The sequence below is a fragment of the Paenibacillus sp. PAMC 26794 genome (genome assembly GCF_000316035.1).
GTDB lineage: Bacteria > Bacillota > Bacilli > Paenibacillales > Paenibacillaceae > Paenibacillus.
Map to the genome: position 1 here is coordinate 173,014 of NZ_ANHX01000011.1, position 57,423 is coordinate 230,436.

The 57,423-nt window shown below is 42.0% G+C and carries 71 protein-coding genes (2 of these 71 cut by a window edge); 67 read left to right on the forward strand and 4 right to left on the reverse strand.

What is annotated here, in order from left to right:
- The 7 genes from D829_RS0105850 to glnA form a co-directional block, all read left to right on the forward strand.
- Window positions 1–1,463 carry the 3' portion of a PBP1A family penicillin-binding protein gene (locus D829_RS0105850; protein ID WP_017687919.1) on the forward strand. It extends 1,198 nt beyond the left edge of the window, so the window shows 1,463 of its 2,661 coding nt (coding positions 1,199–2,661); the start codon falls outside the window, past its left edge; its stop codon occupies window positions 1,461–1,463.
- 302 nt (window positions 1,464–1,765) lie between these two features.
- On the forward strand, window positions 1,766–2,329 hold the full coding sequence (locus D829_RS0105855; protein WP_017687920.1) for a DUF402 domain-containing protein: 564 nt from the start codon (window positions 1,766–1,768) through the stop codon (window positions 2,327–2,329).
- Window positions 2,330–2,439: 110 nt separating this feature from the next.
- The gene (locus tag D829_RS0105860) at window positions 2,440–3,411 is read left to right on the forward strand and encodes an AAA family ATPase (protein WP_017687921.1); all 972 of its coding nucleotides are present in this window, start codon (window positions 2,440–2,442) and stop codon (window positions 3,409–3,411) included.
- Between the two features lie 124 nt (window positions 3,412–3,535).
- Window positions 3,536–4,822: a GTPase HflX gene (gene hflX / locus D829_RS0105865; protein WP_017687922.1), complete on the forward strand. Its 1,287-nt coding sequence runs from the start codon at window positions 3,536–3,538 to the stop codon at window positions 4,820–4,822.
- A gap of 83 nt (window positions 4,823–4,905) precedes the next feature.
- Complete coding sequence (locus tag D829_RS0105870) at window positions 4,906–6,159, forward strand: methionine gamma-lyase family protein (RefSeq protein ID WP_017687923.1); 1,254 nt, start codon at window positions 4,906–4,908, stop codon at window positions 6,157–6,159.
- An 82-nt stretch (window positions 6,160–6,241) separates the two neighbouring features.
- Window positions 6,242–6,655, forward strand: a complete 414-nt coding sequence (locus D829_RS0105875; protein WP_017687924.1) for a MerR family transcriptional regulator — start codon at window positions 6,242–6,244, stop codon at window positions 6,653–6,655.
- Window positions 6,656–6,784: 129 nt separating this feature from the next.
- The gene (glnA, locus tag D829_RS0105880; protein ID WP_017687925.1) at window positions 6,785–8,113 is read left to right on the forward strand and encodes a type I glutamate--ammonia ligase; all 1,329 of its coding nucleotides are present in this window, start codon (window positions 6,785–6,787) and stop codon (window positions 8,111–8,113) included.
- A gap of 118 nt (window positions 8,114–8,231) precedes the next feature.
- Here the strand turns inward: glnA and D829_RS0105885 are convergent, their stop codons facing one another.
- The gene (locus tag D829_RS0105885; RefSeq protein ID WP_017687926.1) at window positions 8,232–9,407 is read right to left on the reverse strand and encodes a tyrosine-type recombinase/integrase; all 1,176 of its coding nucleotides are present in this window, start codon (window positions 9,405–9,407) and stop codon (window positions 8,232–8,234) included.
- A 137-nt stretch (window positions 9,408–9,544) separates the two neighbouring features.
- Complete coding sequence (locus tag D829_RS32815; protein WP_017687927.1) at window positions 9,545–10,279, reverse strand: helix-turn-helix domain-containing protein; 735 nt, start codon at window positions 10,277–10,279, stop codon at window positions 9,545–9,547.
- Between the two features lie 202 nt (window positions 10,280–10,481).
- Here D829_RS32815 and D829_RS0105895 point away from each other — a divergent pair, with 202 nt between their 5' ends.
- The 11 genes from D829_RS0105895 to D829_RS0105955 all read left to right on the forward strand — a co-directional run bounded on the left by D829_RS0105895 (window position 10,482) and on the right by D829_RS0105955 (window position 18,322).
- Window positions 10,482–10,715 carry a helix-turn-helix transcriptional regulator gene (locus D829_RS0105895; protein WP_017687928.1) on the forward strand — a complete coding sequence of 78 codons (234 nt, stop codon included), beginning with the start codon at window positions 10,482–10,484 and terminating at the stop codon, window positions 10,713–10,715.
- 11 nt (window positions 10,716–10,726) lie between these two features.
- Window positions 10,727–11,038: a hypothetical protein gene (locus tag D829_RS30490; RefSeq protein ID WP_017687929.1), complete on the forward strand. Its 312-nt coding sequence runs from the start codon at window positions 10,727–10,729 to the stop codon at window positions 11,036–11,038.
- A gap of 22 nt (window positions 11,039–11,060) precedes the next feature.
- On the forward strand, window positions 11,061–12,197 hold the full coding sequence (locus D829_RS0105905; protein WP_017687930.1) for a ParB N-terminal domain-containing protein: 1,137 nt from the start codon (window positions 11,061–11,063) through the stop codon (window positions 12,195–12,197).
- Complete coding sequence (locus D829_RS0105910) at window positions 12,181–12,606, forward strand: ORF6C domain-containing protein (RefSeq protein WP_017687931.1); 426 nt, start codon at window positions 12,181–12,183, stop codon at window positions 12,604–12,606. The genes D829_RS0105905 and D829_RS0105910 overlap by 17 nt, the downstream gene beginning before the upstream one ends.
- 578 nt (window positions 12,607–13,184) lie before the next feature.
- Complete coding sequence (locus D829_RS0105925) at window positions 13,185–13,883, forward strand: hypothetical protein (RefSeq protein WP_017687934.1); 699 nt, start codon at window positions 13,185–13,187, stop codon at window positions 13,881–13,883.
- 14 nt (window positions 13,884–13,897) lie between these two features.
- On the forward strand, window positions 13,898–14,305 hold the full coding sequence (locus D829_RS0105930) for a hypothetical protein (protein WP_241230735.1): 408 nt from the start codon (window positions 13,898–13,900) through the stop codon (window positions 14,303–14,305).
- A gap of 27 nt (window positions 14,306–14,332) precedes the next feature.
- Window positions 14,333–15,358 carry a replication protein gene (locus D829_RS0105935; RefSeq protein ID WP_017687936.1) on the forward strand — a complete coding sequence of 342 codons (1,026 nt, stop codon included), beginning with the start codon at window positions 14,333–14,335 and terminating at the stop codon, window positions 15,356–15,358.
- Window positions 15,359–15,362: 4 nt separating this feature from the next.
- A complete protein-coding gene (gene dnaI, locus D829_RS0105940; protein ID WP_017687937.1) occupies window positions 15,363–16,298 on the forward strand; it encodes a primosomal protein DnaI in 936 nt (311 codons plus the stop codon).
- Between the two features lie 128 nt (window positions 16,299–16,426).
- The gene (gene dnaN / locus D829_RS0105945; protein ID WP_017687938.1) at window positions 16,427–17,557 is read left to right on the forward strand and encodes a DNA polymerase III subunit beta; all 1,131 of its coding nucleotides are present in this window, start codon (window positions 16,427–16,429) and stop codon (window positions 17,555–17,557) included.
- Window positions 17,557–18,069: a DUF1064 domain-containing protein gene (locus D829_RS0105950; RefSeq protein ID WP_017687939.1), complete on the forward strand. Its 513-nt coding sequence runs from the start codon at window positions 17,557–17,559 to the stop codon at window positions 18,067–18,069. Before dnaN ends, D829_RS0105950 begins: the two co-directional genes overlap by 1 nt.
- Window positions 18,029–18,322 (forward strand): hypothetical protein, encoded by a 294-nt coding sequence (locus tag D829_RS0105955; RefSeq protein WP_017687940.1) that lies wholly within the window; start codon window positions 18,029–18,031, stop codon window positions 18,320–18,322. The genes D829_RS0105950 and D829_RS0105955 overlap by 41 nt, the downstream gene beginning before the upstream one ends.
- 27 nt (window positions 18,323–18,349) lie before the next feature.
- On the opposite strand, the gene D829_RS0105960 is transcribed toward D829_RS0105955, so the two are convergent.
- Window positions 18,350–18,562, reverse strand: a complete 213-nt coding sequence (locus D829_RS0105960; RefSeq protein ID WP_017687941.1) for a helix-turn-helix transcriptional regulator — start codon at window positions 18,560–18,562, stop codon at window positions 18,350–18,352.
- A 145-nt stretch (window positions 18,563–18,707) separates the two neighbouring features.
- Here D829_RS0105960 and D829_RS33635 point away from each other — a divergent pair, with 145 nt between their 5' ends.
- The 20 genes from D829_RS33635 (at window position 18,708) to D829_RS0106070 (ending at window position 27,185) form a co-directional block, all read left to right on the forward strand.
- Window positions 18,708–18,869, forward strand: a complete 162-nt coding sequence (locus D829_RS33635) for a hypothetical protein (protein ID WP_193748451.1) — start codon at window positions 18,708–18,710, stop codon at window positions 18,867–18,869.
- Window positions 18,870–18,982: 113 nt separating this feature from the next.
- Window positions 18,983–19,162, forward strand: coding sequence for a hypothetical protein (locus tag D829_RS0105965; protein ID WP_017687942.1), 180 nt, complete (start codon window positions 18,983–18,985; stop codon window positions 19,160–19,162).
- Between the two features lie 13 nt (window positions 19,163–19,175).
- On the forward strand, window positions 19,176–19,358 hold the full coding sequence (locus D829_RS0105970; RefSeq protein WP_017687943.1) for a hypothetical protein: 183 nt from the start codon (window positions 19,176–19,178) through the stop codon (window positions 19,356–19,358).
- A 61-nt stretch (window positions 19,359–19,419) separates the two neighbouring features.
- On the forward strand, window positions 19,420–20,085 hold the full coding sequence (locus D829_RS0105975; RefSeq protein ID WP_017687944.1) for an HNH endonuclease signature motif containing protein: 666 nt from the start codon (window positions 19,420–19,422) through the stop codon (window positions 20,083–20,085).
- Between the two features lie 88 nt (window positions 20,086–20,173).
- On the forward strand, window positions 20,174–21,592 hold the full coding sequence (locus tag D829_RS0105980; RefSeq protein WP_017687945.1) for a DNA cytosine methyltransferase: 1,419 nt from the start codon (window positions 20,174–20,176) through the stop codon (window positions 21,590–21,592).
- Window positions 21,593–21,621: 29 nt separating this feature from the next.
- Window positions 21,622–22,422 (forward strand): DNA adenine methylase, encoded by an 801-nt coding sequence (locus D829_RS0105985; RefSeq protein ID WP_017687946.1) that lies wholly within the window; start codon window positions 21,622–21,624, stop codon window positions 22,420–22,422.
- Between the two features lie 126 nt (window positions 22,423–22,548).
- Window positions 22,549–22,728 (forward strand): hypothetical protein, encoded by a 180-nt coding sequence (locus D829_RS0105990; protein WP_017687947.1) that lies wholly within the window; start codon window positions 22,549–22,551, stop codon window positions 22,726–22,728.
- 184 nt (window positions 22,729–22,912) lie between these two features.
- The gene (locus tag D829_RS0106000; protein ID WP_017687949.1) at window positions 22,913–23,233 is read left to right on the forward strand and encodes a hypothetical protein; all 321 of its coding nucleotides are present in this window, start codon (window positions 22,913–22,915) and stop codon (window positions 23,231–23,233) included.
- Window positions 23,202–23,426, forward strand: a complete 225-nt coding sequence (locus tag D829_RS0106005; RefSeq protein ID WP_152416952.1) for a hypothetical protein — start codon at window positions 23,202–23,204, stop codon at window positions 23,424–23,426. Before D829_RS0106000 ends, D829_RS0106005 begins: the two co-directional genes overlap by 32 nt.
- 12 nt (window positions 23,427–23,438) lie before the next feature.
- Window positions 23,439–23,618 carry a hypothetical protein gene (locus tag D829_RS0106010; protein ID WP_017687951.1) on the forward strand — a complete coding sequence of 60 codons (180 nt, stop codon included), beginning with the start codon at window positions 23,439–23,441 and terminating at the stop codon, window positions 23,616–23,618.
- Complete coding sequence (locus D829_RS0106015; protein WP_017687952.1) at window positions 23,615–23,851, forward strand: hypothetical protein; 237 nt, start codon at window positions 23,615–23,617, stop codon at window positions 23,849–23,851. The genes D829_RS0106010 and D829_RS0106015 overlap by 4 nt, the downstream gene beginning before the upstream one ends.
- Window positions 23,848–24,096 (forward strand): hypothetical protein, encoded by a 249-nt coding sequence (locus D829_RS0106020; protein ID WP_017687953.1) that lies wholly within the window; start codon window positions 23,848–23,850, stop codon window positions 24,094–24,096. Before D829_RS0106015 ends, D829_RS0106020 begins: the two co-directional genes overlap by 4 nt.
- Before the next feature lie 174 nt (window positions 24,097–24,270).
- On the forward strand, window positions 24,271–24,660 hold the full coding sequence (locus D829_RS0106030) for a hypothetical protein (RefSeq protein WP_017687955.1): 390 nt from the start codon (window positions 24,271–24,273) through the stop codon (window positions 24,658–24,660).
- A 46-nt stretch (window positions 24,661–24,706) separates the two neighbouring features.
- Window positions 24,707–24,877 carry a hypothetical protein gene (locus D829_RS33640; protein WP_017687956.1) on the forward strand — a complete coding sequence of 57 codons (171 nt, stop codon included), beginning with the start codon at window positions 24,707–24,709 and terminating at the stop codon, window positions 24,875–24,877.
- 92 nt (window positions 24,878–24,969) lie between these two features.
- Entirely contained in the window at window positions 24,970–25,248 is a 279-nt protein-coding gene (locus D829_RS0106040; RefSeq protein ID WP_017687957.1) for a hypothetical protein, read from the forward strand.
- A gap of 148 nt (window positions 25,249–25,396) precedes the next feature.
- A complete protein-coding gene (locus D829_RS0106050) occupies window positions 25,397–25,726 on the forward strand; it encodes a hypothetical protein (protein WP_017687959.1) in 330 nt (109 codons plus the stop codon).
- Window positions 25,713–26,093, forward strand: a complete 381-nt coding sequence (locus tag D829_RS0106055; RefSeq protein WP_017687960.1) for a YopX family protein — start codon at window positions 25,713–25,715, stop codon at window positions 26,091–26,093. Before D829_RS0106050 ends, D829_RS0106055 begins: the two co-directional genes overlap by 14 nt.
- Entirely contained in the window at window positions 26,090–26,329 is a 240-nt protein-coding gene (locus tag D829_RS0106060) for a hypothetical protein (RefSeq protein ID WP_017687961.1), read from the forward strand. The genes D829_RS0106055 and D829_RS0106060 overlap by 4 nt, the downstream gene beginning before the upstream one ends.
- Window positions 26,326–26,556, forward strand: a complete 231-nt coding sequence (locus D829_RS0106065) for a hypothetical protein (RefSeq protein WP_017687962.1) — start codon at window positions 26,326–26,328, stop codon at window positions 26,554–26,556. Before D829_RS0106060 ends, D829_RS0106065 begins: the two co-directional genes overlap by 4 nt.
- Complete coding sequence (locus D829_RS0106070; protein WP_017687963.1) at window positions 26,553–27,185, forward strand: hypothetical protein; 633 nt, start codon at window positions 26,553–26,555, stop codon at window positions 27,183–27,185. The genes D829_RS0106065 and D829_RS0106070 overlap by 4 nt, the downstream gene beginning before the upstream one ends.
- A 664-nt stretch (window positions 27,186–27,849) precedes the next feature.
- Here D829_RS0106070 and D829_RS0106080 read toward each other — a convergent pair.
- The gene (locus D829_RS0106080; RefSeq protein ID WP_017687965.1) at window positions 27,850–28,632 is read right to left on the reverse strand and encodes a hypothetical protein; all 783 of its coding nucleotides are present in this window, start codon (window positions 28,630–28,632) and stop codon (window positions 27,850–27,852) included.
- Between the two features lie 599 nt (window positions 28,633–29,231).
- Here D829_RS0106080 and D829_RS0106090 point away from each other — a divergent pair.
- The 29 genes from D829_RS0106090 to D829_RS32340 form a co-directional block, all read left to right on the forward strand.
- Window positions 29,232–29,792, forward strand: a complete 561-nt coding sequence (locus D829_RS0106090) for a tyrosine-type recombinase/integrase (RefSeq protein ID WP_017687967.1) — start codon at window positions 29,232–29,234, stop codon at window positions 29,790–29,792.
- Window positions 29,793–30,054: 262 nt separating this feature from the next.
- Window positions 30,055–30,783 carry a phage terminase small subunit gene (terS, locus tag D829_RS0106095; protein WP_017687968.1) on the forward strand — a complete coding sequence of 243 codons (729 nt, stop codon included), beginning with the start codon at window positions 30,055–30,057 and terminating at the stop codon, window positions 30,781–30,783.
- Window positions 30,784–30,829: 46 nt separating this feature from the next.
- Entirely contained in the window at window positions 30,830–32,230 is a 1,401-nt protein-coding gene (locus tag D829_RS0106100; RefSeq protein WP_193748457.1) for a DEAD/DEAH box helicase family protein, read from the forward strand.
- 486 nt (window positions 32,231–32,716) lie between these two features.
- Window positions 32,717–34,033 carry a hypothetical protein gene (locus D829_RS0106105; protein WP_152416953.1) on the forward strand — a complete coding sequence of 439 codons (1,317 nt, stop codon included), beginning with the start codon at window positions 32,717–32,719 and terminating at the stop codon, window positions 34,031–34,033.
- A 1-nt stretch (window position 34,034) separates the two neighbouring features.
- On the forward strand, window positions 34,035–35,783 hold the full coding sequence (locus tag D829_RS0106110) for a hypothetical protein (RefSeq protein ID WP_017687971.1): 1,749 nt from the start codon (window positions 34,035–34,037) through the stop codon (window positions 35,781–35,783).
- A gap of 187 nt (window positions 35,784–35,970) precedes the next feature.
- Window positions 35,971–36,360, forward strand: coding sequence for a hypothetical protein (locus D829_RS0106115; protein WP_017687972.1), 390 nt, complete (start codon window positions 35,971–35,973; stop codon window positions 36,358–36,360).
- Window positions 36,361–36,619: 259 nt separating this feature from the next.
- Window positions 36,620–37,012 carry a hypothetical protein gene (locus D829_RS0106120; protein WP_026081028.1) on the forward strand — a complete coding sequence of 131 codons (393 nt, stop codon included), beginning with the start codon at window positions 36,620–36,622 and terminating at the stop codon, window positions 37,010–37,012.
- Between the two features lie 35 nt (window positions 37,013–37,047).
- Window positions 37,048–37,296, forward strand: a complete 249-nt coding sequence (locus tag D829_RS0106125) for a hypothetical protein (protein WP_017687974.1) — start codon at window positions 37,048–37,050, stop codon at window positions 37,294–37,296.
- A 114-nt stretch (window positions 37,297–37,410) separates the two neighbouring features.
- On the forward strand, window positions 37,411–38,127 hold the full coding sequence (locus tag D829_RS32335) for a hypothetical protein (protein ID WP_017687975.1): 717 nt from the start codon (window positions 37,411–37,413) through the stop codon (window positions 38,125–38,127).
- A 46-nt stretch (window positions 38,128–38,173) separates the two neighbouring features.
- Window positions 38,174–38,356, forward strand: a complete 183-nt coding sequence (locus D829_RS33980; protein WP_017687976.1) for a hypothetical protein — start codon at window positions 38,174–38,176, stop codon at window positions 38,354–38,356.
- Between the two features lie 538 nt (window positions 38,357–38,894).
- On the forward strand, window positions 38,895–39,554 hold the full coding sequence (locus D829_RS0106145; protein ID WP_017687978.1) for a hypothetical protein: 660 nt from the start codon (window positions 38,895–38,897) through the stop codon (window positions 39,552–39,554).
- A 791-nt stretch (window positions 39,555–40,345) separates the two neighbouring features.
- Entirely contained in the window at window positions 40,346–40,594 is a 249-nt protein-coding gene (locus tag D829_RS0106150) for a hypothetical protein (RefSeq protein WP_017687979.1), read from the forward strand.
- Window positions 40,595–40,855: 261 nt separating this feature from the next.
- On the forward strand, window positions 40,856–41,077 hold the full coding sequence (locus D829_RS0106155) for a hypothetical protein (RefSeq protein WP_017687980.1): 222 nt from the start codon (window positions 40,856–40,858) through the stop codon (window positions 41,075–41,077).
- Between the two features lie 75 nt (window positions 41,078–41,152).
- Entirely contained in the window at window positions 41,153–41,437 is a 285-nt protein-coding gene (locus tag D829_RS0106160; protein WP_017687981.1) for a hypothetical protein, read from the forward strand.
- Window positions 41,438–41,753: 316 nt separating this feature from the next.
- The gene (locus tag D829_RS0106165) at window positions 41,754–42,905 is read left to right on the forward strand and encodes an MBL fold metallo-hydrolase (RefSeq protein ID WP_017687982.1); all 1,152 of its coding nucleotides are present in this window, start codon (window positions 41,754–41,756) and stop codon (window positions 42,903–42,905) included.
- A 354-nt stretch (window positions 42,906–43,259) separates the two neighbouring features.
- Complete coding sequence (locus tag D829_RS30505; protein WP_017687983.1) at window positions 43,260–44,717, forward strand: hypothetical protein; 1,458 nt, start codon at window positions 43,260–43,262, stop codon at window positions 44,715–44,717.
- A gap of 38 nt (window positions 44,718–44,755) precedes the next feature.
- Window positions 44,756–46,069, forward strand: coding sequence for a hypothetical protein (locus D829_RS0106175; protein WP_017687984.1), 1,314 nt, complete (start codon window positions 44,756–44,758; stop codon window positions 46,067–46,069).
- Between the two features lies 1 nt (window position 46,070).
- A complete protein-coding gene (locus D829_RS0106180; protein WP_017687985.1) occupies window positions 46,071–46,439 on the forward strand; it encodes a head decoration protein in 369 nt (122 codons plus the stop codon).
- A 15-nt stretch (window positions 46,440–46,454) separates the two neighbouring features.
- Window positions 46,455–47,468: a major capsid protein gene (locus D829_RS0106185; protein WP_017687986.1), complete on the forward strand. Its 1,014-nt coding sequence runs from the start codon at window positions 46,455–46,457 to the stop codon at window positions 47,466–47,468.
- 14 nt (window positions 47,469–47,482) lie between these two features.
- The gene (locus D829_RS0106190; RefSeq protein WP_017687987.1) at window positions 47,483–47,893 is read left to right on the forward strand and encodes a hypothetical protein; all 411 of its coding nucleotides are present in this window, start codon (window positions 47,483–47,485) and stop codon (window positions 47,891–47,893) included.
- Window positions 47,880–48,323, forward strand: a complete 444-nt coding sequence (locus D829_RS0106195) for a hypothetical protein (RefSeq protein ID WP_026081029.1) — start codon at window positions 47,880–47,882, stop codon at window positions 48,321–48,323. The genes D829_RS0106190 and D829_RS0106195 overlap by 14 nt, the downstream gene beginning before the upstream one ends.
- Complete coding sequence (locus tag D829_RS0106200; protein WP_017687989.1) at window positions 48,316–48,891, forward strand: hypothetical protein; 576 nt, start codon at window positions 48,316–48,318, stop codon at window positions 48,889–48,891. The genes D829_RS0106195 and D829_RS0106200 overlap by 8 nt, the downstream gene beginning before the upstream one ends.
- The gene (locus D829_RS0106205) at window positions 48,888–49,466 is read left to right on the forward strand and encodes a hypothetical protein (RefSeq protein WP_017687990.1); all 579 of its coding nucleotides are present in this window, start codon (window positions 48,888–48,890) and stop codon (window positions 49,464–49,466) included. The genes D829_RS0106200 and D829_RS0106205 overlap by 4 nt, the downstream gene beginning before the upstream one ends.
- Window positions 49,463–49,897: a hypothetical protein gene (locus D829_RS0106210; RefSeq protein ID WP_017687991.1), complete on the forward strand. Its 435-nt coding sequence runs from the start codon at window positions 49,463–49,465 to the stop codon at window positions 49,895–49,897. Before D829_RS0106205 ends, D829_RS0106210 begins: the two co-directional genes overlap by 4 nt.
- A gap of 9 nt (window positions 49,898–49,906) precedes the next feature.
- Window positions 49,907–50,113, forward strand: coding sequence for a hypothetical protein (locus tag D829_RS0106215; RefSeq protein ID WP_017687992.1), 207 nt, complete (start codon window positions 49,907–49,909; stop codon window positions 50,111–50,113).
- A gap of 27 nt (window positions 50,114–50,140) precedes the next feature.
- Window positions 50,141–50,911 (forward strand): hypothetical protein, encoded by a 771-nt coding sequence (locus D829_RS0106220; protein WP_017687993.1) that lies wholly within the window; start codon window positions 50,141–50,143, stop codon window positions 50,909–50,911.
- 81 nt (window positions 50,912–50,992) lie between these two features.
- Window positions 50,993–51,373, forward strand: a complete 381-nt coding sequence (locus D829_RS0106225; protein ID WP_017687994.1) for a hypothetical protein — start codon at window positions 50,993–50,995, stop codon at window positions 51,371–51,373.
- Complete coding sequence (locus D829_RS30510) at window positions 51,348–51,656, forward strand: hypothetical protein (protein WP_017687995.1); 309 nt, start codon at window positions 51,348–51,350, stop codon at window positions 51,654–51,656. The genes D829_RS0106225 and D829_RS30510 overlap by 26 nt, the downstream gene beginning before the upstream one ends.
- 12 nt (window positions 51,657–51,668) lie before the next feature.
- Window positions 51,669–57,423: the 5' portion of an NlpC/P60 family protein gene (locus D829_RS32340; RefSeq protein ID WP_017687996.1), read on the forward strand. Its footprint extends 1,112 nt past the window's final position; 5,755 of the gene's 6,867 nt are visible here — the first part of the coding sequence; its start codon is at window positions 51,669–51,671; its stop codon lies beyond the right edge, outside the window.

A 57,423-nucleotide genomic window follows, 5' to 3' on the forward strand; every position in this document is an offset into this window, starting at 1 on the left:
ATGCACCTGCGCTTGAATCAGGAAATTACAGTGCCAATTCGTCGCTGAGTAATGCGAAGCAATGTTTTGGTAACTACTGTCCTGGTAACTTGCATGGATATTCTTCAACGATCAGTATGACGGAAGCCATTACGAAGTCGGAAAATATTCCTGCGGTTTGGCTGCTTGATAAAATAGGCGTTAACACAGGCATTAATTTTGCCAAGAGTGTAGGTATACAGCTGACAGATGAAGACAAAAACTTGGCAATTGCCCTCGGTGGTCTAAGTAAAGGTACAAATACACTGGAAATGGCGCAAGCCTATAGTGCATTTGCCAACCTCGGAGAATACCGTCAAGCCTATTCGATTAAGGAAATTAAGGATAGCGCAGGCAAAACCACGTACAAACACGATAACTCGGACACAACGCGTGTCATGAGTGAGCAAAATGCGTATCAGCTTACACAGATGCTGCAGAACGTTGTTAATGACGGTACGGGGCGTTCAGCACGTCTGGATCGTCCGGTAGCGGGTAAAACAGGAACAGTTCAAAGTGGTATCTCTGGCAACAGTGCCAACCGTGATGTATGGTTTGTTGGATACACCCCGGAATGGACTGCCGCAGTCTGGATGGGCTATGACAATCCGGATGGCAATCATATGCTTAAGAACAGCAGTAAGCTGTCAGCAGCTTTCTTTGCCAAAGTCATGGGAGATGCTTTAAAAGGCGTTCCAGTGAAGCAATTCAAAGCACCAGCTGGAGGGCAGGCACCTCCGCCAGTAGAAGAACCAGAAAAGCCGGCTCTGTCCGTTAGTGGGCTGAGTGGATCATACGATCCAAATGCACAAACTGTCTCCCTGAGTTGGACTGGAACGGGTGACGCGAGTACGCAATATCGGATTTATCGGAAAGAAACATCTGAAGCCCAGTTCACTCATCTCATTGATGCAATAGGAGCGACCAATGCACAAGATTTAAGTGCGTTGCCTGGTCTAACCTATGAGTACTATGTGACAGCTTACGACTTGGCATCAGGACTTGAGACGGATCCTTCCAACACTATTTCCTTGATGATTGAAGCGCAGGAAATACTGCCGGAGGAACCTGATCCTGGTATAGACCCTGGAACAGAGATAGATCCTGAGCAGCCAGGTACGGAGAATCCGGACAATGGTTCACCGGATAATGGCAATTCGAACGGTAATAACGGTAATGGAAATGAAAATGGCAACAACGGAAATGGTAATGGTAATAACGGAAACAATGGCAACGGCGGTAATAACGGCGGAAACGGTCAACCTGGGGAAGGAAATACGACCCCACCTGGTCAGGGAACAACAGATCCAGGCGGAAATGGTGAAGGTCCCGATGATGGGGCCGTAACAACGCCAGGCGAGGTTGTAACCCCGGACAGCGGAACAAGTGGGGATACTGGAGGGACAGATGCACCTGCAGATTCTCAAGCTGGAACCGCCGGCTAAGCCAACGAATCACTAAATAGCTACATTATAGCTACATTGAAAAAAAATTGCTTCCCGGGAAACCGGTGAAGCAGTTTTTTGTGTTATACAGAACCAACTGTAATGGAAGCTGATTTGATGAATAGGTGGGACAAAGCTTGATTTTGAGTGTAAACCTTAAATATGGTAAGCTGTAACTATTCGTAATATGTTGTGCAAGGGCGGGCCCAGAGCGCTGGAATCCATCATGCGGACGTTATTACATTGTTCACCAATAACATCAGAGCAGGTCACGGACCTGTAGTCGGCAAAGAGGGGTTCGTATGAAACGGAAATTCGGGGACCGCGCGAACTGGCGCCGGATTACGAACCGACAATTCACATGCCGGTTCGTTCAATCCAAAATTTTCACAGGTTATATTACGTTGTACACCATACAGGATTTGAAAGAACCTCTGTGGAAAACTTATGGAGGCAGTACCTTCTGTATCGCAGATAAAGGTTATTCTTGGCTGCAATACTATCCGAAGGGAGAACATTTTGTAGTTACGGCGATGTTTGACGATCAGAAACGGATTGTGGAATGGTATATTGATACATGTCGCAGTCAGGGGATAACCGATCAGGGTGTTCCTTGGTTTGATGACCTGTATCTGGATGTCGTTGTACTGAAAGATGGAGAAGTATTTTTGCTGGATGAAGATGAGCTTGAAGATGCATTGTCACGGAAGCATATTACGACAGGTGATTATGACTTGGCGAACAAGACGGCCAAGGAACTGCTGCATGCCATTGATGCACATGTATTCCCATACTTTCAGTTATCGCTGAAGCACAGGCAGAGTTTGTTTGAGAACGGAGAGTTTCGAAAAAACATTCAGATTTGAGACATGTACCTATCCGTAGAATTCTTCATGATCCTTCTAATATTGGAGCACCTGATAGAATACATTAATAATCAGGAGAGTTCAGCCCGATAAAATAGAGGTGATGGCGAATGAACGGACGGGTCATGGCTGCAGGAGAGCAACCAGGAGGCAGACCATCCAGACAAATTAATATTGTGTTGCGTAACCAGGAACCTCAGATGTTGGTCAAAGATGAAGCAGCGGCAGTACAGGCAGCCAAGAGTATAACCAAACATGCGCACTTCCAGGAGATACAGGGTGAATTGGAGCAACTGGTTGGACTTGAAAATATCAAAGACTTGGTATTTGAGATTTATGCTTTCCTACAGATTGCTCAGATGCGCACTGAAGCAGGCCTACTTAGTGGTGCGCACGTGTATCATATGATCTTCAAAGGCAATCCGGGGACTGGTAAGACCACAGTGGCGAGGATCGTTGCCAAACTCTTTCAGAAGATGGGTGTGTTGAGTAAAGGTCATCTTATTGAAGTAGAGCGTGCGGATCTGGTTGGAGAATATATCGGTCACACGGCACAGAAAACAAGAGATCTGGTTAAGAAGGCACTCGGTGGGATATTGTTCATTGATGAAGCTTACAGTTTGGCCCGCGGTGGAGAGAAGGATTTTGGGAAGGAAGCTATTGATACGCTTGTAAAATCAATGGAAGACAATAAAAACCAATTCATCCTTATATTAGCTGGTTATTCAGATGAGATTGATTTTTTTCTCCAGACGAACCCTGGATTACCTTCCCGCTTCCCCATTCAAGTGGAGTTTCCAGACTATAGCATTGATCAGTTGATTCAAATCTCTGAGATTATGGCCAAAGAGCGTGATTATATTCTAATGCCTCAGACCATACTCAAGCTAAAGCAACATTTGCTTCAGGAAAAAAATGATTCGCTGCATGCGTTCAGTAACGCCAGATACGTTCGTAATGCCATTGAGCGTTCGATCAGGCATCAGGCGGTTCGTTTGTTGGAACATTACTCGGAAGGCAGTCCAGGAAAACTGGAGCTGATGACAATCCGTACAGAGGATTTGAACTTTGAGCGAAAGTAAGCGATAATATAGTTTTTACACTAGCCGGCCGGGCCAACCGGTTCGGCTTAAGGCATGCCATGGCATATTCGTGGCAATGTATATCAACGGATTAATTTAGTAATTAGAGGGAGTGAACATATACATGACAAATGGCACGCATGATACAGATATGGTCAAAAAAGATCGCGCCGTCTTGGTGAGTCTTGTTACGGATGATGTAAAACGTACAGGTATCAACCCTGAGTACTCTTTAGAGGAACTGGTGAAACTTGCCGAGACAGCTGGAGTGGAAGTGCTAAGTGTACTTTCTCAGAACAGGGAAAAACGTGATACTAAATGGTTCATTGGTAAAGGTAAGGTGGAAGAACTCCGTGCAATCGCGGAGGAGCTCGGAGCAACTACGGCTATTTTTGATCAGGAATTGTCAGGTGCACAGGTTCGTAATCTGGAAGAAACCCTCGATCTCAAAATTATTGACCGTACCCAATTGATTTTGGACATCTTTGCACAACGTGCCAACACTAGAGAAGGTATTATTCAAGTGGAATTGGCTCAACATAGCTATTTGCTGCCACGGTTGTCGGGTCATGGCAAGAACCTGTCCAGACTCGGGGGCGGAATCGGAACAAGAGGCCCGGGTGAAAGCAAACTGGAGACAGACCGCCGTCACATCCGTGGTCGCATCGATGATCTGAAGCGTCATCTAGAAGAATTGACTCGTCATCGCAAGTTGCATCGTGAACGCCGTAAAAAGACAGGTATTGTTCAGGTGGCTCTTATTGGTTATACCAATGCTGGCAAATCAACCTTGCTCAAGCAGTTGACGGCTGCAGATGTGTATATTCAAGATCAGCTATTCGCTACATTGGATCCCACATCACGCACGATGGAACTTCCAAGTGGAAAAGAAATCGTCCTTACCGACACGGTTGGATTTATTCAAAATCTACCGCATGATCTGATTGCAGCATTCCGGGCAACGCTGGAGGAAGTGAATGAAGCAGACCTGATCCTGCATGTTGTGGATGCCTCATCAGCTATGCGTGAAGATCAGATGCGGACGGTTAATACAATTTTGCAAGAACTTGGTTCAGGGGACAAGCCGCAGTTAGTCCTGTATAACAAAAAAGATGCGTGCACACCAGAGCAGCTTGAGATGCTTCCATTGGATAAAGGCCATATTAAAGTAAGCGCATTAGACTCGGAGGATCTGCTTAAAATCCGTGAATTCATTCAGGCAGAGCTGACAGGTGATACGAAGCGCTTCCGTATTCCGGCAGAACGTGGTGATCTTACGTCGGTACTCTACAAAATTGGTGACGTAGTGGATACCAGCTTTGAAGAGAATGATGTAATTTATGAAGTTGAATTGCAAAAAGGTGAATATGAGAAATTTGGTTATATACTTGAAGAATTCATTGAATTGTAATATTCATGACATATTGATGGGATACGTTACACGATAATGGATATTCGACGTCAGATTCGTGCTATGAAGGAGAATGAAGTAAGATGGTAAGTTTTGATTCAGGAATATCTGAACTTCAACGTCAAGTGGAGCGTCAGATTGAAGGACAACTGCAACAGATTGATCGGATCACAGATCACAATCAATGGAAGGTGATTAATGCTTTCCAACAGCGAAAAGTAAGTGATTTTCACTTTGCAGGTTCAACAGGTTATGCCTATAACGATCGTGGGCGTGAAGTGCTTGATGAAGTATATGCTGATGTTTTCGGCGCGGAAGCCGCGTTGGTGCGTCCTCATTTTGCTTCAGGTACTCATACGATTAGTACAGCTCTCTTTGGAGTTTTGCGTCCAGGTGACGAATTATTGTACATCACGGGTAAGCCTTATGACACATTACATAAAGTTATTGGCAAACCCGGTGATGGCACAGGTTCATTACGCGATTTTGGCATCGGTTACCGTGAGACGGCCTTAACTGATGAAGGTGGAGTGGACTGGGCAGCAGTTGAGAAAAGCATCACACCGGCTACAAAAGTCATTGGGATTCAACGTTCACGTGGTTATGACTGGCGCTCGTCCTTCTGTGTTGCTGAGATTGCTGACATGGTTAAGCGTGTTAAAGCGCTGAAGGAAGATGTTATCGTATTCGTAGATAATTGTTACGGTGAATTCACGGAGGAACGTGAACCGACAGAAGTCGGAGTTGATCTGATGGCCGGGTCACTGATCAAGAATCCTGGTGGAGGCATTGCGGAAACCGGTGGATACATATGTGGGAAGGAACAGTACGTACAGCTGGCGGCTTATCGTCTGACAGCCCCTGGAATTGGGGGAGAGGTGGGAGCAATGCTGGGGACAACACGTGGCATCTACCAAGGACTTTACATGGCACCGACAATTGTAGGACAAGCTATCAAAGGAAGTACGTTTGCTGCTGCGATGTTTGCTGAATCCGGATTTGTAACCAAACCCGCCTGGAATGAAGCTCGCACAGATCTGATCCAGGCTGTTAAGTTTAGCTCTGCCGAGCATCTGATCGCCTTCGTGCAGGGGATTCAGCGTGCAGCAGCTGTGGATAGCCATGTGGTTCCTGAACCGTGGGATATGCCTGGTTATGAGCACCCTGTCATTATGGCGGCAGGTACGTTCATTCAGGGTGGAAGTCTGGAATTATCAGCCGACGCGCCTATTCGGGAGCCGTATATCGGGTATATGCAAGGCGGATTAACGTACTCTCATGTTAAATATGGCGTTTTGATGGCGTTACAGACTATGAAAGATCGTAAATTATTGTGAGTTTATCTAACACGTCATTGACACTTGGTAATAACTAAATGTACAATAGGGTGAAGAATAGATGACTGGAAGGTTGATGAACATGGGTGATGAAATCCGCAGAAATATGGCCTTATTCCCAATTGGTATTGTAATGAAACTTACGGATCTGTCTGCACGTCAGATTCGTTACTATGAGCAGCACAGCTTGATCGTTCCTGCGAGAACGTCAGGTAATCAACGGTTATTCTCTTTTAATGACGTAGAGAGATTGCTAGAGATCAAGGCTTTGATTGAAAAAGGAGTTAACATCGCGGGGATCAAACAAGTGATGAATCCTGTTTCAAAAGAATCCGAGGAAGCTACAGTTATCACGCCAGATACTGAAGTTAAACGCAGAGAGCTGTCCGATACGCAGTTGCACCGCTTGCTGAAGCAGCAGCTTGTATCAGGTAAGAGACCAGGACAAGTATCTCTCATTCAGGGAGAGCTTTCCCGATTCTTTAATAAAAATTAAATTCGCATAACTTGGCGAGTGAGGGGAAAACATGCACTTTTGGTGTGAGACTCCTTGACCCATGGAACTTTCTAATGTACAAATATAACAGGCAAGCCAAATACGCAGATAAGAAAGGGAGAGGTTATAGTGAGTTATACAAAAGAAGACATTCTCCGCATTTCGAAAGAAGAAAACGTACGATTCATTCGATTGCAATTTACTGATTTGCTTGGAGCTATCAAAAACGTTGAGATTCCTGTGAGTCAGTTGACTAAGGCTCTGGATAACAAAATGATGTTCGATGGATCTTCCATTGAAGGTTATGTACGTATTGAAGAGTCCGACATGTACCTCTATCCAGATCTAGATTCTTGGCTTATTTTCCCATGGGTTGCAGAGAACCGTGTTGCACGGCTGATTTGCGACGTATATCTTCCAGATGGTAATCCGTTCCCGGGAGATCCACGTGGCATCTTGAAACGAAACCTGAAGGAAGCCGAAGAAATGGGATTCACTTCCTTCAACGTTGGTCCTGAACCCGAGTTCTTCTTGTTCAAAACAGACGAAAAGGGAAACCCGACTACCGAACTGAATGACCAAGGTGGTTATTTCGACCTTGCGCCTACGGATCTTGGTGAAAACTGTCGTCGTGACATCGTTATCACACTTGAAGAAATGGGCTTTGAGATCGAAGCTTCCCACCATGAGGTAGCTCCAGGTCAGCATGAGATTGACTTCAAATATGCTGATGCTCTGAAAGCAGCTGACCAGATCCAAACGTTCAAACTCGTTGTTAAAACGATTGCACGTCAGCATGGTTTACATGCTACATTCATGCCGAAACCGCTGTTTGGTATGAACGGATCCGGTATGCACTGTAACCAATCCTTGTTCAAAGGCAATGAGAACGCATTCGTTGATGAGTCGGACGAGCTGGGTCTGAGCAAAACTGCTCGTCACTTCATGGCTGGAACTCTGAAGCACGCACGTGCGTTTGCAGCAATTACTAACCCAACTGTGAACTCATACAAACGTCTTGTACCAGGTTATGAAGCACCTTGTTATGTAGCATGGTCTGCTAGTAACCGTAGCCCAATGATTCGTATTCCAGCTTCCCGTGGTCTGAGTACACGTGTTGAGGTTCGTAACCCGGATCCGGCTGCTAACCCTTACCTGGCTTTGTCTGTTTTGTTGAAAGCAGGTCTGGACGGAATCAAACGTGAGCTTTCCTTACCAACTCCAATTGACCGTAACATCTACATCATGTCAGAAGAAGAGCGTGTGGAAGAAGGCATTCCAAGCTTGCCAGCTGACCTGAAAGAAGCATTGAATGAATTGATCCGTAGCGAAGTCATCTGTGATGCTCTCGGCGACCACGCCTTGGCTCACTTCTATGAGCTGAAAGAAATTGAGTGGGATATGTATAGAACACAAGTCCACCAATGGGAACGCGATCAATATATCACGTTGTACTAGGGATATCTAAACCTTGGTAGTGCTGGATTTTCAGCGTTCCAAGGTTTTTCTCTTTTTAGAGAAATATCGGTGGGATATTTGTTATGACCGCGGTTTTGACCGCGACTATTAAATCAATCTATTCTTCTGGATAGTCCATGTAAGAAGAGTATTTATCTATGCTTCTAACTTCTATCACTTCTGTAATATGTGCGTAAATATCAGACGTGACTTCAATAGAAGCGTGTCCTAATCTTTCCTGGACTTCTTTCATACTTGCCCCGGATTCTAACATCATAACAGCATGTGTGTGTCTGAGTCCGTGAACAGTGATATCTTTATCTATTCCAGCATTTTTACAGATCCTTTTGAGCGCTCGTTGTAACGTTGATTTTGCAAAAGGGCGACCATCACCTCGATTAAAAACCAATTTCAAGCTTGTTTCCTCGGTAATTCCAATTTGTTTCTCGAACTCCTTTTGTATGAGGATTTGCTCGTTTAATTCTTTAGCTAAACTTTCAGTTATCATAATGGATCTTTTTGAAGCCGCGGTTTTGGGAGGCGCAAATAATTTTTCTATATCAAACTGATTGTACACAATTGTTTTATTGATTGAAATTCGCCTTTCCGCCGTGTCTATATCATCTCTTTGAAGCGAAAGTGCTTCGCCTTTTCTTAATCCAGTTTCAATAAGAGTTTTGAAAAAATAGTAATACTTAGGATTATCTTTTAATGCCGCTGACAAAAAAACAAACACTTCCTGTTTAGTAAGAAAGTTAGCTGGGTCTGAAGTATTCAGTTTATTTAAATTCGGATCCGGGATAATTATTTTAGAACAAGGATTTTTCTTAATGATTTCAAGATCTAATGCTTTGTACATAGCACTCTGCATTGTAGTATGGATAATTTCAACTGTACGTTTGCTGAGATGTGTGATTAGCCCGTTAACGAAAGTTTGATATTGAGCGTTTGTGAGCTTCGAAACCTTAATAAAGCCTAGGTTTGGTACCAAGTATTTTTCCACTCCATATTTGTGTTGCTTGAAAGTGTTCTCTCTAACAGTATTCCTTTTGTAAATCTCTAGCCAATCCATAAGAAAATCCTTAATCAATATGTCCTTGCTTTGATTTGCGAGATTTCCGCTTTCAATTTGGATTTCTAATTCTTCTGCAGCCAATTTAGCTTCTGTTTTAGAGTTGAATCCTCTGCGTGTTGTATTTATCCTCTTCCCTGTTTTAGGGTCAACTCCTGTATCAATCTTGAACATCCAGAGTGTTCCTTTTTTCTTTGTTTTATATTTGATGTAAGATGCCATTTTACAATCTCCCCTCGAAATGATTGTTTTTTGCCAACCCTCCTTATAAGAATATACGTTCTATTTTTACATATAGGAAATAGCCTTACGGCTATGAAACCTAAAAGTGAGAAGATTTTAATCTTAGTGTTATGAAGTTATTTGTCTTGGTCAGTCAATGCTTCGGCATATCCCAAAATACGCTGTTTAAGTTCTTGAGAAATTGGTTTTCCGTTAAAACTAATTTCAGGTTGATTAAGAAATTCTTCTAAATCTTTAATGTCATTTTCATCTTCTTTGTAAAGTTCATGTTTTTTAGCTATTGAAGTTAACTCTTTTAACAAAATTTCTTTTTCCTCATAACTTAACTTTTCAAGTATGATTTCTGACAAAACCTCGAAATTACAAACTAAGTTAAAAGAACCTTCAGTAATTTCATTTAGAGTTAAAGGATCATCCTTAAATTCATTTACTCCTCTTTCGTATATTTCAAAAAAGGCTGTGGACTCCTCATTAATTTGAATATTTTTAAAAATCTCAATTGCATCTTCTTGTAGATATGAGAAAAATAATCCTTTCTCGTCAGTAAGCATGGCTGCTACATGCTTTATTTTCTCGTCAAGATCAGAATTCAAGTTAAAATGATCGATTCTTTTCAAGGGTTCATTATCATCTTCATTTATGTGACCTGCCATAATCATCAATTCATTAAAAGATATATCTAGAGCTAGTGATATCTTTTTCAAAGTATCTGGTTTTGGAGCGCCGCGTTTTCCAGTCTCGATTCTTGAGAGTTGAGCAATACTTATTCCTGATTTTTTTGAGACGTCTATCAAAGTGAATCCTTTTAAATCGCGGGCATTCTTAATCAATGTACCAAGTTCATTAGACACGACGATTCCACCTTTTTTCTTATTGGTAATTATAATACCATCTTTTTACCTCGGGGTAAACAGGAAATCTAGAATACAGAAGGTATCTGATGAAAAACAGCGTAATCAATGAGCCAGATGCAGAATTTGGCGAAATATAGCATTTTACCAAAATGAAAAATACTGATATTGTTTTACCCAGAGGGAAAAAGGTGGTGAAAAAATGGCTAATATGTTTGGGATATATCTAAAAAAACAACGTAAAAAAAAAGGGTTGAATTTGATCGAATTATCTGAATTATCGGGAGTAAGTTGCGCACAGATTTCAAGAATCGAAACAGGTAAGCGGGGGATGCCCAAACCCGATACATTAAAAAAATTCTCGGTTGCCTTAAATCTAAATTATGAGGATTTAATGATGAGAGCTGGGTATCTGGAAAAGGTGACCAACTGCTAAGGAGGAACGAGATGGAAACTAACATGACAATTCATATTCCTGACGTAGATAAGTATGTCCAAGAACTTGTGAAAAAAGCATATGAAATCGGAGTCGAAGAGGGGAGAGTCAAGTACGACTATCCTCTTGTACTCACTAAAAACGATCTGAAGGATATATTTCAAGTAGAAGCGTCAGCAGTAAATAAACTTGTGGAAAATACTTCTTTTCCTAAATTCAAATTAATTCGAGCGAGGTACCCGAGAGATCTAGTTTTCAATTGGATAAGTGAAAACTCCTCTAATCAAACAGTTGGATTCTCCAGAAGGAAGAATAACAATTAATCTGTAAAGGAGAATTAAAAAATTGCAAATTACTATTGAAAAAATAAAGGTTAATGACCGCATTCGAAAGGACTTTAGTGGCATTGAAGAACTGGCGCAAGACATTGAACGGAACGGACTTATCAATCCTATATTAATAACTCCTGATTTTCAATTAGTAGCTGGAGAACGCCGATTACGCGCTCACCAACACCTTGGTCGAAAAGAAGTGATGGTTAGGGTTATGGAAATTGAAGATTACGAGCACCAACTCCGGTTAGAAATTTCAGAGAACGAGCACCGGAAAGAATTTACCTTCTCGGAGCGTGTGGAATGGGCTAAACGCCTTGAGGAAGTCGAACGAATTAAGGCCAAAGAACGGATGGCAGGAGGCAAGGAAAATGTTCCTGAGCAGCCGACCGGACAAGTTCGAGATATCGTTGCAGAACAAGCAGGATTTGGTTCTGGTAAAACGTATGATAAAGCCAAATTTATCATGGAGAACGCCACTCCGGAAATCATTCAGCAACTCGACGCAGGAATCATTTCAACACATAAGGCTTTTACGGAAACAAAAGAACGTCTTGAAGCCGCAGTCCGAGAAGCAGAAACGCGGGCAGCTCAAGCTGAACAAGAGAAAGAAGAACTTCAACGGCGATACAAGGATGCGATCCCAGCCAATCAGGTGGATGAAGCAGTAGCGGCGGCAGTAGAACGCCGAGATGAAGAGACAGAAGTTCTTCTCGAACAGAAATCTCAAGAAGCTGCTAAGAAGATCAAAGAGCGTGATCAATACTGGAAGGACAAGCTTCAGGACGATGTTGAGGCTGAGCGTCTGAAGGTAGAAGAACTGAAAGCCGGTTATCAGCGGACGAAAGAAGAATTGGAGACTATAAAGCTCCAGCAGTCAGATGACTTCGATGAACAACAGGCGACCGCTCAAATGAAGAAACTTCGCTTCGAAGCTGATAGCAACACCATACAGGTCAGCATCCATGTGAAGCAGTTTCTCCAGAAGGTTGGGATTACATCGTTCATGCTAGGTGCAGTATCCGGCGCAAGTACGAGTGAGAAGAAACGACTATCAGAAGGTCTTGATATGCTCCAATCCTTCATAGACCAACTTCGTCCGGCAATTAATTCAAGAAAGGTGGTAGACAGACATGACATTGATTCCTAATCAGCCTGACTATCTGACAATCGTTGAAAGACAGTTGCAGCTTACAGAGGCACAGGGAGTTGCTATCCGAGGATTATGGGATGGCATGAAACAAATGCAAGATGACGTTGCTGAAAAGGTCGGAGAGGTTCAGATGATGGTGCAGGAGGTTCGAGACAGCGTAACGCTGACGGATGCGGAGTGCTACCAACTCCAGTCTCTTGTCCGCAAGAAGTCGAACTCGTTAACAAAGGACAGGTACAAAGAGTCTGACGAGAAATTCAAGGTCCTGGTTGGTCGTTATCGTAGGATGGTCTGGAGTAAACTGAAAGATCGGTTTGAGGTAGCGAAATACAGCCATGTACGGCGTATCGACTTTGATGATGCGGTTGAATTCATTAAGGAGTTTCGTCCAGAAGACTACATCTGATCTGATAGGAGTTGAAACCGATGGGATACAAATTTATGACTCTGGATGAATTGGCACTTATCTGGTCACACAAGCCATTGCAGCATGCCATAATCACTCGGAACATTGCTAAAAAGAAATGATGATACGTTCTCACGATTTGTTGCAAACCAGAGTATTGCGAAGACAAATTAGGGATTTATGTGATACTGCGATTGATGCATTAGCAATGGAACGCAGCATCAAACCCATCAAACAACAAATTAAGATGCTCCGTAACGATCTTGAGGAATTAGAACGCTCAATCGATAAGAACGCAGAATATGAAGGACTAATCTGGAAAGAACCATCAGGTTATAAGGTTGAAGGGACAGTGATTGGATTGTGTAAACACTGTGATAGAGATGTGTTCTCCGGCCAGAGATTTCCTGATCCAAAAGAAGAAGGACTCTTTTGTAACTACTATTGCAGAAGAGTCTACCGCAACAACAGTATCAAATGAGTCCTTAGGTTAATCGTGCTACCAACACGATCATTAAAAAAAGAATTCAACGGCAGTATACCATGCAATTCCAAATTTGAAAATAGGGGATGAAAATATGAATTTAAATAACCTGGTAAGTGACGCTATGGAGACAATCCAAAAGGATGGGTTTGTGGAAGGAGTTATTAAAAAGCAATTGGAGACTACTATCAAAAAAGTCGTTGAAGATTACTTTGGCTCCTATGGAGATTTCCGTAAAGAGTTGGAAAACCAAGTAAAAGAACAACTCGAAATTGATATGAGCAAACTTGGAATTGGCGGATACAATCTCATGGTTCTGAATGAAGTGAAGTCTCAATTGGAAACTGCACTGCATATTCAGGGCGTCCAAAAAATCAAAGAAAATATGGAAAGGATGCTCGTTGGTGTCAAGTCAGAATACAAGTTATCTGAATTAGTTGAGGCTATGAAAAAGGACGAAAACGAGGATCGCGATAAAGATGGCGAAAAAATAGGGTTCATTATTGAAGAGAGCGATTACGGTTACAAGCATATTTACTTTGATCCTGAAAGTGACGGGACAGAATCATGGCGCTCTAGCAGATCAAAATACAATTACAAGTATCAACTTCACTTAGATAAAGAGGGTCATGTCTATAATTCTAAAATTGATAGTCATGATTTATCTAAAAACAACGAGATCATGACATCATTTTATGACTTTGATAAATTAATGTTCCAAATTTTCGCGACAGGAGCGAAAGTTGTTGTCGATGAAGATGATGTAGATACCTATTACGGTGATGATTATTAAAGATTAATTTAGGAGTGACTGCATTGTCTCTACAAAAACAATATACATTAGGTGAGTTATACAGCCTAGCAGAACAGTGCAGTCACGATTATCCGGCTACACTGGCTCGGAAGATCGAGTTTTTGACCGAGGTACAGGTTATTTTGGGCCGTAGAGCTGCTGAAGCAGTGAGAGACTATAAACGTATCTACGCCCAGAGAAAGCGTGAGTATGCAGAAGCATACCTTGCTGCTGGCAAAGACAAAGCTCAGCGTGCGGAGCTGGCAATCATTGAGATTCGTCTTAAGGAAGCTGATGCTGAGGCAGACAAGGTTCGCTGGCATAACGCAGTGGAAAGTAATGATCAGGTTATCAATTCGTTGAAATATAGCTTGAAGGTTCTTCTGGCGGAATTCAACAATCCAGCCAGTGGAAAGAGATAGTAATCAGAATTTTCCGGGGTGAGGAGAGTGGCAAGTCCCCAGTTAAAGAATGGATTCATCGGGATTGCTAATGAAATATGGGATGAGATAATCAGCCGGAAGTTCACAGAAAGGCAACAAAAGATTCTCAAGCTGATTCTAAGGCTGTCGTATGGCTGCCAGAAGAAAGAGGCAGTTATCCCTCTCTTGAAGCATTTCGAACTATGTGGAGTACGCATACAGGACGCTAAAAAAGAGATCACTTACTTGGGACAATGTAAGGTAATTTATTGGGATGGCAAACAGGTCTATTCTCTCAACAAAAACTATGATGAATGGCGTGTCAGTCTTGTGAAAGAGTGGGATCGTGAAAAATTTTCAGAACTTATCTCTTTAAATATAGGCAGTAAAAAAGTTACGAAAAGTGTAACTCCAGAAAGTGAAGAACAAGATGAAAGTTACGAAAAGTGTAACTCCGAAGTTACGAAAAGTGTAACTGATGAGTTACGAAAAGTGGAAGTCGAAGAGAGTCCAATCCCTTGTGGGAGTAAGGCTGAAGGCACCTCTAAAGACATGTTTAAAGACATTATTAAAGTTGGTTGTTGTTTAACTGATCCCGATTCGGTATTTGAACCGTACACGGGAAACCCGGATTCTGTTCCTAAACCCGAAGCAGATACTGACTCTGATCGGGAGGTTTCCCAAACGGAATATCGTAATCAAGTGGCAGCTCGTTATCTCCAGAGAAGAGGCAAGGGACTGGAGATAACCTTAAACGATGAAGATGCGGTTAAACAATTCATAGCTGAGAGGATTCCGCTCCAAACAGTTATCGATGGTATTGACCAATCGTTTGACAATTTTAAACCCAAGAACAAATGGGATCAGATACGAAACCTGAGTTACTGCGCAACAGTTGTATATTCACTGCATGCCAAACGTGAGGTTTCAGACACAGCAGAAATTCAAATAACGACTCCCGTACCAAATGCGCCGATTGAACCGGTATCTAACGTGACCGCAGATGATTTAAAACAAATGCTGGCTGATCTAAGGTCGAAGCAAGGAGAGTGAGTACATGGGCAGCTTTCAGGAGGAACTCAAGGCACTAATTCCCCCAAGGTTTGCAGAAAGAAGGCAGGCAGCTATTCAGCAGATTGACAGGCATCCGGAAATCAAACGGCTCAGACAAGCCTATCCTGATCGATCGGGAGACCTTACAAGCCCTAGAAGATACAGGGATGTATCCGAACATTTGGCTCAATGTGATGCATGCGAGACGTGCCCCGGTCTAATAGGATGTCAGAACGTCCAGAAGGGTCATAGGAGCGTTGAAGAACCGAGCCCAGATAAACAGGACGAGTTGGTGTTCAGGCTTAAAAAATGCGAGCTGTTGAAGTCTTACGAGCGGCAACAGGGCATAGGAGAACGAATTAAGAGTCACTTCATTCCTGAGCATATTTTGAACGCCACCTTTGACGACATTGAACCTGATCCTCCGAGGATGGCAGCTATTGCGGGAGCAGTGAAGTTTTGTAGTGAATTTGTTCCCAAAGAAACGGTACAAGGATTGTATTTGTACGGCCCAATGGGAGTGGGCAAGAGCTGTTTTGCCGGAGCTATCGCACGGGAGTTAGCTAAATGTGAAGTGGATGTCCTCATGGTGTACGTACCTGACTTTATCGAAGAGGTTAAGGATGCCATTGGCTCCAAAGAGAGCGTAGCAAAGAAACTGGATGCTCTCAGAACGGTACCAGTGCTTATCATGGATGATATTGGGGCAGAGTCGATGAGTGGTTGGGTAAGGGATGAAGTTATTGGTCCGGTTCTCCAGAGACGTATGGAGCGGTTGCCGACCATCTACACATCCAATCTAACGATACAAGAGTTGTTCAAACATTTTGCCAATGCCAAGGGATCTCAGGATGAGAAGAAGGCAGCTCGGATCATTGAGCGGATCGAACCATTTGTAAAGTTGCTGCCAGTAGGTGGAAGAAATAGACGGAGGGGATAACCGAATGTGCAAAACATGTAACGGTCAAAAGGTAACGTACCAGTTCAATGGTGCAATGATGATGTTGGGTCCGTGTCCAGCATGCAATCCTAATGCTAAAAGTGCTGTGAAGGAGGGAATCCGACCTTATGAAAATAGTCGTGGATAGTGAGCTGCTGGCAGAAGCCTTGGAAGATGCAAGCAAGGCCATTGCAAGCAAGAACATTATGCCTATTCTGGATTGCTTCTTAATCGAGGCTGGTACAGAAGGTGTTAAGGTCACTGGAACGGATACACGTACAACGATACAGTCATACATTTTCAGTGAACACGTTCAAGTTGAATCGCCTGGTCAGATCGCACTCCCTAAGCTATCCCTTGAAGTAATCAAGAAACTAAATGGTGATGTGAGCATTGAGAAAAAAGGCAACAACGCGATTATCATTTCTAGGAAGAAGGAAATTGACATGGGTGTATTTGATCCAGAAGAGTTTCCGAGGGTGCCTGACATTGATGACAGCGAGTTATTTGAGACTACAGGCAGAGAACTTAAACGGCTATTCAGAAAAGCGACTTATGCTGCTGATCCAACAGGGAAGAATGCGGCAATCCTGGCCGGAGCACATGTATACATCAATGACGGAGTATTTGGCATTGAAGCGACAGACCGGCACAGACTTGCAAAAACGGAGCAGCACACAGAAGTAGGTAACTTGGGTGGAGCTGTCATTGAGGCCAAGGCATTGGGTGAGTTGCAGAAGATAATCTTGGATAAAGACAATCTTGAATTCGGATTCTCTAAATCTTCTACCGGGGCCGTGGTACATGTATTTGCGAGAACAGATCGTTTTACCTTTTACTCCCGAGTGTTGGAGGGGGCGTTCCCGGATGTGAGCCGGATGTCGATTGTGCCAGATGGTGTTACCGAGGTGATCGTAGATAAAGGAGAGATAATGAGTTGTCTTGACCTCGTATACACACTTGCCAAGGAAGAAAAGCATAACCAGATCGTCATCAGTATCACAGAGAATGAAGTGAGCATTCGCGGCAAAGGGAGAGAATCTGGAAAGGCAATTGAGAGTATAGTTCCAGTTTCGTTTAAAGGCGAAAATTTTGCCGTTGCCCTGAATTCCAAGTACTTCATAGATGCTATCAAAGCATTAGAAGGAGATAAGGTGACACTGGTTTTCCCTGGCAAGTTGAAGCCAATTTATATCTTGGATGAAAGTGACGAGAGATCACTCCACATTGTACTTCCTTATAGGACGGAAGAAGTGTAATGAACAAATACAATGCAACCAAAGTGATCGTCACTGAAGACGGGACATTGTTCTCGGAATGGATCGTTAAAAAGCACAGTCTGGATATAACCGGTATACGATTCGATAGCATAGCTGAGGGAGAGTATTATCAGCTCCTTCTCCAGCAAAAGAGGTTTGGGGAGATTAAAGCCTTCGAATGTCATCCTAAATTTGTTCTTCAAGAGAAACCGAAGGTCACTTACACTGCTGACTTCCTAGTAACAGAATTAGATAACAGTCAACGGGTGGTGGATATTAAAGGAGTGGAGACCTCCACATTCCGAGTCAAACTGAAACTATTCCAAGCTAAATATCCGACTTTACCAATAGATATACTTGTTAAAAAGCGAGGAGAATTCATTCCTCTTGCACAATACAAGAAGGAAAAATCAGCGCGTAAACGGGCGGCGAATGCACTTAAAAAACGAGTAGATGAAGGGAGAAATCAAAATGAAAATCAAACATACCGTAATCAAAAACGAGGACATTAATAAGCATCTTAACCAACAGGAGAAAGAAGACTTGCTGCGCTTGTTTCATAAAATTCAGTATGGTCGAGTTTCGGAGGGGAAAGTTGGGTTCAACATGTACCTGGTTGTAAATACAGACGAAACTTACGCTGAAGACGTTGTGCAGATCTTACAGGAAAACGGTCATTGGGGTCCAACACACGATCCAAATCAAATCGAGTTTCGGCAAGAGGGAGATACGATGGAGCTTCCAGAAGTTAAGAATCCCGTCTGAATGGAAATTAAAAAGGAGCACAGAGGTTTACTTATCCTCTTGCTCCTGCACTATAAACAAATCTTCCACACCTATACCTAATGCTCTTGCAATAGTGAACAAATGTGTAGATTCATGACGAGTATTTCTATCAAATCGACTTAAGGTTCCCTGAGGAATACCGGTCATTTCTGATAATTGTTGTTGAGTAATCCCCTTTTCTTTTAAAAGAGGCATTAAATTAGGTTTCACGTTAATCATAGCAGCCACCCTTTCAAAGAGATTATACGATAACGAATATTTATTAGCAAGATGGATTGACTGAATATTCGATATCGTATATGATTGAGTCAAGAACAAATATACGTAATACGATAACGAATATAATAATGGGGGCTGAATCACTTTGAGAAGAACTTACAAAGAAACACCATACTGGACCGATGGATATTGGGAATTTGAATACGACCTCACTTTACTTACCATCTGGATTAGAGAGTTGAAAGTTCGTCTGAGCGAACGGAAACAGGCCATTAGGCTCAGAGCGTTCACTGGATATGTCCAGTGAGGTTGGCACCACTCAGAGGTAAAGGAAATATTTCCTTACCTCATCTAAGAAACGCTTTACTGGAACGATCAACATTGTACTGGAACTTAATAGTCAATTGGGAGGTGTGCTATGTGACTGAAGCTGAGAAAGATGAATTCTCCGCAGCTTTATCTGAAAGGTATGCGCAGGTTAAACAATTAAGTTCTTCTAACAAAAAATTGATAAGCACTTGGGATGCAGTGATTAGTGACTTGCCTCTCGATATAAAATCAAAGTTTGAAGAAAAACAGAGTCAACTTTCGGCTTTGTAAAGGAGGTTTGGATATGAGTGCCCTAAACTTGAACAATTTCGATGAACAACCCACTGAAGTGCAACAAGCCGTTGCTTTTTATGTTGGATACACAGTAAACGGAGTACAGGCCACTTCTCAGGAAAGACAGGCTCATTACGCTGTTTTAGAGCGTGTTGGATTGTTGGAACCTATAAAATCCGTAGTGGGTATGTAGTGAATTAGGTTCAAAATATAAGCATAAGGACAGGGAAAGCGAAGGAAAGGTGGATGAAGAAATGGCCCATCAGACATTCTGGAAACCTGAGAAAAAAGTGAAAGAAAAGAAAATGAGCAGCTTCGGGCGGAGTAAGAAAGACAAAAAGCCTGTACCGGAATGGAAGAAGGACATTTTAGCCCATCACCAATCCAGACCAGGCTCGAAAGAGCGCGGCGATTTTCCAAAAGAAGTCATAGCTGAACTTATCGAAGAATCAAACGGAATTTGTGAATGCTGCAAGATCGCGGAAGGGACGACTACTCACCATGTATATCCGCGAGGAAGGAAAGGGCGCGGAGTTAAAACCAACGGGCTGCGGCTCTGCTGGCCCTGTCATGATCGGATACAAACGAATGAGGAATTACTCCAGTTTTGGATATCTGCCTTCCGCGATAAGTATGGGGATCGATTCTGGTTCGATGAACAGGATTGGGGCGAGTACAACCTGAAACAAGAGGTACAGCAGAAAGCAGATCAGGAGAAACAGAACCGCCAGCAAACTTTAAACCCGGTAAAAGAACTTATCTCTTCTGCGGCAGGACGTTCGTTGAAAGCGAAAGAGGTTCGGCTTATTGAAATGATGGATGATAAACAAATCGCAATATTCGAGACTTTGATTAACGATATCGTAAGAGTTGAAGAGAAGCATCAAGTTCCGTTTGGATACGGACACTTCGATGATTAATATGAAAATAATTCATATAACAACGAATGTATAACGTTATCTGGGGTTGTAGTTCCCCGGATAACAGAGGAAGGGAGACAAGACACACATGAAGGAAATCATAGTCGATAATTTCGCAGGCGGTGGCGGTGCCAGTACGGGAATTGAGTTGGCAACCGGTCGCAGCGTAGATATAGCAATCAATCACGATCCGGCAGCTATCGCGATGCACGAGGTCAATCACCCTGAGACGGTCCATTATCAAGAGGATGTGTGGGAAGTTGATCCACGCGAGGTGTGCGCCGGCAGGCCGGTTGCATTGAATTGGCTCAGTCCTTCATGCACTCATCACAGTAATGCTGCTGCTGGAAAGCCGAAGAACAAGCAACTCAGGGGCCAAGCATGGCTTGCTGTTAAATGGGCAGCTACTGTAAGGCCAAGGGTTCAAATATTGGAGAACGTCAAAGAGTTTCAATCATGGGGTCCATTGCTTGAAAACGGACAGCCTGATCCAAAACGGAAGGCACTTACCTATAACACTTTCGTCAATGCGATGAAGCGGCAAGGATACCAGGTTGAAACCAAATTATTAAAAGCATGTGATTACGGGGCGCCAACCAGCCGAGAGAGATTTTTCATGGTAATGCGATCAGATGGCAAGCGGATTATGTGGCCTGAACCGACCCATGGCGATCCAAAATCACCAGAAGTTAAAAGTGGTTTGCTGAAACCTTGGAGGAACGCAGGAGAATGTATCGATTGGTCCATTGAATGCCCATCTATTTTCACTAGGGAAAAGCCTTTGGTGGAGAAGACATTAAAACGCATAGCAAGAGGGTTGCAGCGGTTCGTGATAGAAAACGAGAATCCCTATATCGTGCCTGATCATGCAGCTGTGAGCAATCTTGGAAACAGGGATGAATTGGTTATGGCTTTTCTCTCCAAGTATTACGGCGAGGTATCACCTACTGAGGCACGGGGACAGCGCTTGGATGAGCCAATGCACACAATCAGTACGGCGAATCGTTTTGCGCTTGTCACAAGTCATCTGGTTAAGTTTCGCGGTGATAATTACGGCAGTGGTACAGACCAACCCTTGCCAACGATCACAGCAGGCGGCATACACGCTGGAGAGGTTCGGGCGCTGCTCATTAAATACTACGGTGCCGGAGTGGGCCAGAGCCTTCACGATCCGATGCACACCATACCAACTAAAGACCGATTCGGGTTGGTGCTTATCAAAGGAACGCCGTATCAAATCGTTGATATAGGGTTCCGAATGCTGAAGGCCCGTGAGTTGTACCCGGCACAAGGATTCCCATCCAGTTACATTATTGACCGAGATGCACGAGGCAATAAATATCCTGCATCAGCTCAGGTAGCCCGTTGCGGCAACGCAGTTCCACCGCCATTTGCAGAGGCGATGTTCCGGGCGAATCTGCCGGAGCTTTGCACAGGATCGGGAAACAACCTGACGCTGGAACGTTACGCAGAACAGGAGCAAGGACAAATGGCATTCAGCATGTAGCACCCCATAACAGAGGAAGGAGCGGAGATATGAAGATGCCCAGGATTCTACACTACCCAGGGAGCAAATGGAGCATGACGGATTGGATTATCAGCCAGTTCCCTGATCACACCACATACTTGGAACCCTTCTTCGGTAGCGGAGCCATACTTTTTAATAAAAGCAGATCTATTCTCGAAACGGTGAACGACCTGGACGGTGAGGTATCTAACCTGTTTCAGATCATTCGGGATCAGCCCGAAGAACTGGCCAGACTTATTCATTGGACTCCATATGCCCGAGAAGAGTATTACAAGGGCTATGAAACCGAAGGGGACGATATCGAACGGGCACGCAGATTCTTGGTCCGTTGCTGGATGGCCCGAGGCGGAAAAACAAGTGATCGGACAGGATGGAGGCACATCATTGATTTGAACGCACCTCATCCAGCTCGTGACTGGCAGAAGCTACCGGACAAAATCATGCAAGTGACGGACCGCCTAAGGGATGTGCAGATAGAATGTCAGCCTGCTGTGAAGCTGATTGAACGATATAAACGCCCCGAAGTCCTTATATATGCAGATCCACCATATATCCTATCAACTCGCAGTAAGCGGATGTATAAGAACGAAATGAATGAGGATGATCACACGGAACTACTTGACGCTTTAATGGATCATCCTGGACCGGTTGTACTTTCAGGATACGCGCATCCGATGTATGACGAGCGATTGGCAGAGTGGCGCAGGGAAACGAAGTCGGTCAAAGCAGAAGCTGGTCGGATCCGGACCGAGGTTTTATGGATTAATCCGATAGCTGCTGGAAAAGTCGGACAGATGGCACTTTTTTAACAGAGGAAGGGAATACCCTCCCTTCCCACCACACACTACAAAGTTAATAAAATTGGGAGGGTACCGCTCGATTTACATTTATTAGATAAATTATTGGGTTTAGGCCCACCAAAGGAGAGATAACACTTGCCTGAAATTAAAAATGACATTGTATACGTTGTGAGAAATGAATCAACAGGTGATATCGAAATGGCGACCACCAATGACTTTGAAGCCTGGTGTTACTACCGTGATGTTCCAACGGTGTCGCTAAGTGTGTTCATCAAGAAAAACATGATTTCTTATTCACCGCCTTCAAACAAATAGCTGTGAGGCTCGGGCCTCTAACCAAGGAGGGATACAGATGGGCTTCAAAGTTTTAGCGCCACATGAGGTTAAGTGCATGCAATGCCCTCGCAGGGTGAGAGTCTTCGGAAACAAGTCATATGTGGTATGTGACAAGTGCCTTCGTAAACAGTTTAGTAAAAAGTAATTTTGGAGGGATATACAGATGGACTATACAAAATTCACCGAAGATCTGAAAGCAGCACACAAGGCCGCAAAGGAAGCAACAGAAGGCATGCAGGACGGAGGCACAGCCAATCTAGATAAGTTGTTCATCCGGTTGCCAAGAGCGCGGGAAACCAAGGTTCTGGAAGCGATAAAGGAAGCTGGTTTGTATTGCAGAGCTAAGAGCCGTTGGATCGGAGACGGATACATGATCACGGTTAGCGGAGCGCAGGGCAATGTCAGGGAGAAATCAGTCACCGTATTTGCAACAGAAATGCACGAAAGAGGATATGAGATTATGCCGTATCGCCAAATGGATTAGCAAGATGGCAGGCATACCGATCAAGAGACGTCTGGCACGATTCTACAGGCACCTTGAAGACGGAGACGAGGTGTTTGCCATCGCTGAGTGCCGGGACGGATACGTTTACTACAACCCAATAGACGGACGTGGAGAGTTGGAGAAGATGCTATCCCAGCAGTTCTTTATGGAGTATGAGTGGATTCAAGATTAGGGAGGAAGCAGCATGAAACGGATCGTGTTCAGCCGGAACAAAGGCGTTGGGTATCAGACTTACAAGGAAACATTTGAATTTGATGATGATGTTACGGAAGAAGAAATAAACGAGGCCTATAAAGAATGGGTTTGGGAAGAAGTCGGGGACGAATTCACTTGGTATGAAGAAGGGGAGGAAGAACAGTCATGACAGAGGAACGCCTTCAAGAAATTAGAGCAATGGTTAACACGGGATTTATACCAGCTCCAGGTAATGCTACGGTGGCTCAACTGCTGGAATACTCAGATAGTTTGGATGTAGAGAACATCAGACTACGCAAGGCGCTCACGGATGCACTCAAGCTAATGGACAAAAAGTTTTACGGGATGGCACACAAGAACATTGTGGAGGCTTTGGGTCAGGAAGGAGAGGGGAACCAATGAAGGGCATCAAGACGATTCATATTAACGATCTTCGCGCCGGACAGTACATTAACTTGAACGGTGAGGTGACGTCCTTGGAAAAAGTTAAGGTACTCATCGCATCAGGCGAAACACCTGTAATCTACACAGTATCTGATCAGTATATCGAGAGAGCGTTGGATTCCCTGAGCACAACCCGTAAGGAGGGCTTGGAGTACCGGGACTTCCAGGAGGACGATCCCGAAGCACTGCGCATCCTGTACTGAAAAAAGAGGGATGAGGTCCTTTGGGCCTCTCCCTACTAAGGAGGATATAACACATGACATTCTTTGAATGGATGGACGGAAATCCTGGAACAGCACTGCTGATGTGGCTGATTATGTTCCTTTCAATAGCAAGCTTCAGTTTCAAACGAAAATAAGGGTGGGGAGGATATATAGATGACAAAAACAGCGTTGACCCGGGAGCAAGTGTTGGAGATGGAGCCTGGCGAGGAAATTGATACATTGGTTGCGGAAAAGGTCATGTGTTGGAAAAGGCATAAACCTGAGTCATGGGAAAATGAATACTGGGTTGATAAAGATGGATCGTTGATGTATGAGGTAAAAAAGTTTCAACCATCAAGGAATAAGCTCGATGCGTGGAAAGTCGCTGAAAGTTATCCTATTTGCAGGATTGAGCGACATGAAATATTCGTTGGGAACGTAAACCACGAAATCGAAATGTGGTCAGGATTCGACTATATTGATCCCGTAAAAATTGAGGACAAAATCATGGAATTAGGTATTAGCAAGTGCGCATTAATCAATTCACTGAATTTCAATAACTAATCCGCGTTATTGGCTGTACTGGACTTATAACATAGGAGGGATAGACGTGAAATTACTACACATCGACAACGGGCAAGCAAAAAAGCTTGGTCAAATTATAGAGATGCTATCTGAAAAGGGATTTGAATCTATCAACCGCAGTGAAGCAATTGGGCACTGCATTGATTTCACTTACGAAATGATGAAAAAGCATGGGTCAAAATTAGACCGTAAATAATTGGCCGGAGGCGTCCGATTCGACCGAAATACTAAGCGAAGCGAGGCCGGATAAGGGTTTCTGGTCTCCCCAAATAGGAGGATATACAAACCATGAGTAAAACAATCGACTTCCACAAAACCAGCAACATGGCAATTGAGATTAACGAAATGTATTGCTTCGCATGCGAGAGTGTTTTCTATGAACTGGATGGTCATGAGCTTGATGATTGCCCTAAATGCGGACAAAACTTTGAGAATTACCAGCCAGATTGTAACGATGGAGACGATGACACCTACCTGTTAATTGTAGACCCGGTAACAGGCGTTCCAGCCGTTGTGAGACGTGATGGAGAGCCAGTGTTGGCTCCCAAGGAAGGAGCGGAACAATGAGTAAAGAGGTAATCACATATGCGTGCATGGACTGCGATGGGTTTTTCAGTCTAGTCGAACCGTCCTCCAGAGCTAACTTTTGTCCTTATTGTGGAGCGGACGAAACAAGCCAGTATTCATTTTCGAAGGTCGAGGAAGGAGCGGAACAATGAAAGACTTGAATTTCGGAAAACCATTTGAGTGGCAAGAACTGAACGGCAAGACTCTTCAGATACTTGCTGGCACAGAGAATGGAACATTGATCGTAGTAGGAAGAGATGTAGAATCGCATGATTTGTACGTCCTTCACACCAAAAGCGAAAAAGAAATGATCAAAGAAGATATCCAAGCATACATGAAGCAACGAGAAAAACGATTGCAGGAAAAGAACCCGGGGCGCTTCCCTTCTAAGCTAAGAGCATTGTTTATTGATACAGATGAAAGTTTGTCTATATATCCAAAGGTTGAGGAAGGAGCGGATAAGCATGAGCCTGTATGAATTCAAAGCAAGAGCGTGGGATACAGAAACGAAAGAAATGTCATACGAGTTCTTGGAACGGAACTGGTTGAAGGTATGCATATGGTCACCGTACATGGTGTTAATGCTCTATTCCGGAATAAAGGACAGCAAAGGTAAGGATTACTACGATGGCGATATCGTTAAAGTAAGTAAGTTGAATTTTGAGAGTAGCGGCCCTTTGCCTGAAAATCTGGTAGTGAGGTTATACGGAGGCATGTTCCAGTTATTCAGAGGCAAGGAGCCTTTAATGGGCTTACATTTGGGATACATCGCTGACGGAGAAGTGATCGGAAATATCTACGAAAACCCTGAACTTTTGGGTGGGGAAGGAGTGGATACAGAATGAGACAGTTTGGATTAACTTACGACGATGCCGTTGCAATACAATCCTGCCTGGTAATCGGGCTTGAGGCTCAGAAGATTAGATATGATGAACACTGTCATGAAATGACTTTCCCTGATCGGATGGCAGCGCAATTGGACTCTTCACGAACCATGAAAAAGATTGCATACCTCAATAGCTTCACCGGGGTCCATAGCAGACGGAGCCTGAAAAAGTTAGGGAAGCTGGTGGTGGAATGAACAACCGAGTAGCTGGTTTGATAAATGAGTGGGAAGGCGTAGCTCCAGAGGATTTGATTGAAGCTATAAACGAACGTGATCAAGCAATGGAAGATCTGACTCAAATCAATGCCAAGATTGCATCCGACCGGGATCAGCTTAAGAGGGAACTTGAGTGGTTCGAAGATCGGTGCTTGGAATTGATGAGAGAAAAATGTAAACGGGAGATCCGGGAGGGAACGGCATGAGCACAGAAGAAGTAGTAGTTATCACACCTAAGCAGGAAGACGTTGATGATACCAAAAAGATCATTCAATTAAACTTTTTTTCGGATGTGGATGAAGAAGATATCCGTAAAACCAAATGGCTTCTTTGTAAATATGTGGACATGATTGACATCATTCAAAATTATGAGTACGCACTCAAGCAGATCGAGAATGGTATGTCAGCTTATGAGTTGTTGTCTGCGGAGGGAACGGTTGCGAAACGCGAATCAGGCCATGAACTGACTGCAGATGTCACGGCAAATGCAGTTATCATGAAAGACAAGCGTCACGCCAACTACAAACTATATGTGTTCATTTCTAACAATGTCCGATTTGCTATAAACAATTTAAAAGATGTCCACGAGGGTGTGGTAGCAAAATTACTGTTCCTAGATGGTAAGAAGTATTTGAAAGCTCAAGAATACATGGAAAAAGGATATCGCAAGGACGTTCCTGGTATCGCAGCGACTACGTTTGCGGACAAAAGACGCAGAGCTATAGCTAATATAGCTAACAGTCTGAAATTCAATCGAACGTTAGATTTTGTAACAATCGACTATGGAAGAGGTCGTAATAACGAAGGTGAGATTGGTTTAATTATGCCAAGTTAGTCGTAAACAATAAAACAAAGAGCAGTGATGGTATCCATCCTGCTCTTTGTTTTATTTCAGATAGTTCTGGATGGATACAAACACATCCATCCAAAGCATCTAGCAAAGTCTTTTGTCCATTCCATGGTGTCCAAATGGGGCATTGCTCCAATCTCAATACGTTATGTAAATATATTAGTATTTAGGAGGGGTTATATGTTGTTTGCGAGAGGGATCGTTGAATTGTCATGCATGATCTTCCACAGTCGGGGACCGTCTGCCAGGGTACTTAACATAGTGAGTATAGGAGCGCCGACATTCGATGCGTATATTATACTAATTGCCATATCGCCATAACCATGAACTTTTGAGTACATAACCGTCCAGTAAAGGCGTACCTCAAGACGCGACTGGTGGAATTTAAGTATTAGTCCCCAAGAGTGCTACACTATCTACAAGTCTAACACAAAAAAATGTATTATATGTGACAATGAGTTTCCACGCTCCAGCGCTGATACTGATATGTGCAGCACGAATTGTTCCAATGAAAATAGAAGATGTAAAGGTAGCGAACTACAATAAGGGGTGTGTGTAAAAGGTTTATTAAGGTTGCGGGGAGATCCCAGAGTAAATTCTGGGGAAAAAGATAAACAAAGGCACATGCTCTATCAGCATGTGCCTTTGTTTACTGTCCTTCAATTGTTACGTTATCTTTTTTAGTATCCGGACCGTCTGCTCTAAAACCAATAAATGAATCTTCAACCCTTGTTAATATACTTCGATCATCGCGCCAGATTAATCCTGAGTATGTTTTATCTAATAATTTCTGTGTAAGCATGCCTGGTCCTATGTCTGATATAAGTGAGTGCGGCTCCTCACCTACAGTAGCAAAAACTATGTAATCATCACCAACTTCTTGAACTTTACCGTTTTGCCCATTTGATTCTAATTCTTTTGCATATTCCTCTAGGGTTGAAAACCCTTTATCTTTATACCTGTCAGGGGTGTAGTTTTTTGATTTGTGTACCATTGTATAACCAGGTTCTAAAACAACTGCTAATGATTCAGTATTTTGTCCTACTCCATCTAAAGTGATGTCCAGCTTATACTTCCCTGTATATGTAACGCTTGCTTTTTCTTTTACCAACTGAATAATTTCATCATCTGTAAGATTGATAATATCCCTCATATAAAGGTTTGCCCAGTTCGTATAAGCAGTTACTTCTCCGTTTGCAAAAACATAAACACCGTCAAAATAAGTCCTTCTTTCAGGATAAATATCCGTTGTAATCCAAACTGAATAATTTTCCAGTCCTTCACTTAGTGGCATGAAATCCTCTAGTGAATGGTCTTGAGGACCGTCTTGTCCCACTACATCGGCATCACTTTCTTTTCCTCCACAAGCTGCTAATAGCAATACAACAGCCATTATTAGCGTTAGTAACATCCATTTCTTACGCAAAATCATTTCTTTACTCCTCCTTGAGTTTCTAAACCTGTTGTAAACAAGTATTGTAACAACACTAATATATCGGAAACTTTAATGGGAATTATTAGCTTTCGAAACATAAAAATTAAAAGTAGCCGCGTTGAAACATTATTCCCACAAATATTTGGGGTGGATATAAGATCATTAACGCAATAAAATGATCCATCAGTTTAAAAGCGTATGACCGACCAATCTAAGAGCAGAGCAATATACGTAATGAAAATAGGAGCTTCGGCCCTTTTTACATTACGTATATTATGGAAAGGATGGCGCTTGCGGAGTGGGGGCGATTAACACATCTAGAAAATATGAAGTAAATACGCAATTATAGCATGTTATCTTAAATACATATAAATAACGTAAATAAAAGGTCGCTCTCAGGAGCGGCCTTTTTGTATTGGAGGGAAGAGTATGGATGGTCATTTTTACAGCAGAAATGAACCGGCTATTCCAAGAGTATCGGACAAGCAGCCGGAACAGTGTCGTGGGTGTGGATGGGGAACTTGGACAGGTGTAAATCAATTATGCATTATGCCACGGTGTTGGAAAGGATCAGAAGAGTCAAAGAAGGTGATTGAATGAGAAAGGTACAACCAATTCGCGACGAACGTATTATAGATGGGATGAAGGAATACTTCTATATACGAAGCATGCGTAATTACTTATTTTTTTGTATGGGTATATACAGCGGACTTCGTGTTTCTGACTTACTTAGTCTTAGAGTGTGGCAAACTAAGGGAACTCACATAAGCATGGTTGAGCAAAAGAACAAGCATGCTAAAACATTTATAATTCATCCAAGTATTCGATCAGATTTGGATGACTACACTGCGCACATGTTCCCGAATGATTGTCTATTTCCAAGCCGCCAAGTTAAAACAGTAAGTCGAATGCGGAAACAGCCGATTGATCGAACCACTGCATATCGTTTTCTGAGTGAAGCAGCTCGTGAATTCAGATTGAAAGACATCGGTGTTCACTCGCTGCGGAAGACTTGGGCATACCGCCTTTATATGGACGATCCAGAGAATTTAGCGTTACTAATGGAGATGTTCGGACACATCGATCCAAGAGAGACTTTGGACTATATTGGGTTAACTCAGGACATGATGGACAGAGCAATTCTGAAATTAAGGTGATATGAGTGAAACATAAATCACCGTTTAGTGCACTCATTTAAATAATATGAGTACATTAGATGAAGAAACACGTTTTTTTATGCCTGAAATGAGTGAAACAGAATTACCTTTATGTTTCAGTCAACTTACATTATTTAGTGAATATGAGTACAGAACAACAGCCTACGATTCAGACGGAGGCTTATTTTGATTCGTAACGTTTGACTATTACTGACCTTAAATAGGAATTCCAACTCAATTACATGAAAGTGGTGATAATTTTGTGAGCAGAAAACAGAATCCGAATCGGAAGAAAGCGTTCAAGATATGGAAAGATAGCGGCGCTGTGATGAAGCCGAAAGAGATTGCGGAAAAGTTGGGCATTACACCTGAATCAGTCCGAAAGTGGAAATCGCTTGATCAATGGGAAGGGAAGATGGCTAACGCTAAACCAGGTGCTCCTCGTGGCAATCAGAATGCTAAAGGTAACAGAGGGGGTAAAGGGGGGCCGCTGGGCAATCAGAAAGCTGTAACACATGGATTGTTCCGTAAGTTCGAGCCGCAAGATCCTGAGTACCTAGAACTCATAGATATTGTTCAGCAAATGGAACCGATAGATATGATCTGGCATAACATCACCCAGGGTTTCCGTAAAATCATTTGGGCGCAGCGTATTTTCTTCATCAAAGACAAAGAAGATATGACCAAAGAGTTGAAAAGAGAGAAACCAGGTGAGTATGGAGATGAATACGAATGGGAAATTCAATTCGCTTGGGATAAATACGCTAGTTTCATCAAGGCAGAGGCTACGGTCATGCGTGAGATCAGGGGAGCTATCAAACAATTCCTTGATATCGCGCCGCAGGAAGATGAGCGAAGATTGAAACTGGATCAGATGCAGGCCAAAGTTGATAAAACCCGCCTTGAGATTGAGAAACTTAAGAACGGCGATGGAGATACCGAGGATGATCTGATCGAAGATTGGGTAAAGGCGGTGGAAACTGGTGAGTAAAGAGTCTCCGCAAACAAAACGCCGCTTTGCTGCATTCAAAAAACGCATTCCAGAGTACCGGAAGAACCCGGTTCTTTTTTGCGTGGAGCTACTGAAATTCACTCCTGATGAGTGGCAAGCAGAAGTGTTAATGGATATAGCGGGAAGCCCACGGGTGTCGGTGCGATCTGGACAAGGTGTTGGTAAGACCGGCCTTGAGGCTGCGGTGGCATTATGGTTCCTGTCGTGCTTCCCGTTTCCGAAGGTTATCTGTACTGCACCGACTCGTCAGCAGTTGCACGATGTCTTGTGGGCAGAGATTAGCAAGTGGCAAGAGAAAAGCCCTTTGCTCAAACGGATACTCAAGTGGACGAAGACTAAGATTTACATGAGAAATTACGAGGAGCGCTGGTTTGCTACAGCCCGGACAGCAACTAAGCCAGAAAACATGCAGGGTTTCCATGAAGACTACATGCTTTTCATTGTGGACGAAGCTTCCGGGGTTGAAGATCGTATCATGGAGGCTATCCTGGGAACGCTCTCAGGTGAATTCAATAAGCTGCTCATGTGTGGGAACCCAACTCGGACCAGTGGTGTATTCTATGACTCTCACAACCGAGACCGTGCGGATTACAATACACATAAAGTGTCCTGCTTAAACAGTCCTCGAACAAGCAAAGAGAACATAGCTATGCTTGAACGAAAGTATGGAAAAGGTTCTGATGTATGGCGTGTACGGGTGGAAGGGGAATTCCCTCGTGGAGAATCTGAAACTTTCATTGCTTTAGAAGTGGCTGAATTTGCTGCCAAAGATGTAACCCTAGAACCGATAGGAGATATCCTGACCATCGGCTGTGACGTTGCCCGTTTTGGTGATGACGAGACGTCAATGTACGCGGGGATAGGTCCTGTAACAGTTGGGCATCATCATCATTTCAAGAAAGATACAATGGTTACTGCTGGCTGGGTGTTGAATTTGATAAGAGAATTGTTGCCACAGTACCCAGAAGTCGTTCATACGAGAATCAGAATAGATGATACCGGTGTAGGTGGTGGTGTCACGGATCGTTTGAATGAGGTTATAGCAGAAGAAGGACTCCCGTATGAAGTCATTCCAATTAACAATGGATCATCATCTTTGGATGAACATTATGGAAACCTGGGCGCTGAAATGTGGGCTTATATAAAGGGGCAACTGGAACAAAATATGAGCAATTATATGAACAATGAGCAGGCAGTCCTACAACTTCCTGATGATGATATACTCACTTCTCAATTGACTACAAGAAAATGGTCAATGACCAGTAAGGGGAAGATACTCCTTGAAAGCAAGAAGGACATGAAAAAACGTGGTCTCAAGTCACCAGATAGAGCGGACGCATATGTTCTCACCTTCGGTGAATATATGCTGGGAGCACATCAATCTATAATGCTTCCGTCAATAAGTAGTGTGTCAATAAAAAGATAAACTGAAGATTAAATCTCCCAATCATATAGTGGGGATAATAAAAAAGAGCATAGCATCACCTTCAAGGATTGTGGGATGCTATGGCCCACGAAAGTGACGTTAAATTGACGATATGTTTGCAATCGAATGACCCTGAAACAGCAATAAATTAGGCACATAGAGAAGTTAAGCCCTCTCCAGTGTGCCTAGTGCTCGTTACAGTACTAGGCACACTGGAGAGGGCCCGACAAGAATCTTTTGAAATCTTGAAGATGTGGCGTTGTGGATGTGGGGAAAGCGGGTAAGATCACCGTTAAAAATATATATCATAAGTAAACTGAAAAACAATTTGAAAACGACGCAAAAACGTGTTTTTTTGTAACTCATGAGTTTTATTTATGTATCTCTAGGTATATTGATCTGTATTAGGATTACGTTTATAGGAAAAATGTGCTATTATATTCTCGTAAATTGTCTTATTTACTATTTTTAAACCTTGGGGGAAAAATGATGCAATTACTAACCGAAAGTTATGCGATTACTGGGGCATGGGTTGTTAACACGTATAAGTCTATTCAAAGTTTCAATCTAAATGAAGCAGTCTTCGATCCATACGAATCAGTTATTATTTCTGCAAAGGTTAGTATGCTGTTGTCTCCTATGCGAAGATTGGGTAGAGTAAATGCTACTCAATTTGATATTTACAGGAAAATGGCAGGATTAAAACCTAGAGAATGCACTGATGTATTAAAAATTCTTGAACAGATGGAAGCAGTACAAATAAGCTGGAGTGGTTCTGCTTTAGATGATGTTCCTCTGACTTCTATAACAGTGAGAAAAACCGATAAAGTGGACATCCTTTCAGTAACAGGAGAGCTATTCGAAAAGCTAAATCCTAGTGTCCAAGCTAAGTTGACCATTCATATGTTGCAAGAAACTTTAAAAATTCCGATACCAAAAGATTTATTGATTGATTTGCTAACCCATAAAGGATATCCAGAGCAACTGATTAAAATAACGTTAAAACATATGCTTGTTTTAAATATTTTATCGGAGACAAAGGATACAATCCAGGGCAACGCATTAATTTATAATCCTAATGCTTTTCAAGCAAACGCAAGTGATGTGTTTGTGACAATAAATGATTTGAATCCTAATGAAAAACAAGAAGCACTTGATATTTTGGAGCATGTAAGATCTAATCCTGGTACTCCTCTACGCAGTGATTTCAATCAAAATACGGTGGGACTACTTATTAAGTGTGGATTAATTGATTCATCTCGTATTGTAACAAGTAGAGGGAAAATGAAGCAAGACTTTGTTACAGCGCCATATATTTGGGGAGCTTTAGGAGCAAACGAATTAAGCAGTGATGTATTAGATGATGCTAAATTGTTCCTAAATTGTTTGAGGTTTGGCCAACTGTTTTCACAAACTGGTAGAGGGAGAATAAATGATCCTTCAGTTTTGATTAATGCTCTCCTTGAAAAAGGGACAGTTGGTCCTGCAACGGCAATCGGTGAGGACTACCCGATGCCTTTAGCACGAGGTATAGTTAGTGTAGTAGAATCTAGACTGCAGCCAGGTAGATACTTCATGGAATTAAAAAAAGAAGATGTTGTTCAAACAGTGTATGAGGTTCTTGATACAAAAGGCGTCTTACCTACTCCAATTAATGATGCAGAAATTGCTACAAAATTGAAGCAGCAAGGAAATTTCATTTCATCGGAACAAGTTCGAATTACAAGTCCGCTGCCAGCCCAATTGGAACAAGAACGAGATAGTCTTGTGTTTTGTTTACGTACACATCGTAAGGGGCGATAACATGAAAAAGGATTTTAAACCTAAAAGTCTTAGAAAAAAGCAAGATAAAATAAATGTGTCAGAAAATGATAATCAAAATAGTAAAAAAGCAACTAAAACAGTAAGTGTACTCCCTGTAAAGGAGAGCCATGTAGAGGACACACCTTTAGAGAAAGAGAGCCATGTAGAGGACACACCTTTAGAGAAAGAGAGTCATGTAGAGGACACACCTTTAGAGAAAGAGAGCCATGTAGAGGACACACCTTTAGAGAAAGAGAGTCATGTAGAGGACACACCTTTAGAGAAAGAGAGCCATGTAGAGGACACACCTTTAGAGAAAGAGAGTCATGTAGAGGACACACCTTTAGAGAAAGAGAGTCATGTAGAGGACACACCTTTAGAGAAAGAGAGCCATGTAGAGGACACACCTTTAGAGAAAGAGAGTCATGTAGAGGACGCCTCTACAGGGAGGGAGAGCTCTGTAGAAGACAGTATTTTAGCGAATTCCCCCCCTTTTGAGGATGCTTCGACAAAAAGATCAACTCTTGAGAGTAACAGCGGTAAAAGATATGAAGCTGAGAAAGTGGAAACTAAGCAAGTGGGAGCTAAGTCTAGTGAAAGTTCTGTGACTATCGGTACAAGAATTCCACGAGTTCAGCTAGTAATTGGAGACCCACTGGAATACAGAGTTGCTAGAATGTTTATGATGCAAGGATATTTTGTTAGACGAGGAATCAATATCTACACTACAGGATACATTGATACTGCAACTGATGTAGATGTTCTAGCAATTAAATATTCGGATTCATTTGGTAGAGTTATGGCGATTTCTGAATGTAAGTCCGGTGAAAGTAAACCTCTAGATAGAATCTTCTGGTTATCTGGATTGAAGAATTATTTAAATGCCAACAGGGCCTTGTTAGTAAGAAAGCCAACACGTTGGAATATCAAAGACTTTGCGAAAGAGACAGGCGTTGAAGTTATTGACAATGATTATATAGATAAGCTAGAAGAAATCTTAGAAATAAACAAGGATAAATGGTTAGGTTATACAGATAGAGAATTTTTTGTTCAAAGAAAGAATGCATGGAATGAAATTTTAAGAAAAGATCCTCTACTTAGTGAACTGTTCCATACATTAAGTGGAGAAGCAAGATTTAATGAGCCATTTGGTGCAATAAATTATTATGTACACCACATGAGATCATTAACAAAACTTTATCACCGTACAGGCTATGGTGATAAAAAATCATTGATTAAGTATTTACTAGCAGATGCATCGTCACAATTAATTATATTTTTTATGGAGATATGCAAATCAACGTTTGATTTGACATCTACCGATAGGAAGGGATTTGTTTCTAAAAAATTAACTCATGGTGAAATGGATCCAAGTCTAACTCAAAGAATATTCGATCATGCATACTACCTTTCAAAACAAGCTGCATCATATTATTCAGGGGAACCAGTAGAAATGGATCGGAGCATGTTTAGTATGCCTGAGCCTGATTATTCTGATGATTTGATCGCGTTTATAGAATATCTTATTTCTAGAATGTCTTTTGTGTCGCATCTACCTTACAGTTGTGATCTACTATTAGCAGAATCTTTTGTGAAGGATAATTATCATTTTAAGCTTAAGGACAATATTGACAGCACCTTGCTTGTTAGAACTTTACAGGGGTTAGACCAGTATATAAAAATGTTAGTGAAGTTAGACTGTTTGCCTATTCAAGTTCTGGATATTATAGGAAAGCAGTTAAATAAGTAAAACAAAAGAGAGACGTCACATTAAGGCGTCTTTTTTGTATCCAAAAGGAGGCTGCATCATATGGAAGATACATTCGTCTAGGGTAATTCTACAAAATAGATTCATCAAAGACTTATAAAACGAAGCATCCGCGGAGAGGAAACACATTCAAAATGTCGAAATATGAATATCTAAGGAGAGTGATTATGTGAATCCAAATCAAGAGAAAGATCAATTAATCAATACACTATATCATTTCAAACGGATCATGCATTTTTCTTATTCTGATGCATGTGAGGCTTATAATACATTGGAGAAGCATGATGAAACGACGATTTATATCGTTGCTCAAGGTTACTTGTCCATGTCTCAACAATGCCATATAGAGTTGTTAAGAATTTATCGGGAGAAGGAATTGGACCGAGGAGAAATAGAAAGTTATATTAAAGCTTATGAAAGTTATATCTTTGAGTTAAAACAAGTCATTACTGACAAGGATACAAACACATCTTGGTTAAGCAGCACGCATGACAGTTTAATTGAAGCATGGAAATCAACTGATGCGTTCATTCAACAGTGGATCAATAATACGATTTAGTATCACTAGCACCCATCGTGGTGCTTTTTCTTTTGCCTTCATATGACAGAATGTGAGCCGTTCTGAGCTCGTTTATATGAGAACGTTCGGTTTGCAAGGGATCAGTCGATTGAAGAGCGGAAGACAGCGTCTGAGCGAGCGTACGCATGCATATGATGGTCACTTAACATTGAAACCAACTCAACAAAAATAAGGTTCTTGACTTCATTCTTTTAATTGTATGATACTGGAAATATAATTTGGAAATGGGGTGATGGTGATGTCGAAAAAAGTACATGAAGAAACAAATCAAGATTTTATTTCTATGGTATCCAAACAATTTGAATACAATGATTCAGCATCTTATGAACTCTTACAAGCTTTAAGGGATTATGAAATACCGGGTGATCTAACTGCGTTCGAAATATCAGAACATATCTATAATCTTAATTGGGATAATTATGATGTTATTTCCCTTTCTACTAAATCAGGGCTCATCGGAAAATACCATGGAGAAAGCAAAGAGAACCTTAGAAGTAGGAGTCATTTACCACCATATACAAGAAGCTATGGAATTAAAGCTGGAATTTACTTAGTATCCATTTTAGAAAAGAATGATGATGATTATCGTAGTATTGATTTAATTCGAGAGCATAGAGTAAATTCTCTGTGACATGCCTTAAAACTATTAATCAAGGAGGAATTTCAATGCCAAAGTTTGTAGTTGGAGATCAGATCCATTTTTACGAAGGGCCAATGAAAATCGCCGAGTTATCAGTTGAAGAGGTTGATAGCGAATCTTACAATTGGCTTTATCATCTGGAACCTGGTGATGAAATCTTTGGAAAGATTCGTCCAAAGCGAACTGTGGCTTCTGTCACGAAAGTCAAAGATGGCCTATCGGAAGAAGAAAATAGGTATTCCGATGGTATTTACCATGTACATCTAAGAAAATAACTATTGCGTAAGCACCTTAGGGTGCTTTTTTTGTTGCCCCTTATATCAACTTGACCAACCTCACTTATTGTCTGATACTGGAAGATGTATTAGAAATAGATTGGGAGTGGTCGGATGAAGAAGAAGTATATTGCAATAATTGCTATAGGGATTTTTCTAATATGGGCTGGTTCAGCAGCGGCGATTTATAGATGGGTAGGGGATGATGATCGCGGAACATTTGGGGATATGTTTGGGGCGGTCAACGCATTATTTTCGGGTTTCGCATTTGCCGGGTTGATTTACACCATTGCAGTGCAGCGACAAGAGTTGTCACTACAACGAGAAGCTACGGAGATGCAGACCGAAGAATTGAAGTTACAGCGAGAAGAAACGGCTCGATCTGCTGACCAATTGGAGGATCAGAAAAACTTACTGAATCTCCAAACAGCAATGGGAATTGTTAATGATCTCATCCAAACTAAAAATAGACGAGCTGAAGAAATTCAGTACTATTTAAACGGAGAATATTATACGGGATATAACGGAATTTTTAGGATGCTGACACATGATCAATATCTAGGAGGAGTGAAGCCTACAGAGAACTCCTATTTCATACAAAGTTACCTTAATACATTCTTTTTTATATTAGATTTTATTGCAGGATATAAACTTCAAAATGATCAAAAGGACCTCTTGGATAATCTTTTAAACATGAATATGACAGACGATGAAGTTATGCTGATTTATATGGCAGTAGAACAAAACCAACAGAGATTAATAATGCTTAAGGTTCATGGATTCTATCCGCGGCACCAGAAAATAACTGGGCAAACAGTGAAGCTATCCTAGTAAAAGGATGGCTTTTTAATGGTATAAATTTATGGAGGTAATTGATATGAACATCAGAATCGTGCTAATCGATCAGATTAATGCAGCAGCATACAACCCCTTGGTTGACTTTCAGCCAGACGACCTCGAATATGAGAAGCTTCGCCGCAGCATAGAGGAACGAACGTACTGGGCATATGGCCGCGGTCATCAGCGATACAAGAAAATGGTCAATGACCAGCAAAGGTAAGATGCTCCTTGAAAGTAAGAAGGACATGAAGAAGCGCGGATTAAAATCACCAGACAGAGCTGACGCTTATGTTCTCACCTTCGGTGAATATTTGCTGGGGGTACCTCAGTCTATAATACTTCCGACAATAAGTAGTGTAACCGTAAAAATATGAACAGAGTGATTTTTTCTAGGTTAATATAAGATGATAAATGGGGAATTGACTTGGTAGTTTACTTTTTAACAGACTAGCGATTAATCAACACCCGCAATAATAACTCCACCGAGCAAATTGATTTAAAATGTTGTGAGGAGGATGGGAACGAGAGGAACGGTAGTCTCACGATGAAGAAAATATTCTCTAATCAAACTGAAGTAATTAGCCAATCTGTTTGAGGAACTAGTCCAAAGCGCTCAGTAATACATATTAAAAAGAATCCGTCAGTAATATTCCCAATGAAAGAATCTATACTTTTTTGTGAACATTTCCGATATATAAATTAAGGGAGTGATTACAATAAATAAGAAGTATACTGAATATCCAAGTGCTTCAAAATACTTGAGTAAAGAATATGAGTTGAAAACGAAGTGGTATAAGCCAAAAAGTAAAATAAACTTAGAAAAAATAGAAACTCTTAAAGATAAATTAAAAGAAGATCTTTCATTAAGTGAATTAATGATTTTGAAAATTGATTTAGATACTGATCTAGAACAATCTAAAGGATTTGCTCCTGTGGTATCTACATTTGCAGTAGTAGTTACAATTATGAGCCTTGTTTTTAATAACTCTACCAACTCTAGTAACAGGCTGAATGACCAACTTAGCAATTTAACTGAAAAATTGAACAATATGCAGTTTGAGTCACTTCCACTCAAAGAAAAGATAGTTAAATTTTCTGATTATGCTCTTGAACAAATAGATAGTTTATCATTAATTTCAATGAAAACGACAATTAATTCCATTTCTATGGGAATGTTGGCTGTTTGCCTGATTATAATGGGGCTTTACTATTATGACTCGATCAAAACAGCTGCACTATTAAGCTCCATTGTTTCTCAATCTTATGACGAAAAAGAAAAAGAGGAAGAGCAAGAAAAAGAACTCCATAAAATAGAGGAACTGAATAAAGAAAGATTTGAATTGAATCATGTAATTCTAAAAAAGGAGGAATTTGAACGAAAAAAAATAAGACTTCCTAATAATAAAGGAAAATATTGATTGTCGATTATTTGGAGTAACGTTGAATGATGAGCCTTTACTAAAATTTAGAAATGATAGTTTTGTATTTTGAATATCAGGGCGAGAATGAAACATCTCTGAGGTGGACCTTTTCTCGCTTCTCTAATTGATTCAGTGAATTTAATAATGATTGTCGGAACGTGCTTAGGTTAATCTACTCATTTAAAGAAATGATAATGGCAAGACGGAAAAGCAAGGATAAGCAGGAAGCAGAAGTGTTCCAAGGATTGACTGGAATGGGATGTTGGGAGTTATTGTATTAATGATCAGCATTCAACTTAAACGAGCTGAATGTCTTATGTGGTCCAGGATAGTAGAAATTGATAATATGGACGGAGTACGGTTTGAGCATCATCTTAATCATTTGTTTCGATCTTAGGGATACAAAGTAGAAGTTAAAAAGCATCCGGTTATTTTGGGGCGGATCTTATTATGTTAAAGAAGAACAACGAATTGTGCAGTAATAGCCAAGCGTTATAAAAATGTAGGTTTGAGAGTTGTGCAGGAAGTCCAAGGGGCTAAGGCACACTATAAGCTATGGTCATTACTAACAGTAGTTTAATTCAGTAGGATTATGTGCTTGCAAAATCAATCGGAGTCAGACTGATCAAGATCAACAGAAATAAACTTTGAAGATGATCTTGGCAATGAAATAGAGAGTAACTGGTATAAAAAACTTTGAAGCGTAAAGACGAGGGCATGATTGAGCGCAGCATTTTTTGCTGCAGACTGTACGGCCGCCGATCTTTAAATTTTTGAAGGAGGTACACATGGACGTTATAAACGATTCAATAGAAAAGTCATTTACAGACGTTTCGATGGCAATGATTGAAGCATTAGGAATTTATTTGGTTTTACCAATCATAGTAGCAGCTGTTTTAGTTAGGTTTGTTTTTAGATTGAGAGGCCCAGCTTTTAAACTTGTATATGGAATTATAGCATTTGGTTGCTTGTACCTCTTTGTTTATAAGGGCATTCCTCATTTTCAGATCGCGTATGAAAGCAGATTATCTAAATAATACATATCACAGCCAAAGTCGTTCCTTCACTGGATCGGCTTTTTTTATTTTAGGAATTGAAGTGATCAGCAGCAGAAGACGGAAGAAGCATTGTGTTCGTCCCAAAAAGTAGCCAAAAAAGGAATGCAAAGGTTGTGCATGGGTAGATGGTATGTAGTAAAGCAGTTCTGTAGTAGGCCTGAATGCCCGAAGGAAGGAATTTCCTCTTGATTGTCGAATTAGCTTATTTAGATATTATTTTTTTATTTAGGAGGAATTATTATGGAACTGCATTCAGAACAAGTGAGATCCGGCATGATTAATGGCAAAATGTACTCAGGATTTTTTACACTTTTGCCTGATGGTCAATACATGGCAACTGTTGTTGGACATGAAACAAGCGAAAACGGATTTGGCGAGCACCACACTGAAATGTGCAACAGTAAAGAAGAAGCAGTTGCTACGATCAATGAGATTTGGGGGAAGATTGGGCGAGCTAATTAAATAAAATAATTCTTAAGTCGACCAAAATTTAAATATCAGAGAAAGACTATTTTAACAAGGAGTAGTGAAGGGATTATGGAGCGAAAAGAAATTTTGATTGGAAATAAAAAGTATGAGTTGTTGTCTTTTGAAAATATCCAACATATAGATTTTGATGGTCAGGAAATGGATGCGGTATCTGTCTTTTTCAAAGTAGAGACACAAGAAGAATGTATGGATACAGCAAATTTGTACAGTTCTCGTAAGCATTATTCTGTCAAGCTCCCAGATGAGGATACATTTTACGGACTTTCTGTTTCTGCTTCTTCTGGAAGTGAAAATGATAGAGTATATTCAGTCCATGTTGTTTTCGGGATATAACTCAAGATTAAGTATCTTTCTTGGTTGTGCTGTTTGTTTGCGAATTTATTAAAAGTAATGGAAACAAAATATCACAACGCCCTTTTTATGTTTTAATTTGAGTATAGAAATTGGAGTTACAAGTTATACCGATCAATCAAATTAATGAAATCAGCTTAGAACGATCGCCTGGAACGAATGTACCGGTAAATGCTAGGAGTCATCAACGGCATAAGATTATATTGAAATAACTGGTTTATATTAAACTGTAGGTATCTATAACGGAAGTAGGTATCTTAAGTCGAGTTTTATTAGTCTATTTTAGGGAGCTGATTTGATGGGGAAATTCATTGCATTAAAAGTTGGTCAAGGAGATTCATTCTATCTTGAACATGAGGAAACATCTATTTTAGTAGATGGCGGAAGAGCACAAGAATATTTTCCTGATCTTTTTGAAGCTACAACTAGCAAGGATAAAGTTGATATTATTGTCTGTACACATAGTGATGCTGATCATGCATATGGTATACTGGGATTTTTAAAAAGTCATCTTACTTGTAAAGAGGTTTGGTTACCAGGAATTTGGACAGACAGACTTCAAGATTTGCTTGAAAGTGAAAATAAATTTATTGAAGAATTAGTTAGTAGGATTGATTCTTTAGGTAATGATGACACTGAGTTTAAATTAGAAGAGTATGGTGATATCCATTCAGAAAAAATACATACTAAATTGAAAGAAACCAATGGTATGGATGAAAAACCAATATCCTTAATAATGGACAGAATAGAGGAATCTTATTCTGATGTTGATTTCAAATTAGAATTAACACTTAATCATTACTCTTATCTTCCAATTATTTGGAAAGATAGGGGCTCATTTAAATGGGACTTATTTGTAGAAGCGATTGATACGGCTAAAATCATAAAGGAAATTGCTTCTCAAGCTTATCATAAAGGAGCCTTAATTAGATGGTTTCAGTATGATGATAGAAGAAGTGAGGGTGGGGAAAAAGGGACTTTAGTGCCAATAAACTCTATTGAAATTATTAAAGTCTCACCACGAAAATTAGATGCGCTAGAATATCTCTCTCTTTCCCGTGCCAACAAGCTTAGCCTTGTATTTCACTCTGAAGGAAATGATAATACCCCTGCAGTATTATTTTCGGCAGATTCAGATTTGTCGTTTAATCAAGAAATACCTTGGACGAATGGAATGATAATAACTGCAGCACACCATGGGGCTGAGAGCAATAAAGGGTTTTACGATAGATATGAACTTGATAAAGGGACTAAGTATATTAAACCAATATGGGTTCGAAGTGATGGGAAATATGCAAAGAGACCTGGGAATTGGTTTACCTCTATTACATCTGACTCTAAATTCTGTACCTTATGTCGTGGTGGTGGAAAAATAAAGCAAAATGTCCATTTAGGCATTGTTAACTCTAATTGGTCGGCAATATCTACAAATCTCTGTAGTTGTAAATGAATGAGATAGTTGAACTTGATGTTGTTTACAGAATGTATGATGAAAAGAAATGCTTTGTAGTGAAATAAGGCATAAAGGTGAAAGTGGCCAAAACCACTCTACTAACAAAGCAGTGTTAAGAATGAAAACAAGATGCTAGACACATTGTTACGAAATATGATGTGGTTGAAAAGGTACTGTGAAGGGTGACTGTCTCGTTCCTTCTTTGTTGGGGGGATTAATAAGAGGTTGTCCATTAAATCCGTAGTAACACTATAGTAACTCGATGATATTATAAATCCATAGAAGTATGAAGAACTTTAGAAGGTAAGGAAACTTTTCCTGCCTTCTATTTTTATGTCTGGAGGTGAAACATTGAAATGGTATCATAAAGCCATTTATTCATTTGCGAATTCAGTTCTTCCGGCTGCCGTAAAGCGGCAGATGATGGGTATTGGTAGAATGACCTCGCCAAGGTCATCAAACGGATGGGATATATTCAATTGGCTCCCGAAAAAGTACCAGAGAGCTCATAACATTGATCTGACTAAACTCCAAAACCATACAGCCGAGGAATTGCTTGAGATTCTTGTGTCTGTTCATCCCGATATTTCGCATGCGCTCTACAACTTTCTGCGTATGGGAGACACGCCACTTACATTTACAGCAAAGAAGCAGAGTGGCAGTGACGATAAGAATGGGCAGAGATCGTTAGATGCAATCAAGAACTTACTGGATTCTCCACTTCCCTCACCTGGTTATCAGCATGGAAGGTCGTTGGACAAGCTTGATACGATTCAGCGGATGATGATCATGGTACGTGGGGCTTGTGCTGGTGAAGTAGTTCTTAACGATCGTTGTAACGATGTGATTGATATCATACCTGTTGACCCTGCGACGATTTGGTTTAGGAGAGAAGAGGGGACGAATCGACTTGTGCCTTGGCAATACATCAAGAATCCACGACCTCGTACTGGCGAAGAATGGTATGGTCAGTATAAGAAGATCGATACGCCGACATTCATTTATGAAGAGTTCGATCCGATGATAGATGATCCGTATGGGCGAACACCGATATTACCTGTTCTTCAAGCGGTGTTTTTTCATTTACAGGTTTTGCAGGATTTGAAGGCAGTTGTTCACAATCAGGGATACCCAAGATTGGATATTTCCGTGGTTGAGGAAGTCTTATTAAAAAACATGCCAAATCAATATAAGAATAATCCTGCTGGTCAACAAAAGTGGTTGACTGAACGTATGAGTGAAATTATGGGGCATTTTAATTCGCTAAATCCAGATGACGCTATGATTCATTGGGATAGTGTGAAAGTTGAATATCTCAAGGGTGGCAATTCAGGACCGATGATCGACATCAAAAAATTGATTGATATTATTGATACTCAGATGGCAACCGGATTGAAGACTTTGCTCACATTACTGTCTAGGCATCAAGGTTCCACTGAGACATACAGCTCCGTGGATACTCAAATATATATCAAGTCTGTAGAGTCCGCACGGAACGTAACCAAGCGTTTCTGGAAGCGGGCTTTTTCTATGGCTGCTAGAGTACGTGGTATTCAAACGCTTGTTCAAGCAGATTATGCTCCGATTGATTTGCGTTCCGAGATGGAACGAGAACGAGATTTAAGAGCGAAGCTGAACAACTATGTGCTTGCAGAAAAGGAACGTTACATCACGTCTAGGGAAGCTGCTACAGAGGCTAGATGGATAATAGGTCTTGATCCTAACATTCCGCTTGAGTTAATTACAGAACTGGAGAACAAACGCTCTACTGCTCAAACACAGCCTCTTGTCACTCCGCAGAATGAGTGAGTTGGCAAGTTTACTATATCAAGGAGGTGAAAAACCAAATGGCAAAACCGTCTGTGGAGCAACTGTCAAAAATTAATCAAAAGGCACTTGTCCCTCTTACCGAAGAACAAGTCCATGTTTTCCAGGCAAGGATCATCGGAACGAAGAGGATTGATAAGTACAAAATGAAAATAACTCCAAACTTTCTTCGTAAGATGGCTGATCAAGTCAAAGAAGGTGTGGCCCTGCTAGTGGACCATCCATGGCAAAAGTGGGAATCACTCTCTTTCCCATATGGCAGGACCTTCGACAGCCGTATTGTTGAGGAGAATGGGGAACTGGAGCTATACGGTGACCATTACATGGCTAAGGGTCTTGAAGCAAATGGGATATCCACGGACCAATTGGCTACTGGTATTGATGCGGGTACGATCTTCGACACATCAGCTGGCTTTATATCCACGAAGCATACCTGTTGCATATGCGGTGGGGATTACTACCGAAATCCTGATTGTACGCATATCAGGGGATTTGAATACGATGGCAAAGAATGTCTTGTTCTTGCTGATGACGGTTACATCATGGAAAACTCAATTGTATTCGATGGAGGCTATGAGGGAGCTGGCATCACGCGTGGTTCCCTTTCGTCAAAAATTCAAGAAGATAATGAGGTCCAGCAGCAAACTGAATATGAACCACTCCCCTTAGATGCGAAGTCGCTGGATGGCGATGGACGCGTCTTTTATTTTTTCAGCAACAAAGGCGGCATGAACGCTTTTGTATCCAAACAGCACCAAACATTAGAACAGGCCAAAATACAGGCCGAAGGAGATGACACTGTGACAGAAGAACAAAAGGCTGCTTTGGCAGTATCACAAACTCAAACAATCGCGCTGACTGCTGCGAATAGTGTACTCGGACAAGTCCGGGCTGTGCTGGGTGTTGAAAATGATGCGGACATTACCTCAAAGTTGGCTACACTTAGCGCTCAGGCTGCTGATGGTGCAGTCTACAAGACAAAGGTTACGGAGCAAGCTTGCGGCGCTGGTGTACGTGCGTTGGGAGAAGCGTTTAATACGGAAACCATGAAAGCTATGCTGTCCCACTTGCCAGTATCTGAGATTGAAAAAATTGGCGCGACTTACGAAGCTCAGGCTCAAGCTGCATTGGGTGGTGGTGGTCGTCATACCGAAGGTGATAACCCTGATCTTCCTGCAGGAGCTGCCAATGGAACAGCGCCAACTAACGCGCAGGCTGCTGGTCAAAAGTCACCAGAACAACTCCAAACAGAGGCGAAGGAAATGGCTAGAGCTGATGCTATAGCTGCCCTCAAAAATACCGGCAGAAGTAATCTGCTGAAGGAGGATAAGTAATATGATTGGATCTCAATACAACGGTGCTCCGGGACCTGGTCAGATTAACACACAGGAATTTGTTGAAGTTCTTGCTTCCACGGACTTGCAAGCGCGGATTCCTGGTGGCGTGTTGCTTGCAAAAGGGAACGGAGTAATTAAGAAAGGTACTGTCCTTGGAAGGGTAACAGCTACTAATAAATTCGTTCCCTATCTCTCTTCAGCATCCGATGGTTCGCAAGACGCTGTTTGCATTTTGGACAATGATCAGGATACTACGCTTACCGATATGGGCGCTTCAGCGTGGATTGCTGGTATTTTCACTGAATCTAAAATTACAGGCATTGATGCAGCGGCTAAAACAGCGCTGAAGCTTTGCTACTTTGTATAAGGGGGAACAACATAAATGGCAAACGTACTCGACCCGTACTTCCTTACGGAAGTCGTTCAGAACATTCGGACAGATATTAACAGTTTTCGAGGTGCTCAAATCCTGACAAATGGTGTGGATTTCAAACCAGAACTCGGGCTGACAATTAAATATGACGTTACTTACGACGATACCGGCATGACTCCACCTACTGGACTCAATGATCCCTCACCGATCCATGCCGCTCCTGTTGTGAAACAAATGGAATTCACCAACCAGGAATGGCGTGAGAAGGCAATCATTGATCGAGAAAAGATTGCTACTCTTCGTAAGCCGGGCACGAGCCTTGAGCAAACTTGGGGCGAAGAATACATGATTGAAAAAATGGTGAATCTCAACCAACGTCTTGAAACTCGATTCGAGTGGATGCGTTGGCAATCACTTACAGGCAGCCTTGTTGTTCCAGCAACTGCGAATAAACCTTCTCGGACAATCGACTACGGCGTTCCGGCAAATAACAAGCCTACAGCTGATGTCCTTTGGAACAATATCGCAACTGCTGATCCTTTGAAAAATCTTGATGAATGGCTTCTTAGATTCCGGGGGAGTGGCGCAAGAGGTGTTAAAGTTGTAGCTAATAAAAAAGTAGACAGTTACCTGAAGCAAAACGAAAAAATCCGCGATCTGATCAAATTCACTTACGGCAAAGATATTGTAACGGATGGTTCGCTTTCAGAAATCGTCAGCCAAAACCTGAATGGTCTTCAATACGAAGTGTATGATGGTGGATACATTGACGATACAGGAACGTTCTACCCGTTTATCCCTGACAACGCTGTAATCATCATTGGTCAAGGCATGACAGGTTCTATCATGGACCTAGTGACGAGCCCGAACAACTACGAAGACATCTTTACTGGTCACACAGGAAAATTCGCACTCGCTAAACTTATTCAAGGCGACCCTGACCAATGGCAAGTAATTAACGGGGCAACTGTGCTGCCACGTTTGAAATACGTCAACTGGCACATTTTTGCTACAGTGGCGTGAGGGAGGAATGACCTATGACGATTGTAAAAGTTTTGGTTGATGCTGTTGGGGAATACAACGCAGGGGACATCGTAAAAGATGCCCCTGATGGACTTATTGAGATTGCTAAAAAGCAAGTTCGCAATGCGGCAACCGGAAAGTTGTTAGCCGAGATTATTGTGGGAGATGTGGGTTCTACAGACACACCCTCCGAACGAGAACAAAAACTCCAGGAAGAATTGGACGAATCGAAGAAGCGGGAAGAGGACCTGTTGGCTCAGATTGCCGAACTGCAATCTGTTATGCATGATGGAGATTCGGACGATGTATTGAAAGATCTGAAATCAACAGCAAAGGACCTGAAGATCCAAGGCTATACCAAGATGGATGCCGACGAGTTGAAGAAAGCTATCGATTCGGTTGGTGGTGATAATGATGGCAAATAAGATCCTCACTACGGAAACGTATCATGAGGAAATTAGAGGGCGTCTAGGTATCGGTGAAGATGTAATAACCGACTCCAACATAGACGCTTTTTCTGTTTTGCCAATTGGTGAGGCACGGATTGTAAAGTTAGTTCCAGACTACGCTGATTTGACTGGAGATGACCAAGCCTATGTATATGCAGCAGCTATTTGTATGGTTGCTGCTATACTGGCTCCATCTATGGCTGCGAGAATCAAAAAAACGATGAAAGATTTCGATTTCTCTTTCGAAAATCAGGCAGTCAATTGGGATAGACGTGCCTCACAACTGGTTGATGAGGCAAATGAGTTCATTGGCTTGATCTCAAGTTTTCAAGAGACCTTGGATGCTCCATTATTTTTGTTGTCTGGTCCCACGAGGAGAAGGAAAGGCGGAGTTTCTAATGTTTAAAGATTTCGCTCATAGACATTCTCCCTGTACTGTAAATGGGGAACCGGATAAAGTCATTCTGTCCAGAGAAACAAAGGCGACTACGGTTCTTGGTAAAGAGTACATGTACAATGGCCTTTTTGCTCCTAAGTCGTCTGTATTACCTGGGGATGTCGTACAGAATGACATGACTCTCTTGGTTCAAACTCTCCGTTTCACCGCAACCAAAGACAAATACTGCTCCTTGATCAAAACAAACGTTACCACGGAAGTACAACGGTACATGCAGGAATATGATGAGAATGACAATCCAAAGGGCAAACCGGAGTTTACACCTGTTGCCGATGAAGTTGTTGGGTTTGCTCAACACGTCACTGCGCAGCTCAAGCAAGAAGAACCTGGTCTTTTATCAACAACATCACTGGTTCTACTTTTGCAGACCAATGTGGATGTCAGAGAACCAAGCGACCCGGCGCTGATGAGTCCAGACCGCATTTTGATTACTGGAAAGAAATATCAAGTGGATGTAGTAGATCGGATCAAGTATCCGAATCTTCTGCACATTCAGTTATGCGAGGACCGGCGATGATTACCGGTTATGATGCTGAACGTGCAGCAAGAGACTTGGAAAACAAGTTGGCGGTTGAAATCACAGGTCTAACGAAAATCGTATTACTTACTGCGAAGACCGGCATTCGGTACTATCCTGCTGTCCGTGAGCGGTTGGAGATGAAAATGATCGTGCTAGCGAACCAAATGATTTCAGGAGACATCACTGCTGATTACTGGCAAGCCTGGCTGGAACAGTTCGGTAAAGGATCACTTATGGCTGGACCGAGTCAAAACCCCGGCTTAGTCAGCTACATTAACAGTGAGGCGTGGAACAAGCTGAGATCAAAGGGTAGCCGGGTAGTCGTAGGCCGGGGTAGAGGTACTTACAGAGCTATCGATGGCACAATTAAAAAGTCCAAAGGCGGATACGCAGGTGTAGATTTGGAGGAGTTGGCAGAACGTGGGGATCTTGATCCTTCGTTCAAAGCCACTCCTCCTACTTATTTTATGCGTATAGCTCTTGAATCCAATCGTGATCGAATATTAAACGGGATTAGTCGTGTCATTACCGAGTTTCCATATCATCGTTACTTCAGGGAGGTGAGAGATTGAGTCTTCAATTGTTGGATGCAGTTCAGCATGCGCTTAAAGGTGATGCCGAACTCATGGAGTTACTTGAGCTTGACTCATCTTCACCTTCCGAGGAGGTAGTGAAGAGGTTAACGAAGGGAATGGAGCCTGAAATCACTGTAAGTCATGAAACTGTTCCTCATATCTGCCAATATGTGATGCCAGGGCGCTTTTCTCCGAATCAATTAGTCTTCGAAGGAAAGTTTTGCTTAGATTTTTATGCTGGGAATGGTTATGCCGCGAAGCTGCTGTTTGAAAGAGCGTTTTGTATTTTACACGATAAACGGATTACGATGCCAGGTTGGGCGACATACCTCTGCGTATTAACGTATGATGCTGATTTTGCAACTGGAATACAAGGTGTCAAAGGATATAAGGCCATATTTGATGTGGACTATCTCCGGATGAATTGAGGTGAGGATATGTCTGAAAAACAAACTGAAGTAACAGATAACAAGCCGGAACTTAAGGAAGAATTTCCTGAGCTAGAGAAGTTGATTCGAGAAAAGATTCGTCTTGCACAAAAACTCGGATTGATGGATGGCAAGGAACCGGTTGAAGGATATGAAAAATCGAAGGAATACAAAAGAATTGAAGAGATTGATGCACGGCTCTGGGAGCTAGTGTAATCAACTTTATACCCAAGGAGGATAAATATGAGACCACTCGTTTTTGATGGCGTAGGAACAATCGTAGCCCGTAATTTGGATAACACAATTAAGTACGTTGAGGACAAGGTAACAAAGGTTACGTTACAACTGCAATTTGACTGGCAGGCGGTTATGGGCGGCGACAGTGGTTATGCTTTTCACTACACCGCAGGGGACCTTCAAGACAAAGTAAGTATTGAAGTTCCGCGTTATTCAGCAGCTATTGCCGATATGTCTCAAGGGGGTAAAACAGAGAAAGGGTCTATTACCTTTGATGAAACAGAGACAGCATTCCTGAAATCAGGTGGTTATAAGCTTGCTTTTGGTAATACGCTCGTCGAGGATAGTGACGAAATATATCTGAAAGACCCTGATACAGATGCGTTGACACCACTTACCCGAGTAGCATCAACACCTACAGATCAACAGTACACCATTACTGCAGAAGGATTAATTGAATCAACGGCTGCAAATAACGGAAAAGAACTGCTTGTGACTTATGTTTGGACTGAACAAGGAACGGAGACTTCTTTCAGCGGAACTCGCCGTCCTACTGCATTCAAATTCACACATCGTTTTAAACTGATTGACGATAAAACAAACAGCGAAATTCAATGCCAACTTACAATCTTCAAGGCTTTGGGCGGCGGTACGCTTGACGTTTCTCAGGAGCGTAAGAAAGCTAATACGTCTACCATGGATTTGCAAGTTATGGAGCCGGATCGTACACCGGAAAATCCGAACGGTTATGCAATGACAATCAAGTTCGGAATTTAAACCATCACACTCAACCCTGCCGGTAATCGGTGGGGTTCTTTTTTTGGTAAAAAATATATTTCAATTCAAAGGAGAATGAACATGAGCGAAATTGAACAAGCAGTTGAAACCCAAGAAGAGAAAACGTTGGACCAGACTTTAAACATTGGCAGCACCGTACGTTTGGCTGAAGGTATCCAAAAGACAATCAAGGTCGGGACAATAAAGTTGATCCGGGAAGTTCGGCAGCATGCGAAGAACCTCAAAGGTATTCGTTTTAGTTATGTAATTGGACGTGATCCCATTGAAGCAACGCAAGTTGGTGAGCAGGATATTCCAGCCATTGATTGTCCATCTATTGAGCAGGCGTATCAAAAAGCGTTCGATCTGATCTTTGTTGAGGGTCTAACGGATGAAGAATATGAGCAAGTGGACATGGAGGGCATCCAGGCATTGGATGATGTTTTGGACCGATTTCTATAAGGAGTCTTTTCCTCCTGATTACGATGACGATGATGAGGATTCGGATGAAGGTGAAGTAGATCAACCAGGAACAGACTGGATGGGTCTATGGGCACTCTGTATCAGCAACGGAATATCTGATACAGAGTGGCCTAATATGACCATACCTAAAATACGAGCACTTATGAATGAAAAACAGCGGTCTCGTGAATTCGAAATCACTCTTCATGGCGGTTCGGTTGAAAATAAAAAGCCGAAGAAAGCAAAATACTTATCCGATCTTGGTTTCTTCCAGCCAAGGTAGGAAGGAGGCAATATGGCAGAGGGTACGAACAGGGATGTTGTTGCTGCGCGGATAAAATTAGACACCGGTACAGTGCTACAATCATTTAAAAACATTGATACGGGTGCTAAAGGTAATGCTGATGCGTTCAAGGCGCTGAATGCTGAGTTATCATCCGCTGAGAAGTCATACAAGAATATATCATCAGCAATGGATAAGATGGCCTTAACTGCGGATCAACGCCGCCAAAAGATACTCGCTGAAGTTGAAGCTCAACATAAGCAAAAACTTGCTCAAACTGCCTTGCTTGGTGCGAGGGCTCAACAGTTGGAGCAAACCAATCGCTTGATTGATGCTAAAATGCAGGCTCAGCAAGCCTTGATCAAAAGGCGTAATCAACAGATTGAGCAATCCGAACGTGAACATCAACAAAAGATGCAGATTCTTCAGAATCGTTCTGTTAAGACCGGGCAGGAGGCAGCAAAGGCAACGGGGACAGGAACGGATGACCGGACTAGAGAGCGCGTACTACAAGAGGAACAGAAGATTCGCATGGCCTTGACTGAGCGACAACGTCAAGAGGAAGCTCTCAGGGAAAAAGTGTTACAAGAGGAACAACGGATCAGACAAGCCTTGTCACAAACTGAACAGCAAACCAAACGGATGGGGTCCACAATGGATGCTGTCTCTAAAAGTTGGATTGGTAGAATAGGAGACATGGCTTCACATGCCGTTGTCTTCCATACGATGTACAAAGCGATGCACGAAGTCACCCAGGCCATGAAAGAGGGCTTGGTGGATATTGAATCCAACATGGCGGGGTACGTCCAGACCAACGAACACTATTTTGTTCATTTTGAAGATGGAACGAACAAGATGGTTATGGATACACAAAAGCTCAACCGTGAGACGAAAGCTTTCATTCAAACGGCCCATGAACTTGGATCAAACATTCTGGATGTTACGGAATCAGCTCGTCTCTGGGGCCGGATGTACAAAGATGTTAACGTTGTTCAAGAGCTTGTGCGTCAATCTACCAAGTTGTCCACGGTGGACATGGTTGAGCTTGAGGACGCTACCAAGTCCATGGAATCTGTAATGTCTCAATATGGAGTCCATATCACCAATGCCAATGAAGCCATGGTTATCGGTAACCGGGTTCTGGATTCCTGGTCTAAGGTAGCACACGATACGATGGCTCCTGCTCGTGACTTGGGAGCTGCTTTTCAGAGAACCGGTAAGATTGCTGCTGAGACTGGCGTATCCTTTGACGTAATGAACGGGCTGATCTCCTCCGGTGTGCGGAATACAGCCTTATCCGGGGAGAACTTGGGTAACATGTGGAAAACGGTTCTCGGTACAATCCGGACGGATAAAGCTGTGGATGAGATTGAACGTCTTGGTGTCAAAACCAAAGAGGTTGTCGATGGCGTTGAACAATGGCGTAAAGCCGAAGATATTCTATTGGATTTGTCCATCCAGGTGACAGACAAAAACTATGACCTCACACAATCCTATGCGGATATCTCTCGGGGTGTCTATCAGTATGCGAAACTGGCTGCCTCTCTTAATGTAGGGGATATTTTGCTTGGTACGGCTGCATCTGTAGGTTCTACAGGCTCTACAATGCAATACCTTACGGTTCAGATGGATACAATCCAGCGGAAGGCTGCACAGACCAAGACATCTCTCCTAGAGATTTTTAACACGGCTGGAGAAGACGGCCTTCGTCAGATGATTAAAGACGTACTAGACAGTATAGATCAACTCCTGATCGGATTAACTAAAATACCAACAGGTATTTATGCTGCAACTGCGGGTTTGACTGGTCTATTACTTGCGTATAAAGCGTTGCGCGGCCCTGTTATGGCTGTAGTCGCTGCAATTGAAGTGCTAAATGCGGCTAAAGCGAAAGAAGCTGCTACAACGGTTGCTGGTACAGCGGCTACGGCTGCAAACAGTGCTGCGAATACAGTCAATATCGTTTCCAGTGAAGGAGTCATCGTCTCTACTGTACAACAGACTGCTGCAAGGGAAGCGCAAGTAGTCGCTACAGGAGCAGCTACTGTGGCTACTAGTGCCCTGAGTAAAGCGCAAGCGACAGCAACAATAACGATGGCCGCAGCAACTGCTGGATTATCTTTACTCGTAGGGGCAATTGCAATATTTGCATTTAAGAGTGGAGAGGCTGAAAAAGCAGAACGAGAAAGAATACAGAGTTTGAAAGATAGCGATTCTGCTAGTCAACAAATGATTAGTCAATACCAGCGGCAGATTGATTTACTCCCTAAAATGGTGAAAGCGCATAGCTCGCTAAAACAGATGATAGATAGCGGTACGATGTCTTCAAGTAAACAAGAGCAAGCTACACGACAACTTGACGAAGTACACAAAGCACTCGTGATGACGATCGGAGAAGAGGGTGTGGCTCAACTCGAAGCAGCTGGGTACACCGAAGAGGCAACTCAAAAGCAAATCGACATTTTGAAAGGAAGAACAAGCGAGCAAATAGATTTGCGTAAAAAGAACTTGGAAGATCAAAAAAAGTCTTTTGAATCTCAATTAGTTGCAAATGAACAGGCGATAGCGGAAACTCAAAAGAAAATTGATGGTGTAAAGAATAGCATCAATACTATTGGCCCAAGCTTCAATAGAAATCGTATTTTAGATGAGTTGGAATCACAAATGAATTCACTTGTTTCAAAACAAATGGAATTGAATTCATCTTCAAACGAGACTACTTCACAATTAAGCGAAATGTCATTAGAGACAATAGAAGCAACCAAGGCGAATGATGCGTTAGCAGGAATCAATGGAAAAGTATCTGATACCATAGATGAGTTGAAAGAAAAATTAATAGAACAAACGAAAATATTACGAGAGTCCGTGCAGACAAGTATTTCTTCGGTATCCGAACTAAATCAAGTGGCAGATACACTCTCCAAGGGTCAGTCTTTAAGTGCATCTTCTGTGGCGGATTTGATAATGAAATATCCAGAACTTGCTTCTCAAATACGAAAAACAACAGATGGATGGATATTTGAGGGTCAAATCATCGAGAAGTTAAGACAAGCTAAAATCAAAAAGTCCATCGATGATTTAAGAACCGAACGAGATGCAACTAGATCGGTTGCTTTGGAAAGTATGAGGCGTATCTCGATTTACGGATCTGAGTTTTCGGCTATCACGAGTTTTGCGGAAGCTAGACAAAAACTTGCAGAGATTGAAAGTGGAATAGCGTCAGAGGAAAAAAAGGCCGCTGATATTGGGAAAACGAACTTAATGACACAAGGAATGGCTAATCTTCTTCAGCAGAAATCAAACGAAATTACTCAAGAGAAACGAGATAAGCTAAATCAGTTGAATGAAATAATAAAAGAATATGCTGGTCAACTTCAGTTGAGTAACGATCAGATTGAGGCTATGACTAAACTCCTGAATGACGATACGCTTGGGGTTGAGGATAACAACAAAGTTCGCAAAGAAACCGTAGAAATCATGACGGAATTGCAGAAAGCGATCGAAGGGTATAACAAAGCACTTGAAAAATTGGATTCCCAGCAGAAGCGTGTTGCGAAGTCATCCAAAGAATACCTTGATATACTGGCTGAGAAGCGTAAAGCGTTGCTGGAGGAGCAGAAACTTTACGAACAAGGATACAATGATCCCTCTCAACTCGTGTCCTCTCAAACGGAGATTACGACAAGCGGTGGGCCTTCTTCAGACATCACACGAATGTTGTCCACTGCCGTCGACCTGGCTAACTCCGGTGTGATGAGATACAAGCAAATAGGCGGTGAATTTACAGGCTCATTTGATGACTTCAAACAAAGAGCATATTCAGACTGTTCTCAGTTTGTGCAGGAGATGTTTGAAACGATCGGAGTACAGGTACCACGTACAGCAGCTCAACAAGCTAAAGCTGGAACTGCGGTATCAAAGAAAAACTTACAAGTTGGAGACCTCGTCTTCTTTAATACGAATGGTAAGGACAACTCTCACGTTGGGATTTACATGGGAGACAGTAAGTTTATTCAGATGGGTGAATCCGGATTAAAGGTTTCGGATTTAAATAATAGCTATTGGGGACCAAAGTACAATGGCGCAACTCGTATTCCGGGGCTTTCGACAGACACTGCCTACCCGACATCCACTAGTACGCAAACGACCTCTAGCGGAGTGGCATATGTAGGCAAGTACGCTGCCGAGATTAATGCTGCTGCTAATCAATTTAATGTTGACCCCTACCTTGTCGCTGCTGTGATCCAACGCGAATCAACTTTTGGAGCCAAGGGTGTAACAAATGTCATGCAAGTTAATGGCATGACTAATGCGACAGTAAAACAGAGTATTGACGCAGGTACTAAGATGCTCTCCGAATTACTGAAGAAATCAGGTGGAGATGTCGCCATGGCTCTGGGCGGATACAACATGGGATCGGGAATTATTGATTGGTTCAAAAAGTCTGGTGGGTACAATAAAGCTGATATGGCCGCGTATTCAGAGAAATACAAGAAAGTTTATAAAAGCAATGTATACGGAGATGTAGGGTATGTTGATAAAGTATTGGCTGATTATTCTCCACAAAAGTCCAGTACAACTACACAACCTACACAGAAGCAATTAAAGGATGCAAAAAACACTGCTGATAGCGAACTGCTTCGGATTAGTGATGAACTTTATAATATTGATGTTTCAGAACTTGAGAGTAAACTCGGAATCAAAGATATGAAAATCTCTGACAAAGAGTTGTCTTTAAAACAATCGGAAGCACGGCAGAAGAACATGAAGAAAGACTCCCAAGAGTACAAAGCCGAATACGAGCTTCAATTGAAACTCAAAACTGAAATACAGAAACTGATGCAGGAGCAGCGTCAGATGATCGAACAATCCGGGCTGAAATCAGATGAGTTGACTAATAAGCGGCGAAGCCTGACTGAGAAAATTGGGGATGTGCAGTCCGAGAAAGAAGACATGAAGGATCAGTATGCCAGCGACCAATTTGATACCGCACAGGCCAATATGGAAGCGCGTGTTGAACGCATGCGTCAACAAGGCCGTTCCGAGATGGAAATGACCAAGACGCAACTTCAGTTTTATCAGGGACAACTCAAAAATACTGCCCTAACTGAGGAACAGCGTGTTGAATCAGCTAAACAAGTGTATGACTTGACGAACAAGGTTACGGATCTGAAATTTAAAAATTCAACGAATTGGATTGATAAACAAACAGATCAGATGGAACGTCAAGGTAAGTCTGAGGTTGAGATTTATCAAATGCAGGCCGAGGCTTACAACAGGATGCGAAACGATACCACTCTAAAAGCAGAACAACGAGCTGAAGCAGAGAAAATGTATCAAGATACTTCCAATAAACTGATTTCGTCTAGGTACGAGTACTCGGAAAAGTGGATTAACAAAGAAGCTACGAAGATGGAAATGTCCGGTGCTCAAAAAGTTGACATCATGAAGTGGGAGCTTCAAGAGTTTCTGAAGATGCAAGCTGATAAGACGATGTCTTCTGAACAGCTATGGGATCTAGAACAGAAAATATATAAGCAGCGTAATGATCTGGATAAGGAGTACTATTCTGCTGCTGAGAAACGAATTAATCACTTGAAGGCGATCGGTGAAATGACTACCGAACAAGAACTTGCCGAGTATATGAAACTTCAAGCTTCTTACCTGGTAGGAAGCGATCAACGGATGGATGCAGATGAGAAGGTCTACGATCTAAAGAAAAAACTCATGGACGAAATGACCAAAGCTGTATCCGAATCGGTAACCA

Coding starts and splice junctions, on each gene's coding strand:
- hflX (WP_017687922.1), top strand. CDS start 3,536: ATGACAAATGGCACGCATGATACAGATATGGTCAAAAAAGATCGCGCC.
- D829_RS0106055 (WP_017687960.1), top strand. CDS start 25,713: ATGAGCCTGTATGAATTCAAAGCAAGAGCGTGGGATACAGAAACGAAA.
- D829_RS0106000 (WP_017687949.1), top strand. CDS start 22,913: ATGGACTATACAAAATTCACCGAAGATCTGAAAGCAGCACACAAGGCC.
- D829_RS0106120 (WP_026081028.1), top strand. CDS start 36,620: ATGTCGAAAAAAGTACATGAAGAAACAAATCAAGATTTTATTTCTATG.
- D829_RS0105870 (WP_017687923.1), top strand. CDS start 4,906: ATGGTAAGTTTTGATTCAGGAATATCTGAACTTCAACGTCAAGTGGAG.
- D829_RS0106155 (WP_017687980.1), top strand. CDS start 40,856: ATGGAACTGCATTCAGAACAAGTGAGATCCGGCATGATTAATGGCAAA.
- dnaN (WP_017687938.1), top strand. CDS start 16,427: ATGAAAATAGTCGTGGATAGTGAGCTGCTGGCAGAAGCCTTGGAAGAT.
- D829_RS0106110 (WP_017687971.1), top strand. CDS start 34,035: ATGAAAAAGGATTTTAAACCTAAAAGTCTTAGAAAAAAGCAAGATAAA.
- D829_RS0106205 (WP_017687990.1), top strand. CDS start 48,888: ATGATTACCGGTTATGATGCTGAACGTGCAGCAAGAGACTTGGAAAAC.
- D829_RS0105895 (WP_017687928.1), top strand. CDS start 10,482: ATGGCTAATATGTTTGGGATATATCTAAAAAAACAACGTAAAAAAAAA.
- D829_RS0105955 (WP_017687940.1), top strand. CDS start 18,029: ATGAAAATCAAACATACCGTAATCAAAAACGAGGACATTAATAAGCAT.
- D829_RS0106125 (WP_017687974.1), top strand. CDS start 37,048: ATGCCAAAGTTTGTAGTTGGAGATCAGATCCATTTTTACGAAGGGCCA.
- D829_RS0106050 (WP_017687959.1), top strand. CDS start 25,397: ATGAAAGACTTGAATTTCGGAAAACCATTTGAGTGGCAAGAACTGAAC.
- D829_RS0106060 (WP_017687961.1), top strand. CDS start 26,090: ATGAGACAGTTTGGATTAACTTACGACGATGCCGTTGCAATACAATCC.
- D829_RS0106200 (WP_017687989.1), top strand. CDS start 48,316: ATGTTTAAAGATTTCGCTCATAGACATTCTCCCTGTACTGTAAATGGG.
- D829_RS0105855 (WP_017687920.1), top strand. CDS start 1,766: ATGAAACGGAAATTCGGGGACCGCGCGAACTGGCGCCGGATTACGAAC.
- D829_RS0106005 (WP_152416952.1), top strand. CDS start 23,202: ATGAGATTATGCCGTATCGCCAAATGGATTAGCAAGATGGCAGGCATA.
- D829_RS30490 (WP_017687929.1), top strand. CDS start 10,727: ATGGAAACTAACATGACAATTCATATTCCTGACGTAGATAAGTATGTC.
- D829_RS0106080 (WP_017687965.1), bottom strand. CDS start 28,632: ATGATTTTGCGTAAGAAATGGATGTTACTAACGCTAATAATGGCTGTT.
- D829_RS0106160 (WP_017687981.1), top strand. CDS start 41,153: ATGGAGCGAAAAGAAATTTTGATTGGAAATAAAAAGTATGAGTTGTTG.
- D829_RS0106030 (WP_017687955.1), top strand. CDS start 24,271: ATGACAAAAACAGCGTTGACCCGGGAGCAAGTGTTGGAGATGGAGCCT.
- D829_RS0106175 (WP_017687984.1), top strand. CDS start 44,756: ATGGCAAAACCGTCTGTGGAGCAACTGTCAAAAATTAATCAAAAGGCA.
- D829_RS0106190 (WP_017687987.1), top strand. CDS start 47,483: ATGACGATTGTAAAAGTTTTGGTTGATGCTGTTGGGGAATACAACGCA.
- D829_RS0106165 (WP_017687982.1), top strand. CDS start 41,754: ATGGGGAAATTCATTGCATTAAAAGTTGGTCAAGGAGATTCATTCTAT.
- D829_RS0106150 (WP_017687979.1), top strand. CDS start 40,346: ATGGACGTTATAAACGATTCAATAGAAAAGTCATTTACAGACGTTTCG.
- D829_RS0105980 (WP_017687945.1), top strand. CDS start 20,174: ATGAAGGAAATCATAGTCGATAATTTCGCAGGCGGTGGCGGTGCCAGT.
- D829_RS0106195 (WP_026081029.1), top strand. CDS start 47,880: ATGATGGCAAATAAGATCCTCACTACGGAAACGTATCATGAGGAAATT.
- D829_RS0105985 (WP_017687946.1), top strand. CDS start 21,622: ATGAAGATGCCCAGGATTCTACACTACCCAGGGAGCAAATGGAGCATG.
- D829_RS0106010 (WP_017687951.1), top strand. CDS start 23,439: ATGAAACGGATCGTGTTCAGCCGGAACAAAGGCGTTGGGTATCAGACT.
- D829_RS0105960 (WP_017687941.1), bottom strand. CDS start 18,562: ATGATTAACGTGAAACCTAATTTAATGCCTCTTTTAAAAGAAAAGGGG.
- D829_RS33980 (WP_017687976.1), top strand. CDS start 38,174: ATGAACATCAGAATCGTGCTAATCGATCAGATTAATGCAGCAGCATAC.
- D829_RS0106225 (WP_017687994.1), top strand. CDS start 50,993: ATGAGCGAAATTGAACAAGCAGTTGAAACCCAAGAAGAGAAAACGTTG.
- D829_RS0105970 (WP_017687943.1), top strand. CDS start 19,176: ATGAGTGCCCTAAACTTGAACAATTTCGATGAACAACCCACTGAAGTG.
- D829_RS30510 (WP_017687995.1), top strand. CDS start 51,348: ATGATGTTTTGGACCGATTTCTATAAGGAGTCTTTTCCTCCTGATTAC.
- D829_RS0105975 (WP_017687944.1), top strand. CDS start 19,420: ATGGCCCATCAGACATTCTGGAAACCTGAGAAAAAAGTGAAAGAAAAG.
- D829_RS0106090 (WP_017687967.1), top strand. CDS start 29,232: ATGAGAAAGGTACAACCAATTCGCGACGAACGTATTATAGATGGGATG.
- D829_RS0106020 (WP_017687953.1), top strand. CDS start 23,848: ATGAAGGGCATCAAGACGATTCATATTAACGATCTTCGCGCCGGACAG.
- D829_RS0106065 (WP_017687962.1), top strand. CDS start 26,326: ATGAACAACCGAGTAGCTGGTTTGATAAATGAGTGGGAAGGCGTAGCT.
- D829_RS0106215 (WP_017687992.1), top strand. CDS start 49,907: ATGTCTGAAAAACAAACTGAAGTAACAGATAACAAGCCGGAACTTAAG.
- D829_RS32335 (WP_017687975.1), top strand. CDS start 37,411: ATGAAGAAGAAGTATATTGCAATAATTGCTATAGGGATTTTTCTAATA.
- D829_RS0106185 (WP_017687986.1), top strand. CDS start 46,455: ATGGCAAACGTACTCGACCCGTACTTCCTTACGGAAGTCGTTCAGAAC.
- D829_RS0106070 (WP_017687963.1), top strand. CDS start 26,553: ATGAGCACAGAAGAAGTAGTAGTTATCACACCTAAGCAGGAAGACGTT.
- D829_RS0105950 (WP_017687939.1), top strand. CDS start 17,557: ATGAACAAATACAATGCAACCAAAGTGATCGTCACTGAAGACGGGACA.
- D829_RS0105910 (WP_017687931.1), top strand. CDS start 12,181: ATGACATTGATTCCTAATCAGCCTGACTATCTGACAATCGTTGAAAGA.
- D829_RS0106220 (WP_017687993.1), top strand. CDS start 50,141: ATGAGACCACTCGTTTTTGATGGCGTAGGAACAATCGTAGCCCGTAAT.
- dnaI (WP_017687937.1), top strand. CDS start 15,363: ATGGGCAGCTTTCAGGAGGAACTCAAGGCACTAATTCCCCCAAGGTTT.
- D829_RS0106180 (WP_017687985.1), top strand. CDS start 46,071: ATGATTGGATCTCAATACAACGGTGCTCCGGGACCTGGTCAGATTAAC.
- D829_RS0105885 (WP_017687926.1), bottom strand. CDS start 9,407: ATGGCATCTTACATCAAATATAAAACAAAGAAAAAAGGAACACTCTGG.
- D829_RS0106105 (WP_152416953.1), top strand. CDS start 32,717: ATGATGCAATTACTAACCGAAAGTTATGCGATTACTGGGGCATGGGTT.
- D829_RS0106040 (WP_017687957.1), top strand. CDS start 24,970: ATGAGTAAAACAATCGACTTCCACAAAACCAGCAACATGGCAATTGAG.
- D829_RS0105875 (WP_017687924.1), top strand. CDS start 6,242: ATGGGTGATGAAATCCGCAGAAATATGGCCTTATTCCCAATTGGTATT.
- D829_RS0106015 (WP_017687952.1), top strand. CDS start 23,615: ATGACAGAGGAACGCCTTCAAGAAATTAGAGCAATGGTTAACACGGGA.
- D829_RS0105925 (WP_017687934.1), top strand. CDS start 13,185: ATGAATTTAAATAACCTGGTAAGTGACGCTATGGAGACAATCCAAAAG.
- D829_RS0105860 (WP_017687921.1), top strand. CDS start 2,440: ATGAACGGACGGGTCATGGCTGCAGGAGAGCAACCAGGAGGCAGACCA.